This is a genomic window from Pseudomonadota bacterium, assembly GCA_026388255.1.
GTDB lineage: Bacteria > Desulfobacterota > Syntrophorhabdia > Syntrophorhabdales > Syntrophorhabdaceae > JAPLKB01.
In genome coordinates this window covers 57,672-102,887 of record JAPLKC010000043.1, presented here as the reverse complement: position 1 = coordinate 102,887, position 45,216 = coordinate 57,672, and the positions used below count along the sequence as shown (strand labels likewise).

The 45,216-nt window shown below is 43.5% G+C and carries 49 protein-coding genes (1 of these 49 cut by a window edge); 37 read left to right on the top strand and 12 right to left on the bottom strand.

Annotation, left to right across the window (positions count from 1 at the left end):
• The 3 genes from NT178_06205 to NT178_06195 form a co-directional block, all read left to right on the top strand.
• On the top strand, window positions 1-1,015 hold a 1,015-nt coding region (locus NT178_06205), incomplete at its 5' end, for a DctP family TRAP transporter solute-binding subunit (GenBank protein MCX5812122.1).
• Between the two features lie 112 nt (window positions 1,016-1,127).
• Window positions 1,128-1,637, top strand: a complete 510-nt coding sequence (locus tag NT178_06200; GenBank protein ID MCX5812121.1) for a TRAP transporter small permease — start codon at window positions 1,128-1,130, stop codon at window positions 1,635-1,637.
• The gene (locus NT178_06195) at window positions 1,638-2,921 is read left to right on the top strand and encodes a TRAP transporter large permease subunit (GenBank protein ID MCX5812120.1); all 1,284 of its coding nucleotides are present in this window, start codon (window positions 1,638-1,640) and stop codon (window positions 2,919-2,921) included.
• Window positions 2,922-2,967: 46 nt separating this feature from the next.
• On the opposite strand, the gene NT178_06190 is transcribed toward NT178_06195, so the two are convergent.
• Genes NT178_06190 through NT178_06180 form a run of 3 tightly spaced genes read right to left on the bottom strand, consistent with a single transcriptional unit; the run spans window position 2,968 to window position 6,138 of the window.
• Window positions 2,968-4,431: an MFS transporter gene (locus NT178_06190; protein ID MCX5812119.1), complete on the bottom strand. Its 1,464-nt coding sequence runs from the start codon at window positions 4,429-4,431 to the stop codon at window positions 2,968-2,970.
• Window positions 4,379-5,389, bottom strand: a complete 1,011-nt coding sequence (locus tag NT178_06185) for an NUDIX hydrolase (protein MCX5812118.1) — start codon at window positions 5,387-5,389, stop codon at window positions 4,379-4,381. Before NT178_06185 ends, NT178_06190 begins: the two co-directional genes overlap by 53 nt.
• Complete coding sequence (locus NT178_06180; GenBank protein ID MCX5812117.1) at window positions 5,386-6,138, bottom strand: class I SAM-dependent methyltransferase; 753 nt, start codon at window positions 6,136-6,138, stop codon at window positions 5,386-5,388. The genes NT178_06185 and NT178_06180 overlap by 4 nt, the downstream gene beginning before the upstream one ends.
• 199 nt (window positions 6,139-6,337) lie before the next feature.
• Here NT178_06180 and NT178_06175 point away from each other — a divergent pair, with 199 nt between their 5' ends.
• A complete protein-coding gene (locus tag NT178_06175; GenBank protein MCX5812116.1) occupies window positions 6,338-6,754 on the top strand; it encodes a hypothetical protein in 417 nt (138 codons plus the stop codon).
• A gap of 174 nt (window positions 6,755-6,928) precedes the next feature.
• Window positions 6,929-7,267, top strand: coding sequence for a zinc ribbon domain-containing protein (locus NT178_06170; GenBank protein MCX5812115.1), 339 nt, complete (start codon window positions 6,929-6,931; stop codon window positions 7,265-7,267).
• Here NT178_06170 and NT178_06165 read toward each other — a convergent pair.
• Together NT178_06165 and NT178_06160 are read right to left on the bottom strand one after the other, a co-directional pair.
• Window positions 7,245-7,859 (bottom strand): L-threonylcarbamoyladenylate synthase, encoded by a 615-nt coding sequence (locus NT178_06165; GenBank protein MCX5812114.1) that lies wholly within the window; start codon window positions 7,857-7,859, stop codon window positions 7,245-7,247. The genes NT178_06170 and NT178_06165 overlap by 23 nt on opposite strands.
• A complete protein-coding gene (locus NT178_06160; GenBank protein ID MCX5812113.1) occupies window positions 7,856-8,401 on the bottom strand; it encodes a methyltransferase domain-containing protein in 546 nt (181 codons plus the stop codon). Before NT178_06160 ends, NT178_06165 begins: the two co-directional genes overlap by 4 nt.
• Before the next feature lie 153 nt (window positions 8,402-8,554).
• Between NT178_06160 and NT178_06155 the strand changes: the two genes are divergently transcribed.
• Entirely contained in the window at window positions 8,555-9,196 is a 642-nt protein-coding gene (locus tag NT178_06155; GenBank protein ID MCX5812112.1) for an HAD-IB family phosphatase, read from the top strand.
• Window positions 9,197-9,199: 3 nt separating this feature from the next.
• On the top strand, window positions 9,200-9,685 hold the full coding sequence (locus tag NT178_06150) for a C40 family peptidase (protein ID MCX5812111.1): 486 nt from the start codon (window positions 9,200-9,202) through the stop codon (window positions 9,683-9,685).
• Window positions 9,686-9,689: 4 nt separating this feature from the next.
• Here the strand turns inward: NT178_06150 and NT178_06145 are convergent, their stop codons facing one another.
• Window positions 9,690-10,115 (bottom strand): thioredoxin family protein, encoded by a 426-nt coding sequence (locus NT178_06145; GenBank protein MCX5812110.1) that lies wholly within the window; start codon window positions 10,113-10,115, stop codon window positions 9,690-9,692.
• A gap of 423 nt (window positions 10,116-10,538) precedes the next feature.
• On the opposite strand from NT178_06145, the gene dnaA reads away from it, so the two are divergent.
• From dnaA to der, 18 genes are all read left to right on the top strand, one after another.
• The gene (gene dnaA / locus NT178_06140; GenBank protein ID MCX5812109.1) at window positions 10,539-11,888 is read left to right on the top strand and encodes a chromosomal replication initiator protein DnaA; all 1,350 of its coding nucleotides are present in this window, start codon (window positions 10,539-10,541) and stop codon (window positions 11,886-11,888) included.
• 121 nt (window positions 11,889-12,009) lie between these two features.
• Window positions 12,010-13,095 (top strand): DNA polymerase III subunit beta, encoded by a 1,086-nt coding sequence (dnaN, locus tag NT178_06135; GenBank protein MCX5812108.1) that lies wholly within the window; start codon window positions 12,010-12,012, stop codon window positions 13,093-13,095.
• A 4-nt stretch (window positions 13,096-13,099) separates the two neighbouring features.
• Entirely contained in the window at window positions 13,100-15,475 is a 2,376-nt protein-coding gene (gene gyrB, locus NT178_06130) for a DNA topoisomerase (ATP-hydrolyzing) subunit B (GenBank protein MCX5812107.1), read from the top strand.
• On the top strand, window positions 15,472-16,080 hold the full coding sequence (gene coaE / locus NT178_06125; protein ID MCX5812106.1) for a dephospho-CoA kinase: 609 nt from the start codon (window positions 15,472-15,474) through the stop codon (window positions 16,078-16,080). Before gyrB ends, coaE begins: the two co-directional genes overlap by 4 nt.
• Window positions 16,070-17,323, top strand: a complete 1,254-nt coding sequence (gene rho / locus NT178_06120) for a transcription termination factor Rho (protein ID MCX5812105.1) — start codon at window positions 16,070-16,072, stop codon at window positions 17,321-17,323. Before coaE ends, rho begins: the two co-directional genes overlap by 11 nt.
• 1 nt (window position 17,324) lies before the next feature.
• A complete protein-coding gene (rpmE, locus tag NT178_06115; GenBank protein MCX5812104.1) occupies window positions 17,325-17,531 on the top strand; it encodes a 50S ribosomal protein L31 in 207 nt (68 codons plus the stop codon).
• A 5-nt stretch (window positions 17,532-17,536) separates the two neighbouring features.
• Window positions 17,537-18,601, top strand: coding sequence for a peptide chain release factor 1 (gene prfA / locus NT178_06110; protein ID MCX5812103.1), 1,065 nt, complete (start codon window positions 17,537-17,539; stop codon window positions 18,599-18,601).
• 13 nt (window positions 18,602-18,614) lie between these two features.
• Window positions 18,615-19,436 carry a peptide chain release factor N(5)-glutamine methyltransferase gene (gene prmC / locus NT178_06105; protein MCX5812102.1) on the top strand — a complete coding sequence of 274 codons (822 nt, stop codon included), beginning with the start codon at window positions 18,615-18,617 and terminating at the stop codon, window positions 19,434-19,436.
• Window positions 19,433-20,707: a UDP-N-acetylglucosamine 1-carboxyvinyltransferase gene (gene murA, locus NT178_06100; protein MCX5812101.1), complete on the top strand. Its 1,275-nt coding sequence runs from the start codon at window positions 19,433-19,435 to the stop codon at window positions 20,705-20,707. Before prmC ends, murA begins: the two co-directional genes overlap by 4 nt.
• Entirely contained in the window at window positions 20,688-21,962 is a 1,275-nt protein-coding gene (hisD, locus tag NT178_06095; GenBank protein MCX5812100.1) for a histidinol dehydrogenase, read from the top strand. Before murA ends, hisD begins: the two co-directional genes overlap by 20 nt.
• 1 nt (window position 21,963) lies before the next feature.
• Window positions 21,964-22,833 (top strand): ATP phosphoribosyltransferase, encoded by an 870-nt coding sequence (hisG, locus tag NT178_06090; protein MCX5812099.1) that lies wholly within the window; start codon window positions 21,964-21,966, stop codon window positions 22,831-22,833.
• Between the two features lie 58 nt (window positions 22,834-22,891).
• Window positions 22,892-23,476, top strand: a complete 585-nt coding sequence (gene hisB, locus NT178_06085) for an imidazoleglycerol-phosphate dehydratase HisB (protein ID MCX5812098.1) — start codon at window positions 22,892-22,894, stop codon at window positions 23,474-23,476.
• Between the two features lie 49 nt (window positions 23,477-23,525).
• Window positions 23,526-24,128, top strand: coding sequence for an imidazole glycerol phosphate synthase subunit HisH (gene hisH, locus NT178_06080; protein ID MCX5812097.1), 603 nt, complete (start codon window positions 23,526-23,528; stop codon window positions 24,126-24,128).
• 20 nt (window positions 24,129-24,148) lie between these two features.
• A complete protein-coding gene (locus NT178_06075) occupies window positions 24,149-25,048 on the top strand; it encodes a proline iminopeptidase-family hydrolase (GenBank protein ID MCX5812096.1) in 900 nt (299 codons plus the stop codon).
• A gap of 107 nt (window positions 25,049-25,155) precedes the next feature.
• On the top strand, window positions 25,156-25,503 hold the full coding sequence (locus NT178_06070; protein ID MCX5812095.1) for a DnaJ domain-containing protein: 348 nt from the start codon (window positions 25,156-25,158) through the stop codon (window positions 25,501-25,503).
• Window positions 25,504-25,720: 217 nt separating this feature from the next.
• Window positions 25,721-25,996 (top strand): hypothetical protein, encoded by a 276-nt coding sequence (locus NT178_06065; protein MCX5812094.1) that lies wholly within the window; start codon window positions 25,721-25,723, stop codon window positions 25,994-25,996.
• A gap of 484 nt (window positions 25,997-26,480) precedes the next feature.
• Entirely contained in the window at window positions 26,481-27,641 is a 1,161-nt protein-coding gene (locus NT178_06060) for an MFS transporter (protein ID MCX5812093.1), read from the top strand.
• A gap of 71 nt (window positions 27,642-27,712) precedes the next feature.
• Complete coding sequence (gene der, locus NT178_06055) at window positions 27,713-29,029, top strand: ribosome biogenesis GTPase Der (GenBank protein MCX5812092.1); 1,317 nt, start codon at window positions 27,713-27,715, stop codon at window positions 29,027-29,029.
• 159 nt (window positions 29,030-29,188) lie between these two features.
• Here der and NT178_06050 read toward each other — a convergent pair whose 3' ends face one another.
• Complete coding sequence (locus NT178_06050) at window positions 29,189-30,277, bottom strand: phospholipase A (GenBank protein MCX5812091.1); 1,089 nt, start codon at window positions 30,275-30,277, stop codon at window positions 29,189-29,191.
• A 188-nt stretch (window positions 30,278-30,465) separates the two neighbouring features.
• Here NT178_06050 and NT178_06045 point away from each other — a divergent pair, with 188 nt between their 5' ends.
• The 8 genes from NT178_06045 to NT178_06010 all read left to right on the top strand — a co-directional run bounded on the left by NT178_06045 (window position 30,466) and on the right by NT178_06010 (window position 38,130).
• On the top strand, window positions 30,466-31,149 hold the full coding sequence (locus tag NT178_06045; protein ID MCX5812090.1) for a response regulator transcription factor: 684 nt from the start codon (window positions 30,466-30,468) through the stop codon (window positions 31,147-31,149).
• Window positions 31,146-32,879 (top strand): ATP-binding protein, encoded by a 1,734-nt coding sequence (locus NT178_06040; protein MCX5812089.1) that lies wholly within the window; start codon window positions 31,146-31,148, stop codon window positions 32,877-32,879. The genes NT178_06045 and NT178_06040 overlap by 4 nt, the downstream gene beginning before the upstream one ends.
• A gap of 138 nt (window positions 32,880-33,017) precedes the next feature.
• A complete protein-coding gene (pstS, locus tag NT178_06035; protein ID MCX5812088.1) occupies window positions 33,018-34,073 on the top strand; it encodes a phosphate ABC transporter substrate-binding protein PstS in 1,056 nt (351 codons plus the stop codon).
• Entirely contained in the window at window positions 34,073-34,954 is an 882-nt protein-coding gene (gene pstC, locus NT178_06030) for a phosphate ABC transporter permease subunit PstC (GenBank protein MCX5812087.1), read from the top strand. Before pstS ends, pstC begins: the two co-directional genes overlap by 1 nt.
• Before the next feature lie 26 nt (window positions 34,955-34,980).
• The gene (gene pstA / locus NT178_06025) at window positions 34,981-35,907 is read left to right on the top strand and encodes a phosphate ABC transporter permease PstA (GenBank protein ID MCX5812086.1); all 927 of its coding nucleotides are present in this window, start codon (window positions 34,981-34,983) and stop codon (window positions 35,905-35,907) included.
• A complete protein-coding gene (pstB, locus tag NT178_06020) occupies window positions 35,889-36,647 on the top strand; it encodes a phosphate ABC transporter ATP-binding protein PstB (GenBank protein ID MCX5812085.1) in 759 nt (252 codons plus the stop codon). The genes pstA and pstB overlap by 19 nt, the downstream gene beginning before the upstream one ends.
• Before the next feature lie 10 nt (window positions 36,648-36,657).
• Window positions 36,658-37,326: a phosphate signaling complex protein PhoU gene (gene phoU, locus NT178_06015; protein ID MCX5812084.1), complete on the top strand. Its 669-nt coding sequence runs from the start codon at window positions 36,658-36,660 to the stop codon at window positions 37,324-37,326.
• A gap of 129 nt (window positions 37,327-37,455) precedes the next feature.
• Entirely contained in the window at window positions 37,456-38,130 is a 675-nt protein-coding gene (locus NT178_06010) for a hypothetical protein (protein ID MCX5812083.1), read from the top strand.
• Between the two features lie 27 nt (window positions 38,131-38,157).
• Here the strand turns inward: NT178_06010 and NT178_06005 are convergent, their stop codons facing one another.
• Both NT178_06005 and NT178_06000 read right to left on the bottom strand, forming a co-directional pair.
• Complete coding sequence (locus NT178_06005) at window positions 38,158-38,283, bottom strand: hypothetical protein (protein ID MCX5812082.1); 126 nt, start codon at window positions 38,281-38,283, stop codon at window positions 38,158-38,160.
• A 66-nt stretch (window positions 38,284-38,349) separates the two neighbouring features.
• A complete protein-coding gene (locus NT178_06000) occupies window positions 38,350-39,642 on the bottom strand; it encodes a putative porin (protein ID MCX5812081.1) in 1,293 nt (430 codons plus the stop codon).
• A 362-nt stretch (window positions 39,643-40,004) separates the two neighbouring features.
• On the opposite strand from NT178_06000, the gene NT178_05995 reads away from it, so the two are divergent.
• Window positions 40,005-40,592: a PIN domain-containing protein gene (locus NT178_05995; GenBank protein MCX5812080.1), complete on the top strand. Its 588-nt coding sequence runs from the start codon at window positions 40,005-40,007 to the stop codon at window positions 40,590-40,592.
• A gap of 221 nt (window positions 40,593-40,813) precedes the next feature.
• Here the strand turns inward: NT178_05995 and NT178_05990 are convergent, their stop codons facing one another.
• From NT178_05990 to NT178_05980, 3 genes are all read right to left on the bottom strand, one after another.
• The gene (locus tag NT178_05990; GenBank protein MCX5812079.1) at window positions 40,814-40,978 is read right to left on the bottom strand and encodes a hypothetical protein; all 165 of its coding nucleotides are present in this window, start codon (window positions 40,976-40,978) and stop codon (window positions 40,814-40,816) included.
• Window positions 40,975-41,730: an SDR family NAD(P)-dependent oxidoreductase gene (locus NT178_05985; protein ID MCX5812078.1), complete on the bottom strand. Its 756-nt coding sequence runs from the start codon at window positions 41,728-41,730 to the stop codon at window positions 40,975-40,977. Before NT178_05985 ends, NT178_05990 begins: the two co-directional genes overlap by 4 nt.
• A 153-nt stretch (window positions 41,731-41,883) precedes the next feature.
• Window positions 41,884-42,723: a DnaJ domain-containing protein gene (locus NT178_05980; protein ID MCX5812077.1), complete on the bottom strand. Its 840-nt coding sequence runs from the start codon at window positions 42,721-42,723 to the stop codon at window positions 41,884-41,886.
• A 98-nt stretch (window positions 42,724-42,821) separates the two neighbouring features.
• On the opposite strand from NT178_05980, the gene NT178_05975 reads away from it, so the two are divergent.
• From NT178_05975 to NT178_05965, 3 genes are all read left to right on the top strand, one after another.
• Window positions 42,822-43,205 (top strand): hypothetical protein, encoded by a 384-nt coding sequence (locus NT178_05975; protein MCX5812076.1) that lies wholly within the window; start codon window positions 42,822-42,824, stop codon window positions 43,203-43,205.
• Window positions 43,206-43,384: 179 nt separating this feature from the next.
• Window positions 43,385-44,239: a GGDEF domain-containing protein gene (locus NT178_05970; GenBank protein ID MCX5812075.1), complete on the top strand. Its 855-nt coding sequence runs from the start codon at window positions 43,385-43,387 to the stop codon at window positions 44,237-44,239.
• A gap of 406 nt (window positions 44,240-44,645) precedes the next feature.
• A protein-coding gene (locus NT178_05965) for a ParB/RepB/Spo0J family partition protein (GenBank protein ID MCX5812074.1) crosses the window boundary here: on the top strand, window positions 44,646-45,216 show its 5' portion. It continues 359 nt past the right edge of the window; the window shows 571 of its 930 coding nt (coding positions 1-571); its start codon is at window positions 44,646-44,648; its stop codon lies beyond the right edge, outside the window.

Genomic DNA, 45,216 nt, shown 5'->3' with positions numbered 1-45,216 from the left:
GTTTAAAAAAATTATTTTTAGTATGCTTGTTTTATTTGTTTTTGTGCTTGCGGCCTCATCCTTTTCTCTTGTCCAGGCAAAAATCATTGTTAAATACGGACACGTGGGGCCCCCTATCCACCCTCAACACCATGGTGCGCTTGCTTTTGCTAAATATGTCAACGAAAAAACAAAGGGAGAGATTGAAGTTCAGGTATTCCCCCTCGGCCAGCTTGGCGGTGAACGTTCGATGACGGAGCAAGTCCAGGCCGGAAACCTTCACATGACAGCCGTTACCGCCGGCGTGCTGGCCAATTTTGTGCCGGAGATGGGCATAATTGAATTGCCTTTCGTATATCCAAACAGAGAGACAGCATACAATGTACTCGACGACAAAGACGTCAGGGAAAGATTTTATAAATATTGCGACCCGAAGGGCTTTGTCTTTATCGGTTACACAGAAAATGAATTCAGGGACATTACAAATTCGAAACGTGTGATAAGAAAACCGGAAGACCTGAAGGGTTTAAAGATAAGGGTTATAGAAAGCCCCTTATTTATAGATACATTCAAAACCCTCGGCACGAACCCGACACCCCTTCCATTCCCTGAAATTTATAATGCCTTACAGCAGAAAGTAATAGATGCACAGGATAATCCGATCTACACCTCAATTTTGATGAAGTTTACAGAGGTCAACAAGTTTGCCACCTTAACAAACCATATATTGACCGAGTGCCCTGTTGTTGTAAACAAAACGTTCTGGAATTCCCTTACCCCGGAACAGCAAAGGATATTCAAAGAGGCATCGGATGTCCAGATTAAGGTCAACAGAGAAAATAATGCAAAAAACAGGGTAGAGGCCGTGGGAAAGGCAAAGTCTCAGGGTGTTGACGTTGTCATATTGACTCCTGCAGAAAGGGCGGCCTTTAAAACGGCTGTTAAACCCGTTCACGACAAGTATAGAGGGGTCTACGGTGCTGAATGGTACGATTTTTATATAAACAAGATAGATTTTTATTCAAAAAAACCTTAGGCCGTGCGTGTAAAAACATTATGTATAAATCATGGGCAGGAGACCCGGTTAGAACCCTTTGGACATATTCCCGTCTCCTGCCTGTTTGTTCCGGCTTCCAAAACATTTCATTATGAACGATTTTATCAATAAACTGAACAAGTTCGAGGAAGGATGCGCTGCTTTTGCGCTTATCGGGATAGCCTTTCTCACTTTTGTGGAAACTGTCTTAAGGTACACAGTGTCTTATACGTTCCCGTGGTTTGGCGAGGCAGCAAATTATACGATTATTTTTTCAACCTATCTCGGGGCATCCATCGGGGTAAAGTACGGTACGCATTTTTCCATGGAAGCATTGACGGAATACTGCCCGGACAGGGTCAGCCATCTTCTTAAAACAATGGCATATTTTATCTCGGCTGTTATGGCCGTACTTTTTGTGTATTACGGGTTCAAGCACCTTCTCACTCTCAAGTCGTTCGGGGTAAAAAGTCCTGCCATGCAGATTCCCATGTTTATACCTTATATACCGATTCCTCTTTTCTCGATAACAATAGCCTTCAGGTTTTTTGCATTATCTTACAGGCATTTCAAAAGTTTCTTAAGGGATGAACCCTTTGAAAGGGTCAGGAAAAAACAATAGATGACGTTAACCATCGTTCTATTATGCTTTTTTGCGCTCCTTGCGCTCAGCATGCCTATCTCGCTCCTTCTGGCAGCTACAACGGCGGTATATCTTGTCTTTATTGCCCACACCCCGCTTACATCGCTGATACAGCAGTTGTTTAACGGGCTTGACAACTTTGTACTCCTCGGCGTGCCTTTTTTTATCCTTGCCGGCAATATCATGGCTGAAGGGGCAATCTCCAACAGACTGGTAAACGTGATGAAACTTTTTGTAGGCAGGTTTACCGGCGGGCTTGCCATGGCTTCTGTCATGGCGTGCATGTTCTTTGCCGCCATTTCAGGTTCTTCCCCTGCAACGGTCATAGCAATCGGGAGCATCATGATGCCGGCCCTTATTAAAGAAGGTTATGGAGAGCGTTTTTCCATCGGGCTGCTTACCTCATCCGGGTCCCTTGGCATCCTCATACCGCCAAGCATTCCTATGATCCTCTATGCCCTTGTGATGAATGTCTCTGTTGCAGAGATATTTATGGCCGGTTTCCTGCCCGGCATATTCATCGGGTGCTGCCTCATGGGTTATTCATACTATATGTCCTCCAAACATGCATGGCGCTCAAGCGTACATTACACCTTTAAGGAAGGTCTGGTTATTATCAAAGACGGGATATGGGCGTTGTTCCTGCCTGTCCTTGTGCTCGGGGGTATATACGGGGGGATTTTCACACCGACTGAGGCAGCGGCAGTGTCTGTTGTATATGCCCTTTTTGTAGAGCTTTTCATATACAAGGAATTAAAGGTAAACAAACTCTTTGTCGTATGCAGGGACTCGGCAATTCTCTCCGGCTGTCTCCTCTTTATCCTCTCCTGTGCTATGAGCTTTATATGGCTTTTGACGGTAGAGCAGATACCCGTAAAGCTTGCAGAGATAATCATTGCAAATATTCAAAGCAAATGGCTGTTTCTCCTTGCAATAAACGGCGTGCTTCTTGTTGTCGGGTGCTTGATGGACATTGTTACCGCCATTATCGTCATATCCCCGATACTTGTGGAAACCCTGAACAGGTACAACATAGACTACATCCATTACGGCATTATCATGATTGTAAATATAGAGTGCGGCTTTTTAACCCCTCCCTTCGGGCTTAATCTGTTTGTCTCCATGGCTATCATGAAGCGCTCGCTTATAGAAATAGGGAAAGCCGTACTGCCTTTTATCCTGCTTTTCATCGGATGCCTGCTCGTTATAACTTATGTGCCCAAGCTCTCTTTGCTCCTACCGGAGCTTTTTTTAAGAAAATAACGCTTAAAACAAACGTGTTTTGCTGGACGATAACCACGATGAAGGTTTATCTTCTTATCTTTTCAATTTCCGGATCACGGCGTACTTTCCCTCGTGACAGGGAGGCAAACACGCCTGCTATACAAAGCACTCCGAAAAACATAAAGGCAATACGGACACTCTTTAAAAAGTATGGATAATGGACAGGAAGAATTTCAACTTTTCCGATATATAATAGAAAAATCAACATGACGATGCTCATGCTGAAGGTCTGCCCCAGAAGCCGCATAGTGGCAAGCACAGAAGATGATATCCCGTAAAATCTGCGCTCCACAGAGCTCATGATTGCATTTACATTCGGAGATGAAAAAAAGGCAAAACCGAAACCCAATATCACCAGGCTCATGATGATAAACCACAGAGGTGTTGTATCAGTTATAAAAACAAAGAGGAGGATTCCCAGCGCCGATAAAGCCATACCCACAGACGCAACAATCCTCGGCTCCACTTTATCGGAAACCCTTCCGGCAAGTGGTGAAAGGGCTGCCATGACAATCGGTTGAGATACAAGCACAAAGCCTGCGGCTTGCGGGCTGAGACCTTTTATATACTGTAGATAAAGGCTCAAAAGAAAGCCTACTGCAAAGGTGGCGCTGTAATTGATAAGGGCGGCTATATTCGAGAGAGCAAAGGCCCTGTTGGACTTAAAAAGCTCTAAATTCAGAATGGGGGTCTTTATTTTTCCTTCCCAGTAGATAAAAAACACTGCCCCGGCAAAACCGGCAACAATTATTATAGTACCCCGGATAGAGGTAAGATGGGAAAAACCATACATGACTGCGAAAATCATAGTGGAATATATAAAAGACCCGATAACATCAAACTTCTCTCCCCTGGAATCCGCCCATTCCCCTTTGAGCTTCCAGAGTGTTGAGACAATGATCATTATTCCCAGCGGCACATTCAGGAAAAAAATGCTTCTCCAGCCAAGATGCTGCGTCAGTATTCCGCCGATAAAAGGACCGAAAGACAGGCCCAGATAGACTGCCGCCACATTGATACCCAGTACTCTTCCCCGCTCTTCTATGGGGAATACATGACTGAGTATGGCTACGCCCGTACCGAAGAGCATGGCTGCACCGATTCCCTGGATAACCCTGAAGACAATAAGCATGAGGGCGGTGTTGGTAACACCCATAAAAAACGAACTAATGGTAAAAATACATGTGCCTATTAAAAAAACCCTCTTCATCCCGTATATGTCCGCCATTCTTCCGAAGGGCACAAGAAAAATCGCAGCAGAGACGATGTACGCCATTGCCACCCAGCTTAAAGAAATGGCATTCATAGAAAATTCCTTACCGATAGAGGGCAGGGCTACATTTACTGTAGCAAGAGAAAGCGGTGTAAGAAAAGCAGACATCGCTGTTATAATCAGGGCAGTTGTTTTACCGGCAGCATTATCAGGTTTGCCCACGCTAAAGGTCCTTCCGGTTGTAGCCCATGACAGTATAAAATGCTGCTTTATCAAAAAAATAGACGAGCCTCTCGCCAAGCTCAAACATGCGGTAGATATCGACCATCTTATCCCATATTCCAAAAGAATAGGTGAACATCCAGATGTGTTTTTTAAGGAGGCTTAGAGAGCTTATGAGATCTTCAAGGGGGATACCGTCTTTCTGTCTTTTAAACCCGAGATCCTGATAGAATGCCTTATATTCGCTTTCGCTTCTCGCCCCTTTTAACCATGCCTCAAATTGACCCATTATGAACATGGCACTTGAAAACAGCTCATTTTTATTAAAACCACGGTACGCCTTTGTAGACGGGTTCGATGATATCTCGTCAAACCAGAGTTCGATAATCTTTTTAGAATTGTTTTGAACAATATTCACAAGCTCATCGGACAGGAGATTTCCGGGATAGACAATTTTGTTATGTATTGTCCCCTCAATAAAAGTATCGAAGGAGTCGCGCATGCTCCAGAGGTCTCTTTTTAGCTCAATAAACTTCTGGATCGCCTTTTCCTGAGAATCGAAGGCAAGCTTCGGAAGGTTTCTGACCGGGAAATAACGGCAGTCCATCGCGTCATCACCTGCTGTTTCTACTCCGCCTGTTTTTTCTACTTCAAATATCACAACAAGGACATCGCCATAGAAGGAATTATATTCTGACCCCACATGTACAAGTTGAGTAATCTTTCCCTCTACGCCGGCCTCCTCCTTGAGTTCCCTGAGCGCTGCGTCTTCTATGCTTTCCCCGATTTCTGCAAACCCGATGGGCAGACACCACATGCCTTTGGATGGTTCCCTCTCCCTCTTCACAAGAAGTATTTCCCGGTTATTATTCAGAAGGATAACGGCAGCGGCAGGCAAGGGGTTTTCGTAAAATATTTCCCCACATTTCCTGCACAACTGTCTTTCCTTCCCTTCAAGTACATCCCTATCAAGAGGACTCGCACATATGCTGCAAAATAGTTTAGTCTTCATTTTCTCGCTATAAAAATCCTGTCATCCTTATTAAGTTTCACGATGCCCTTTTTTTTCAATTCTTCCAGCATCTTTTCCCTGACAACCTCCGGGTTAACATCCTTTGATATAAATTCCTTTTTAAAATCTATGTATTGTGCAAGATGGCCGCTATCGTTTTTTGTGAACAGCAAAGCGTTCGGGTAATCAATCGATGTTACTCTGCTGAAATACCTTTTTAAAATGGTCTCGCCGTTTTCTGCGGAAAAATGTCTGATAACCTCTCTTAAATTTCTGAAATCAAAGAAATCTTCTCCTTCTTTGAGCATGGATTCGCTATGGGTTATGACCAGAAATATCCCCTCAGGACAAAGGAGTCTTTTCACTTCAGGCATTACTCCGGGGAAAAAATAGAGCGAGTATGCCGACACAATCAAATCAAATGAGTCTGAAGGCATTTCGATTGGCAACGGCAGTTGCATCTTCTCAAACATTACTTCCTTTGCAATTCTTTTGGATGCCCTTAAAAACCCCGCTTTGTTCTCGTTGAGACAGTCAATGCCAAAAACAAGATCGAGCCCATCTTCCAGCACCTCTTCAAACCAGCCGTAACCACATCCGAGATCAAGCATGGTACGGGTCTTGTTCCATTTGATTTCGTGCTTTGCTATGTCCCGTATGTCTTCCTTGTTTTCGGAAAGCTTCTTGATAAGCTCGCCTATTTTCCTGTGAAATACAATATCGGCATAGCTTTTTATCGTTTCGCTCATCCTTGCATTTATAACGCAGCGGCCTGCTTTTGTAAATAAAAAGTTGCCCATGAATTAGCGATAAGGCTTGCGCCCCTGCACATACATGCCGGATCCGCACCTTTATGGAGGGCAGGCAGGTATTTTATTACCCCTTTTTGTCGGTTTGGCCTGGTAATTGCAGAATATGTTCTGAGAGAATACAACAAGGAGGAGTCGAATGGTAAAATCCGAAGAACGGGTGCTTAACATTGAGGAGTTGTTGACCAATATACATAACAGCAAAGAAAAAATGAAAAAATATAAAAATAAGGAAATTACGGAAGACAATGAGGCTGTCAATAATCCAAAACATATGTCAAAAAACTTACCTATCGGGATGACTGTTCTTGTAATTCTCTTTGCGGCTCTCGGTACAATGGTGATTATGCTCAAAGCGGAAGTTGCAGACTTCGGGAGCCTGAGAGAGCAGATTGCTGCCAATGATTCAAAATCCAAGATAGCAATAATCGAGGGCAAAATTGAAACATCCGAAAAAGAAAGGGAAACATTAAAAAATGAGTTGGCACTGATTAAAAATTCCATAGAAGCACTTAGGAGGATAAAAATAGAGAGAAAAAGCCTTGCACACAGGTAGCTGTTATCATGTGCTCATAGAAAAAGTCCGGATGGGATATACGGTTTTGTCCTCGCAGACAACAGGAAGATGCTTAATGTCTGTAAAAACTGGGTTTTATTGTTGAGTGGATGCCAGACGGGATCAACAGGGTGGAGATGCTCCTGAAATAATGGTATAACATGAGGTACAAACATGCCGATCTATGAATATTGGTGCGAAGTATGTAAAAAAACATCCTCATTTCTCCTGCTAAGGGCTACCGAAGAGGTTGCACCTTATTGCAAGGTCTGCGGGGGCAAGGACGTAAAAAGACGTATTTCCCGTGTAGCTCTTCCAAGGGGCGAAGAAAGGATGATGGAAAGGCTCCTTAACCCTTCCCGATTTTCTGACCTTGATGAGAACAACCCATCAAGCATTGAGCGTGCCGTGAGGAGAATGGGAAAAGAACTCGGGGAAGAACTTGGCGGGGACTTCGAGGAATCCATGGGAGAGGCCCTGGGTAGCGTCGCTAACCCCGAAGACGGCCTCTAAGCGGACCCTTGCCTTCACGCAGTATCTCCACTTTGTCTTCGACAAGGCTTATTAAGGTTGACGGATCGCTTATCACAATGCCGCCATCTATGACTATGTCTACGCTGCCCCTGAATGCCTTTTCTATGTCGCGCGGGTCCGTGAATGCTTCTCCCCCGGCAAGCCTTGCGCTGGTATTTATTACCGGCCTGTCTATCATGTCGGCGACACCGACAGGAACGGGGTGGTCGGGAATTCTTATCCCGACTTCTTTTTTTACAGTCATAAGCAGCTTCGGCATGATCTTCCTTGCCTTAAGAATAAACGTGTATGGCCCGGGAAGGCACCCCTTGAGAACTTCGAAGGCAAAGTTGCTCATAACAGCATATGTGCTTACGTCTTTAAAATCTCTGCATATGATGCTCAGTGCCCTTTTTTCATTAAGTCTTTTCATCAGGTAGAGCTTCCTTATGGCCTTTATATTAAAGAGGTCGCATCCCATGCCGTAAAACGTATCTGTCGGATACGCTATAATTCCACCATTGATGAGCGTTTCTTTTATGAGTTGGGTGGTTTTCTTTTTCGGTCTTGCCGGATCCCATTCTATAATCATCTCTTTCTACCTACAAACCTGGCTATTGCCCTCCTCTTCCCTTCTGAGGTTGTGATGGTTTCCTCATAAAAAAGGTTCTCAAACTTTCTAAAATAAGAAATGAGCTCGCCGTCGTCAAGAAGAAAATCCGGGTTTCTCCGTCTGTCAATATCGTTCTGTCTTCCTAAAAAGGTTTCATAAACAAGCACGCCGCCCTTTTTCAATATGTTTATGATATCCCCCATTATGCTTCTAAGTAGAAAATAGAATACAAGAACGCCTTCTGCTGAATTGTTTTTGAAAGGCAAAAGGCCGGCATCCCCGTAGATTATTGATACATTGCTTGCTGCCTGCCCGGCGATTTTTATTGCCTCCGTTGATTTCTCGATACCGTACACATCAAACCCCTTGCCTGCAAGAAATGCGGCATCCCGTCCGTTTCCCATTGCTATATCAATAACGCGCCCCCTTGGTATGGCCTGCCAGAATCCCTTTAAGAGTTCGTGCGGTTCCTTTGCTCCATCATAAAAACCATCTCTGTATCTTTTGTCCCAGTCGGTCATTGTCAAAAAACCTCTTATGTTTGAGCAGGCGGTTCTTTGCCTGAAAGTTTATACAATTATGCTACAATATACCCCATATATAGAGCCCCTGTCTGCCTTAAAGATACGGATTTGTCTTATAGATTTTTTTATTTTTTGGTGATATAAAAGCTAATGCCAATAAAAATCGTGTTTTTTGACTGTGATGGCACGCTGACAAAGGTGAAAAGCAGTTGGGAATATATACACAGGAAGCTGAATATTTGGGAAAGTAATGCCGATGAGTATCAAAAACTGTTCAAAGAAGGTGTTATAAACTATGGCGAGTTTTGCAGAAGAGATGCTCTTCTGTGGAAAGGGCTTACATTGCGCGAGGTCTTGGGGATAGCGGGACAGATACCCTATCAGGAAGGCGCAAAAGAAGCTGTTGCGGCACTAAAAGAAATGGGGATATTTACAGTAATAATCTCCACGGGACTGTCTTTCGTCATTGACAAGGTAAGGAGTGAACTTGGAATACACATGTCCCTGTCAAATGAATTGCTTACAGAAAGCGGCATCCTTACCGGGGAAACCATGATTAATGTGGAATATGACGGGAAGGGTTGCTGGGTTGAAAAAATCTTGAAGGACATGGGCATAGATAGTTCGGCGGCTTGCGCAATTGGCGACGGAGAAGGCGATAAGGGGATGTTCGAAGCCGTTTCTCTGTCCATAGGGTTTCACCCTTGTTCTAACATGAAGCCTTTTCTCACACACTCTATTCAAAACAGTTCCCTTGCCGGTATGGTTGATATTATAAAGGATTATGCTTAGGAGATGACTGCGGAAGGGCTTATACCCACCATTAAGCACCGGTATGCACAATTGCTGCTGATCGCGCTGCTCCTTGCGGTTATCTTTGGCTGTGCCCCGCAACAGGTTAAGGTTTACCAGCCTGTAGCGGGTGTAAGAAACGATATTGTTCAACATACTGTTGCGCTTCTCGGCAAGCCGTATAAAAATGCCGCAAAAGGTCCGGATGCATTTGATTGTAGCGGGCTTGTCTACTATGTGTATAAAAAGGTTAATATAGTCCTTCCGGTTATGACAGAGGGTCTGATAAAAGCCGGCTATGACGTGGCGAGAGACAGTGTGTTACCAGGGGATCTCGTATTTTTCAAGATAAAGAAAAATCTTCACTCGGGCATAATGATAAACAAGACGGATTTTGTTCACTCCTCAAATTCAAGGGGTGTAACTGTAGACAGTATAGAATCGAAATATTGGCAGAAAAGCTTTTTTTGCTTCCGAAGCGTTTTGTAGTACCTCATTTTTCCAGAAATTCCAATAAGGTCGTCCTTTGGTAATGTTTACCTTTTAAAAATTCCAGAACCTTCTTGAGGTCGTCCTTTGGTATATAACCGGGTATAGATATAATACGCTTTCCTGTCGGATCAAGGAGGCATGTGGTAGGGTAACCCCTTACATTATAAAGCCTTGCTGTTTGTTTTGTTATATCAGCATCAACCCTCAGGTAGACAATTCCCTCGCTTAATGTTTTTTTTATTTCCTTATCGAACAGCACGTCTCTGTCCATTGCGTCACAAAAACGGCAGTATTTACTATAGAAATAGATAACCACGGGCTTATCTTCGGTTTTCGCTCTTTTCATTGCATCGCTGTATTCGTCTGCAACAACGGGTACGGTTGTGAGGAGAAGGATAAAAATTATTATTAATAGTTTTCGTATCACGGTATGTCTGACATATTAACAGAACGTATGGAACCGATCAACACCAAACTATAAGGGTGCGGTTTTTATGGGCATACAACGGGTGCCCCCTGTTGGTCTTCAGTTGCCGGGGGAATTTGTTTTGCAGACGCCAAGGGAAAAACACTGCTTGATTTAATATTACAAATAGAGACCTTTGCAAAAGCGCTTTTTGCTATTTTCTGTCATACCGGTTTCGCCCCCGAATCACCCGCAAGCGGATACCCGCACTCCGGGGCAGGCTTAATGACGGCATTTTTTGAGTTTTGCAAAGGTCTTAAATATTGTTTAACAAAAACAGTTGAATTATTTTTAATATTGTATTACTATAATTCTTTAAGTCTTTCCACAGCGCTTAGGTTTTCCACATATGTTGAAAAAATGTTGAAAAAATAATTTAGCACTATGTCTGATATATTATCTCTAATTAAAACAAAGATTGCAGGTGTAATAAGCGAGGATAGTTATAAAACCTGGATCGAGCCGATAAAATATATAGATTATAAAGACTGTAAATGCACCGTTTCTGTACCGAATGCCTTTTTCAGAGACTGGGTTGTTGAGAATTTTGAGCCTATACTCCTTGCCCTTATAAAAGAAATTACAAAGGAGAATTCTAAAATAGAATACATATTAAAAAAGGAAGAGGGTGGAGATAAAAAGGTTGTTGCAGTAAAAAGGAGCGAGCAGTATAATACGTTTAATCCAAAGTATACGTTTAATCCAAAGTATACGTTTAATCCAAAGTATACGTTTGAAAATTTTGTTGTAGGAGGAAGCAACCAGTTCGCAAACGCTGCATGTCTTGCTGTTTCAACAAATCCCGGAAAGACATATAATCCACTTTTTATATATGGCGGCGTTGGTCTCGGAAAAACGCATCTTTTGAATGCTATAGGCAATTTTCTAACAAAACATGGAAACAAGAATGCCGATCATATTTGTTATATTACGGCGGAAATATTTATGAATGAACTCATAAACTCAATAAGATTTGATAAGATGGATGATTTTAGAAATAAATTCAGAAAGATGGATGTTTTACTGATAGATGATATACAATTTATTGCCGGTAAAGAAAGAACACAGGCTGAATTTTTCCATACTTTTAACGCACTTTATGACAACATGAAGCAGATTGTGGTTACAAGCGACAAATTCCCCCGTGACATTGAAAATTTTGAAGAGAGATTAAAGTCACGTTTTGAGTGGGGTCTTATTGCTGATATTCAGTCACCGGATATTGAAACAAAGGTTGCTATTTTAAATAAAAAGGCAGAGCTTGAAAATATCGACCTTCCGAATGATGTTGCTTTTTTCATCGCATCCAACGCCGAAGACAGTGTAAGGTCTCTTGAAGGTTCCTTAATACGCATCGGTGCTTTTGCATCTTTAAGTAACACTGTTATAACACTCGATCTTGCAAAAGAAGTTATGGGTAATATTATTAAAGAAAAAAAGAGGGAAATTACAATAGATATGATAATAAAGGAAGTTTCTAATTATTACTCTATTAAAATTTCAGATATAAAATCAGAAAAAAGAATGAGGTCTATCATGATACCTCGTCAGGTTGCTATATATCTTTCAAGAAAACTGACGGATCATTCTCTGGTGAGTATTGGTGAAAAGTTTGGTGGAAAGGATCATGCTACTATTATCCATTCTATTAAAAAAATTGAAGAAGAAATTAAAGTTAAAAAAGAGTTCAAAAACACTGTTGAAAAGTTGGAAGCAAAGGTTAAGTCTACATGATCACACAAAACTTAAACATTCCGTTTTTTTTTATTGTGTCTAATGTATCTAATTTAATTTGGACTTTTAAGTTTTCCACAATTCAACATCATATATTACTATTATTATAAAAGGAGAATATATGAATATAATATTAGACAAAAACATTTTTCTTGCCCCAATTGCAAAACTTGCAAGTATAACCGAAAAAAAATCTCTTATGCCTATCCTTTCAAATCTTCTTATAGAATTTGGAACTGAAAAAACAAAAGTTTATTCTACAGATCTTGAGATAAGTGCCATAGGCTACCTGGATTATAAAGTAGAAACAGAAAGGAAAATAATATTGCACGGGAGAAAATTACTGGAAATACTCAGGGAGATGGATAATGGAGACATTGATCTGGAGATTAGAGAAAATATGTTGATAATAAAACAAAAAAAATCGGAGTTTGTTTTAGGTCTGCAAGATCCTGAAGAGTTTCCAGAAGTTAAGGAGATAAAAGGACACGAAGAATTTATTTTAAAAGGTAATATGTTGCTTGAAATGATAAATAAAGTGGGTTTTGCCGTGTCTGTTGATGAGACCAGATATGTGCTGACAGGCATGTATATGAAAGGCATGGAAGGGAAAATGGTAGTTGTAGGAACCGATGGCTACAGGATGTCTTTGTGCCAGAAAGAGATTGAAGGATTAAAGGCTTTCAAGGGTATTATAATACCGAAAAGGTCTATAGCAGAAATAGAAAGAATTATAGAGGAGAAAGATGAGGTAAAAATTATAATAGATGATAAACATGTGCAGGTCAGCACGAATATGATTACACTTATTTCCAGGACCATAGAAGGAAATTTTCCTGACTATGATAATGTTATACCGGAGAATAATATAAATGTTATATCTATTGATAAAGAGACTTTTTATAAGGGTATAAAAAAGGTTTCAGCAATAATTGGAAGATCGGAACCAATCAGAATAAGTTTTCTAAAAAATAAAATGGAAATTGAGGCAGAGGCTGATGTTGGAAGTGCAAAGGAGATTATTGATATAAATTATGAAGGTGAAGAAATAAATATGAACTTTAATGTAAGGTTTATTATGGATGTGGTATCACACATTCAGGGCGATAAAATTATTATAAAGACGCCGGAGGCTTATGGCGCAGTGCTTTTTGAAGGAGAAGAAGGAAAAGACCATAGAAATATTATAATGCCGATAAGGATATAATGGAATGACTGAAAATGGAATAAGCGAATACGGAGCAGGAAGTATAAAAATATTGGGCGGGCTTGATGCTGTTAGAAAAGTGCCGTCTATGTATATAGGAAATACCGGTTTCGAAGGACTCCACCATCTTGTATATGAAATTGTTGATAATAGTATTGATGAGGCTCTGGAGGGATTCTGTAATAGAATAACCATTACAATACACAGGGATAACAGTGTTACATGTGAGGACAATGGAAGAGGAATACCCACAGAGATGCACATAGAAGAAAATATGCCCGCGCTGGAGGTTGTGCTTACAAAGCTACATGCAGGCGGAAAGTTCGATAAAAATTCATACAAATATTCTGCCGGGTTGCACGGCGTAGGTCTGTCTGTTGTAAATGCTCTTTCGGAATATCTTGAGGTAGAAGTAAGGAGAGGCGGCAGCGTGTTTTCACAGAGGTATGAAGGCGGAAATAAAAAAACAGAGTTGAAAATAATAGGTGATACGGAAAAAACAGGGACGAAGATATGGTTTAAACCGGATAAAGAAATATTCGAATCCATAGAATTCAGCAATGAAACACTGGCGCACAGGATGAGGGAAATATCATTCCTGAACAACGGTATATACATAATTCTTATTGATGAAAGAAAAGGGAAACGACAGGAGTTTAAACACGAAGGCGGCATAAAAGCATTCGTAAAATTTTTAAGCAGCAACAAAAATGTTCTGTTCGACGAACCAATTTTTATAGCAAGCTCGAAAAATCTGCTTGATTCATTAGAAGTTGGCATTCAGTATAATGAAGGATATAATGAGAATGTATATAGTTTTGTGAATAACGTAAACACCCAGGAGGGCGGTACGCACGTAGCAGGCTTCAGGAGTGCCCTGACAAGGTGTATCAATAATTTCATTCAAACGAATAGCTCACAAAAGACAAAAGAACCGATATCAGGAGACGATGTAAAAGAGGGGCTTGTTGCGGTTATTAATACAAAAATTCAAAACCCTCAATTTGAAGGACAAACAAAGGCAAAACTCGGAAATAGCGAAATAAAGGGCTTGGTAGAATCTGTTTTAAATGAAAAACTTGCCGAGTATTTTGAATTAAATCAAAATATTGCAAAAATTGTTGTAAATAAAGTAATAGAAACAAAGAGGGCGCGGGAAGCTGCAAGAAAGGCTAAAGATCTTATAAAAAGTAAGAGTTTGATAGAAAGCGGTATTTTACCGGGAAAGCTTGCCGATTGTCAGGAAACCAACCCCGATCTTTGTGAAATTTTTATTGTTGAGGGTGATTCTGCAGGAGGCTCTGCAAAACAGGGAAGAGACAGAAGAACGCAGGCGATACTCCCTCTAAAAGGAAAAATATTGAATGTTGAAAAATCAAGGCCCGAAAAGGTACTGTCAAATCAGGAGGTAAGGAATGTTTACCTTGCCCTGGGTACCAATCTGAACGGTATCGACAGATTAAGGTATAAAAAGATTATAATCATGACAGATGCGGACGTTGATGGTTCACACATAAGGACGTTGCTTCTTACGCTTTTTTACAGAAAAATGCCGGATCTGATAGCAAACGGGTATATGTATATTGCGCAACCGCCTCTTTACAAGGTAAAACACGGCGGAAAAGAACTGTATATAAAAGATGAAGATGAGTTTGAAAGGTTTGTAACACAAAGGGGAATAGAAAAAACAGTTTGTTATATCGACAATGTAGAGATTGATAAACATGAATTTACGCAGAGCGTTGAAAACGTAAGAAGTGTAGAATATTATCTGAAGGATATGAAAAGGCTTGGCAATAGTAAAAAGGTTATCATAAGCCTTTTCAGGGCATTGATCCGGAATAGAGAGGATTTTGAAGGAGGAGAAAAGCTGTATAAATTCAAGGAATACCTGGATGGCTACGGATACGGCACCGAAGTGGTGAGAGACAGAGAGCACAACCTGTTTACCATACGTGTAGAACGAACCGACCAAAAAGGGGAAGGCAGCACAATAGATTATGAAATATGCAACCAGGCTGATTATATTGAGACCCTCGAAAAATATGCAAAAGCGCACGACTTTTATGAAAAGAAGGTTAAGGTGATAAGTGGTGGAAAAGAGGAAACAATCGCTAGTGCAGAAGAGTTTTTAAGGTTCATCAATGAAAAAGGGAAAGAAGGTATAAGCATACAGAGATATAAAGGTCTGGGCGAAATGAATCCCGAACAGCTCTGGGAAACCACAATGGATCCTGAGAGGAGAAGCCTGTTGCGGGTTGCAATAGAAGATGCTATTGAGGCAGATCAGATGTTTACCGTACTTATGGGCAACAATATTGAAACAAGAAGGGCCTTTATTGAACAAAACGCTATGAATGTCAGAAACCTCGATATATGATCCTCATCGGCATAACGGGAATTGTCGGAAGCGGTAAAACAACCGTATCAGACATGCTTAGAAAAAAGGGCATAGAGGTTATAGACCTTGATAAAGTAGCAAAAGATGTCGCAGAGCGGGAAGATGTAAAAAACGACATTGAAAGAGCCTTCGGCGGTTACTACATAACAGAAGACAGCGTTGCCGTTCAGAGGATAAGGGAACTGGTTTTCAAGGACAAAGAGAAATTAAAGAAGCTCGAGGACATAATTCACCCGAAAGTCGGAGAACAAATGCATGACAGGATAAAAAATCTGGAGGAAAAGGGTATAAAAACTGTAGTAATAGACGCCCCCTTATTATATGAAAAAGGCCTTCACAGAGAACTTAATAGGGTTATAGTTGTTTCCACAAATGCAGCAAAGACAAAGAAAAGACTAAAAAGAAGGGGCATGGATGAAGACGATATAGATCAAAGGACGGCGATTCAGATGCCGCTCAAGGAAAAAGAAGCGATGGCAGACCACGTTATTCATAACAACGGTACAATAGAAGAACTCAAAGAAGAGGTGGAAGGCCTTTTAAGCAGTATTAAGGTATGGGAGGAAGAATTATATGCATCTTAATGATCTAAAAAGGAAAAGGATTGGGGAGCTTACAGCCATAGCAAAAGAACAGGGTGTAGAAAACCCTTCCGGTATGAGAAAACAGGAGATTATTTTTTCTATTCTCCAGGCATTTGTAGATAAAAATGAATCTGTGAACGGCGAAGGGGTGCTTGAGATACTCCCGGAGGGTTTCGGATTTTTACGGTCAACCGACTCTAACTACCTGCCGGGTCCCGACGATATATATATATCCCCATCACAGATAAAAAGGTTCGGATTAAGAACCGGCGACACCGTGTCGGGACAGATAAGACCGCCAAAGGACAACGAGAAATACTTTGCCCTGCTGAAGGTGGAGACGATAAACTTTGATGACCCGAGTGTGGCGAAAGACAAGATCATATTTGACAACCTTACGCCCATATATCCTAACGAGAGAATAAACCTCGAAACTATCACGGAGAATATGTCGACAAGGGTTATGGACCTCTTTACACCTGTAGGAAAAGGACAAAGAGGGTTGATAGTTGCCCCGCCCAGAACCGGAAAAACCATGCTCCTGCAACACATAGCAAACAGCATTACCGAAAACCACAAAGAGATCAGCCTCATCGTTCTCCTGATCGATGAAAGACCGGAAGAAGTGACGGATATGGTAAGATCGGTTAAGGGTGAAGTTATAAGTTCTACCTTTGATGAACCGGCAACAAGACATGTTCAGGTAGCAGAAATAGTTATAGAGAAGGCCAAAAGGCTTGTAGAACATAAAAGGGATGTTGTTATTTTACTCGATAGCATAACAAGGCTTGCGAGGGCTTACAACACGGTTGTTCCGTCGAGCGGAAAAATACTCTCCGGTGGTATAGATGCATCGGCTATGCAGAAACCAAGGAGGTTTTTCGGCGCTGCCAAGAATATAGAAGAAGGCGGCAGTCTGACGATAGTTGCCACAGCCCTTATAGATACCGGGAGCAGGATGGACGAGGTAATCTTTGAAGAATTTAAGGGCACAGGCAATATGGAGATATACCTTGACAGGAAGCTCGCAGAAAAGAGGGTATTCCCTGCCATTGATATAAATAAATCAGGGACAAGAAAAGAAGAGCTGCTAATGAATAACGGCGACCTGTCGAGGGTATGGCTTTTAAGAAAAGTGCTTCAGCCCATGAACCCCGTTGACGCCATGGAGTTTCTTGTTGAAAAACTATTGGACACCGATTCAAATAAAGACTTTTTAAATAATATGAGCAAAGGAGTTTGAAATGAAAAAAGGAATACACCCGAATCTGATAAATGCTTCTGTAAGATGCGCATGCGGACATACCTTTGAGACGCTGTCCGTGAGAGACAAAATAACTGTAGAAATATGTGCAAAGTGTCACCCCATCTTTACCGGAAAGGAAAAACGGTTGGACTCAGCCGGTCAGGTAGAGAAATTTGAAAGGAGATACGGCAAAAAGAGCGCATAATTGCAATGTTTGGAAGACTGGAGGAAATAGAAAAAAGATACTGCCAGATCGAAGAAGATATGGCAAGGCCCGATGCAACGGCTAATCTGGAGACATACAGGAAGCTTGCCAAGGAATATACCGAACTGAAAGAGCTCGTAGATCTTCACAGGAATTGGAAAGGCAAAGTTGCGGAAGAAGGAAAAACCTCAGAGATGCTGAAGGCCGAAACAAACGAAGAAATGAAAGCATTAATAAGAGAAGAAGCCGGAAGCCTTGAGAGGGAAAGGGTTAAGCTCGAATCACTTTTGCGTGACAAACTCTTAAAGGGTCACGAAAAGCCGGTTCAGAGTATGTTCCTTGAGATAAGGGCAGCAACAGGAGGCGAGGAGGCAGCTCTTTTTGCAAGGGATCTTTTTGCCATATACATGAAATATGCTGAGAAAATGAAATGGAAAACAGAGCTGATAGAGGCGAGCATGTCGGACCTCGGGGGCCTGAAAGAAGCTATAATGGTTATAGAGGCCAAAGACGCCTATGGCCTTTTAAGGTATGAGAGCGGCGTTCACAGGGTACAAAGGGTTCCCGTTACAGAGGCACAGGGGAGGATACACACGTCGGCAGTAACCGTTGCAGTCTTGCCCGAACCCGAAGAGACGGAATTTAATATAAACCAGGATGAGCTGAGAATAGATGTATTCCGGTCGAGCGGTCCAGGTGGGCAGCATGTAAACACTACAGACTCTGCTGTGCGGGTTATACACATACCGACAGGCATAGTTGTTACCTGCCAGGACGAAAAGTCACAGCACAAAAACAAGGCAAAGGCCATAAGGGTGTTGCGCGCCCGCCTCAAAGAAAAGATGGAGGACGAAAAAGAACAGGAAATTTCCGAGGAAAGGAGAAAACAGGTAGGAACAGGTGACCGCAGCGAACGCATCAGGACTTACAACTTTCCCCAGGGCAGGGTTACAGACCACAGGATCGGCCTTACGCTTTACAAGCTCCAGGATGTATTGAATGGAAACATTGATGACATATTAACTCCTTTAGTAGCCCATTTTCAATCAGAAGCCTTGAAAAAAGGGTAAGCAGGAAACGGGCTTGCGCATAAGAGACATATTTACTGAAAAAAGAGACATCATTGCACCCCTCGATCTAACAAACATCGTTTCATATACCCTTTCATTAAGCAAAGAAAAAATATTTATTAATCTCGACAGGGAAGTGGAAAAAGAAGAGGCTTTGCACATAGACAAGTTGATCGGGGAAAGAAAAAAAGGGAAACCGCTCGCATACATCGTGAAAAGCAAAGAGTTCTTTTCCGAAGTGTTCCACGTGGATCAGCATGTTCTTGTGCCGAGACCGGAGACGGAAATCCTGGTCGAGGAAGCGCTGAGAATAATTGAAAATAAGCCCGGCACTGTTCGTGTAATGGATATGGGAACCGGTTCGGGGGCAATAGGCATAATATTAGCAAAAAAGACGCTGTGCGAGACGTTTTGTGTAGACATATCGCTCGATGCGTTGCGTGTCGCAAAAAGAAACGCAAAGCAGCTCGGGACAAAGAACAATATAAACTTTGTTTGCTCGAACTTATTCGAAGGTATAAAAGAGGACAGAAGATTTGATTTGATTCTGGCGAACCTGCCGTATATTTCTCAACAGGAATGGAATGATCTGGCAGAAGATGTAAAGGCCTTTGAGCCGAGGATTGCGCTTTACGGCGGGGAAGAAGGCGTGGAGGTTTATGCAAGGTTTGTGGCCGGACTGCCGTATTATCTGAAAAAGAACGGGCACGTTTTATGTGAGATCGGCAGTAATTTACAGGGCCGAAAAGTGAGAAATATGTTAGAATCTCTGGGTTTTAAAACAACCCTGAAAACGGACTTATCCGGAAGGGAAAGGGTAATTGAAGGCGCATGAATAAATTTGTGATAGAAGGCGGAGAAAGGCTCGGTGGAACAGTAAAAATCAGCGGATCAAAAAACGCTGTTTTGCCGCTCCTTGCAGCAACCATTCTTCAAAAAGGTATCTATAATATTACCAACGTGCCGCGCCTGAAAGATGTGGAGACCATGTTGCGACTTATCAACCTTCTGGGCAGCAATGCCGTCTGGTCCGGACACGATACACTGAAGGTGGACTCGCGGGGCGTTGATAATCATGTTGCGCCATATGAGCTTGTAAAGGAGATGAGAGCCTCCGTGCTTGTCCTTGGTGCGCTCATCGGCGGGTTACAAAAGGCAACGGTGTCATATCCCGGCGGGTGTGCAATAGGGGAGAGACCGATAAACCTACACCTGAAGGGGCTTTCAACGCTTGGTTGCGATGTGAAGGTTAAAAAGGGATACGTGGATGTGACAGCAAAAAAGATGAAGGGCGCAATAATACACTTTGATACGACGACAGTGGGCGGTACGGAAAACATTTTAATGGCGGCAGTTAAGGCAAAGGGAGAAACAATCATAGAAAATGCAGCCCGTGAGCCGGAAGTGGTTGACCTTGCACGCATGTTGAAAAAAATGGGGGCGAAAATTGAAGGAGAAGGGACAGAGATTGTCAGGATAAAAGGCGTTGATGAACTGACTCCCTGTGATTATAATGTTATACCGGACAGGATTGAGACAGGCACATTCCTTGTTGCCTGTGGAATAACAAGGGGCAGCATTGTTATTGAAGGGTGCGACCCGATGCACGTAATGCCTATTGTTGAAAAGTTAAAAGAGGCGGGCATGGATATTACAGAAGACGGCAGCACGATAAAAACTTCCATGTCAAGAAAACAGCCGGTGGCGGTGGATATAAAAACAGCCCCTTATCCGGGCTTTCCTACTGATATGCAGGCACAGTTTATGGCGCTTATGAGTGTTTCAAGAGGCGTGAGTGCAATAACGGAAACTATTTTCGAAAACAGGATGATGCATGCAGCGGAACTCAGGAGGATGGGCGCCGATGTTAAGGTAATAGGGAATACGGCAATAGTAAGGGGCGTTAAAATGCTTTCCGGAGCAAAGGTCATGGCATCGGATTTGCGCGCAAGCGCTTCCCTTGTGCTTGCGGGCCTTGCCGCCTACGGTATTACCCAGATTTCAAGGATTTACCACATTGACAGGGGTTATGAATCAATAGAGGAAAAACTGACGAAACTGGGTGCAAAGATAGAAAGGAGAAAGGATGAAGGTCTGGGATCTTGAAAAGGAATATAGCGAGCTCCTCGCCTTTGTTGTTGATGGAAGGGAAAAACAGAAAAAAGACATAAAAAATTCTGTTGAAAATATAAAAAATGAATTGTTGCAAAAAGGCGAAGAAGCCCTTGCAGAGTTTTCAAGAAAATGGGACAGGTGGACAATGGGCCACCCGTTTAAGATAAGCGAAGACGAACTGCGGGAAAGGGCATCCCTGGTAAACAGGAAAGACCTTGCCGTACTCAGGGGAATGATAAAAAACGTTGCGCAATATCACAAAACACAGGGCGGACGTAAAAGGACATACAAAAGAAAAGGTGTTGTCGTGCACGAGACCCTTGAGCCCGTTGAGCGGGTGCTGGTTTATGTGCCCGGAGGAAGGGCAACGTACCCCTCATCTCTGATCATGGGGGTTGTACCGGCGCAGATTGCAGGAGTGGACAAAATATATGCGACAACCCCGACTATTGACGGGTCTTTGGACCCCCATGTGTCCGCCGCCGCTTTGCTCCTGGGGATAAAGGACGTATATCGCATAGGCGGCGCACAGGCAGTATATGCCTTTGCGTATGGAATAGGAAGCATACCGAAGGTGGATATGGTTGTCGGGCCGGGCAATGCCTATGTAGATGAGGCAAAGCGGGATGTTTACGGAACAGTAGGTATAGACATGCTGGCCGGGCCCACAGAACTTATTGTCCTTTGTACAGAGGCATTTTCGCCGGATGCGGTGGCATGGGATCTTTTCTCACAGGCCGAGCACGATGCAATGGCCACAGTGGGGCTGTTTTCACCGTCGAAAGAGCATATTGAGAGCATATCGAAGAGCATAGAAAAGCTGATGGTTGTCAATGAGAGAAAAGAGATTATTGAAAAGGCATTAAAAGGGAACAGCTTCTTTGTCCATTACCGGGACGTAAATAAAGCTGTCCAGGCTATAAACACTATTGCACCCGAACATATGGAATTGATAGGGGACGAAGGCGTTGCAGCACAGATACGGTATCCCGGCATTGTCTATCTCGGTCCGTACACGCCGGTTGCTATGGGGGATTATTATATCGGAACAAACCATGTGTTGCCCACAGGAGGCGCAGGAAGGTTTACGGGAGGCCTTTCCGTTGACAGGTTTACGAGAAGGAAGGTAACGGTTAAAATAGAAAAAGAATTCTTAGACAAATACGGTGACAATGCAATAAGGCTGTCAAGGATTGAAGGCCTTTTTGCCCACGGAGAATCCATAAAAGCAAGAAAGGAGTTGTAATATGAAGTTAAAAATCGGTTTGCCCAAGGGGAGTTTACAGGAAACAACCTTCAGGCTTTTCAAAAATGCGGGCTTTAATATAAAACTTCCCGAAAGGTCCTACGTGCCTTCAATAGACGACCCGGAGTTAGAAGGGCTTGTAATACGGGCACAGGAGATGGCAAGATATGTTGAAGACGGCATACTTGACCTGGGTATTACAGGCTATGACTGGGTGCTTGAACAGAATGCAAAGGTTGAAGAGCTTGTAAGATTACGGTACGGCAAGATAGGGTTTCGCGGTGTTAAATGGGTTGTTGCAGTGCCGATAGACTCGCCCATACGGAAAGTGGAGGATTTGCAAGGCAAGAAGATTGCAACAGAGCTGGTAGGATTTACCAAAAGATACCTGAAAAAGAAGGGTATAAACGCCACAGTCGAATTTTCCTGGGGGGCGACAGAGGTAAAGCCGCCACTTCTGGCTGATGCCATTATAGAGGTTACGGAAACAGGGGCATCACTCAAAGCAAACAACCTGAGAATTGTGGAAACCATCCTTGAATCCGAAACAGTGCTGATCGCGAACAAGGACTCATGGAAGGATGAGTGGAAAAGAAGGAAGATGGAAAACATTGTCATATTGTTGAAGGGAGCACTTCTTGCCGAGGAAAAGGTGGGACTTAAGATGAATTTACCGAAGAGCAGACTGGACGAAGTGACAAAGACGCTCCCGTGCCTCCGTACGCCAACAGTTTCTACCCTTTCCGACAATGAATGGGTGGCAATTGAAGTTGTCATAGACGAAAAAGTGGTAAGGGATATTATACCGAACCTGAAGAGGGCGGGCGCAGTGGACATTGTGGAATATCCGCTGAACAAAGTAATTCCGTAATCGGCAAGCACTCAAAAGTGAACCAATTTGGTTTGCAGGCCGATTAAAGAGGGGAGCCATGAAAAGAGAAGCAAGGGTAAGCAGAAAGACAAAAGAAACGGCCATTAAAATTAATTGGGTAATTGACGGAGAAGGAAAATATGTCGTGTCAACGGGCATCCCATTCTTTGACCACATGCTCCATCTGTTTTCAAAGCACGGCCTCTTTGACCTTGAAATCGAGGCAAAGGGAGACACGGACGTAGATTGCCACCACACAGTGGAGGATATAGGCATTGCCATGGGCAGGGCATTCAGGGAAGCAATAGCAGACCTTGAAGGGCTGAAGCGTTATGGATATGCTGTAACACCCATGGACGAATCCCTGTGCATGATGGCTATTGATATCAGCGGCCGGCCGGCCCTTGTGTGGAAAGGCAAAGTGCAGGGGACAACGGGTACCTTTGACGCAGGCGTTGTTAAAGAATTTTTCCAGGCCTTTGTAAACGAAGCGAAGATAACCCTGCACATGAATTTGTTTTACGGCGAGAACCTCCATCACAAGATAGAAGCGATCTTCAAGTCTTTTGGCAGGGCATTGAAAGATGCAACAAAGAAGGACGAAAACATCAAGGGAGTGCTCTCAACAAAGGGCATGCTGTAAGGCAATAAATGGTTTAGAATTAATAATTGGAAACAGGAACAGGAAGGTTATGATAGCAATTGTTGATTACGGCATGGGCAACCTGAGAAGTGTGACAAACGCCTTCAGGATACTCGGCGGGGATGTTGTTGTTACGAGAAAAAAAGAAGCAATCAAAGCATCGGATGCCATTGTGCTGCCCGGTGTGGGCGCCTTCGGAAAATGCATCGAGAACCTGAAGAAATTCGAACTTTTTGACCTTATAAAAGAGTTGATAATGAACGATAAACAATATCTCGGGATATGTCTGGGCATGCAGACATTGTTTGAATCAAGCGAGGAAGCGCCCGGCGTTGAAGGCATGGGGGTAATCAAGGGCGATGTGCCGAGGTTTACAGGGGCCGTCAAAGTGCCGCACATGGGGTGGAACAGCATAGAGATTCAAGGGGAGAACAATATCTTTAAAGGTATCAACGATGGCGAATTTTTTTATTTTGTCCATTCATATTATTGCCGTCCAGCAGAAGACGTGACAGCAACAAAAACAGCATACGGTGTTGAATTTGCCTCATCAGTTCAAAGGGGCAACCTCTTTGCCTGCCAGTTTCACCCGGAGAAGAGCCAGCGAGCCGGGCTTAAACTCCTGCAAAACTTTATAGACATGTGCAAATAAGGACGTAACCGGGAGATAGAATGTCAATAAATTCCGGAGCAGTACAGGAAGGTTACATTCAGGTAACCGGTGGAAGAGTGTGGTACCGAAAGGCGGGGGCAGACAAAAAAGGTATACCGCTTCTTGTTTTGCACGGAGGACCGGGGGCAGCCCATGACTACCTCGAACCGGTGGAACCCCTAAGCGATGAACGGCCGGTTATTTTCTACGACCAGCTCGGATGCGGATATTCCGACAGGCCTGACAACACGTCTCTCTGGATCATTGAACGTTTTGTGGAAGAGATTGTACTCATCAGAAATGCCCTTGCGCTTGAGAAGGCGCATATTCTTGGACAGTCATGGGGAAGCATGCTTGCCGTTGATTACATGCTCACCCGTGAACCTGAAGGGATAACAAGCCTGATACTTTCCGGCCCCTGTATAAGCGCTTCCCGTTTTGCCGCAGATCAGAGGACTTATTTGCTGGAGTTTCCGGAGGATATTCAAAAAACTATTCTGAAAAGCGAAGCTTCCGGGAATTTCGATTCCCCCGAATATCAGGATGCGATTATGGCATACTACGAACGCCATGTTTGTTGTTTAGATTCCCGGCCCGATTGTCTGAACAGAACCATTGAAAAGATGGGACACGCTGTATATGAGTATATGTGGGGACCAAGCGAATTCACCATGAGCGGGACACTAAAAGATTATGAACGGGCAGAAAGGTTAAAAGAAATAACCGTACCCGTCCTCTTCACCTGCGGGCAATATGACGAAGCAACGCCTGCCGCAACGATGTATTACCAAAGCATGCTTCCTGGTTCGGAAATTGTTGTTTTTGAGAATGCATCGCATAACCATCATATCGAAAAGCCCGAAGAATATCTTGCAGCAGTACGTAATTTCCTCGGGGGCGTTGAAAAAAGGAGTCAATGAAGTTATATGATCGAAGGTGAATTGGTATGAGTTTCAATCAATGGATTCCTCGAAGCTCTGCTTCGGGGAGGTTCATTTCAAATCATAACATTCTGGAGAAAAGGTAGATGATGCGTTTTGTGACAATCATCATTTTCATCGTAGCGGGCTACCTCACCTTTCGTTACTTGATAAGAATGTTCAAAAAAGAAATGTATCAAAGAAATGAAAGAGGTGGCTACCAGTACCAAAACCGGGAATACAAAAACACAGAAGATGAGTATCGACACGTTTTAGAGGTCACAGCCGAAGATAGCCCGGCAACTATCAAAAAACAATATAAAGAGCTCCTCGCAAAATATCACCCGGATAAGGTGCAGCATCTGGGGATAGAATTTCAAGAAATGGCCGAGAAAAAAACCAGAGCAATTATGGAAGCCTATGAGTTTTTCAGAAAGAAATACAATCTTCTATAAGCCCAAGAAAACTGCTTGAGGATTTCCAGGAGGTTTTCTTGGGCTACCCTTGTAATCATTTCTGACATTTCTCTCAAAAAGTGGTACACTATAGTATAGTCACGGTCGATCCCATCCTATTTGCTCTGCAGCTATTTACGGAGTCGGCCGATACGGATCACAATCGAATCTCGATTCCTGACAGATTATCATCTAACCATTTCAAAGGAAGTGACAAATGTCCACCGTAGCCGAGTTTATAAAAACAAGGGAACATATTGAAGCGCTTGCCACAAAGATCACCTTGTTGGCAGAACGAAAGGCAGCACCGGAGTCAAAACATCGTCTTGACGAAGCCAACCAGCATTTAGATATACTCAAGACCATGGTGGCCAACGATGTGCAGGTAATTGTGGTGGATCGTCTCACCAGACACCTTACGAGACTCGGAATAAAAGTTGATGCAATCATGGCAAAAAAACCTGTGAAGAGGAAGCCGAAAATAGAAGCCTGAGGCGCCCCCGCCAGTGTGCTATCCATTTTTCCAGAATCAAAACGACAAACCACCAAGGGAAGGAAAACGGGTGGTTTTTCCCGGATAGTCGCCCGGGCACCCTCTGGGTGCCATCTTTGAATCCGAATTGGTATCTCCGGCAGTTTCAAAAGTGAAATCGCTCGATCAGCGCCTCTATTGACTTTCCGGCGATTTATTGCATTTGCTAACACATTGTCAGCAAATGCCCTCGGTACGCCTTCAGGCCTCCCATCGTAGCTCACAAGTATGCTTCCCCGTCAACATCGTAATTCTTATCGGGCTGCCCGGGGATATGTGGCTTTTGGCAAACACAAAGAGTAGCGTAGAGAAGCCTTGGATGAGCAATGTGTTGCCTTCCCGGGCTTTCCCTGTTAGAATACCCCATGTCTTTCCAGGCAGATAGATGTTTTAAAATTCAGGAAGACCGGCAAGGTTTCATTGCGAACGGATGTGAGCAACAACGATGAAAAAATTTAATCTCAAGGTTCTTCTCATACTATCGCTCGGGCATCTCACCGTTGATATTTATCAGGGGGCGCTCCCGGCAACGCTCCCCTTTCTAAAGGAGAGCCTCGGGCTTTCATATACCATGACAGGCTTTATCATGATGATGTCAAACTTCACCTCCTCTGTTCTCCAGCCGCTCTTTGGTTTTTATTCGGATAAAAAAGGGAAAGCCGTGCTTCTCCCCATCGGCTTATTGTGCGCAGGCATCGGATTCTCACTGATCTCAATACCGTCAAGCTACGCCATTGTACTTGTCCTCGTGGTAATAAGCGGGCTGGGCATTGCCTCCTACCACCCTGAAGGATACAAGACTGCTCATTTTTTTACCGGTGAAAAGAGCGTTACCGGCATGTCTATATTCTCTGTCGGGGGAAACCTCGGTTTTTCATTGGGACCTCTCTTTTCGATTTGTATTATCCAATACCTCGGGTTTTCTTCTCTCCCCCTGATTGTACTGCCGTCGCTTGTATGCACGGCAATAATACTTTACTACAGAAAGACTATTGTCATTCCTGCGCTCGAACATGCGGAGAAACAAAAGGCAGCTCCCGGGGCCCCCTTGAGCGCCTATATCTCCCTTTTCATTATAATTGCAGTCGTTGTGATGAGGACATGGACACAGATGGGACTTATGACATACATCCCCTTTTATTACATAAACTATCTGAAGGGCGACCCTATGTTCGCAGGCAAACTTGTCTTTACGTATCTTTTCTGCGGGGCCGTGGGTACGCTGATCGGCGCGCCTTTTGCCGACAGGTGGGGGCATAAATTCTTTCTGGTTGTATCCATGCTGCTTGGTACCATAACGCTTCCGCTTATCTTTGTGCCTTTCATCCAGAAGAGTTATCTCCTCTTTGTAGTTCTTGGGCTACAAGGCATGCTGATGATTTCTACATTTTCCGTAACTATCGTAATGGCGCAGAAACTCCTCCCGAACAGGCTTGGGGTTGCTTCGGGTTTGATGGTAGGTTTTGCTATAGGGACGGGCGGCATAGGGGTAACGCTGCTCGGTGTTGTGGCAGACAATTTTGGTGTACCTGTTGCCCTCGAATCCATAATGATTCTGCCTTTTATCGGATTTATTTTAAGTCTGATTGTAAAATACAAAGGGTGAATAACAGGATAAACTTCAATTTCACATGGTTTGTTGATAATAAGCGCTAATAAATTTGGAAAAAGGAGCATATGAAACCGATTATCAGTATCGTTGGCAGGCCGAATGTAGGTAAATCCACCATATTTAACAGAATTGTCGGCTACAGAAAGGCAATCATAGAAGATTCACCCGGTGTTACAAGGGACAGAAATTATGGGGAGTTCGAGTATGACGGGCACAACTTTGTCCTTGTTGATACGGGAGGTTTCGAGCTTTCTTCAGAAAATAGTATCTTCCGGCTGGTAGAGGAACAGATACGCATATCCATGGAAGAGTCAAGCGCCATTATCTTTGTCCTGGACGGCAGAGACGGCATCCTTCCTCAGGATAGGGACATTGCAAAGGACCTGAGAAAATATGATAAACCGGTCATCTATGTGATAAACAAGGTTGATTCGAACAAAACGGAGATCACCTCGGCCGAATTTTACGAGCTTGGCATTGAAAAGTTTTATACAATAAGCGCCCTCCACGGAATAGGAATCGGAGAACTGCTGGATGAGATGTGCGATGTAGTCAGTAGTCAGGGATTCCAGCCTTTGCCGGAGGCTGAGTTGCCCTCGGCGATTCGCATTGCCATTGTGGGTAAGCCGAATACTGGAAAATCCTCCATTACGAACAAACTGCTCGGATCACAGCGGATGATAGTAAGCGATATACCGGGGACCACAAGAGACTCCATTGATTCCCGGATACTTTTTAAAGACAGGGAGATTATACTCATCGATACCGCAGGGCTGCGGAGAAAAAGCAAGGTCTCCATCAAGGTTGAAGAGTATTCTGTATCAAGTGCAATTCATAGTATAGACAGGGCGAATGTAATCAATCTGACAATAGATGCCGAGGAGGGGGTCACGCATCAGGATGCAGGCATAGCCCATACTGTTGTGTCACGGGGCAAGGGCCTGTGCATCGTTGTCAACAAATGGGACCTTGTAAAAGGGAAAATAGACATGAAAACCTACAGGAAGATGGCCCTGGAAAAGCTGCCCCATGCCTCGTTTTCCCCTGTTATCTCGGTATCTGCCGTAACCGGACTGAACATTGAGAGCATAATCGATACGGATTTGAGGATACATAAACAGATGGAGAAACAGATAGGCACACCAATGCTGAATAAGGCCATCGGGGAATTTATTGACAAAGTAACCCCTCCTCATGTCCAGGGCAAACAGATAAAGATATTCTATGCAAGCCAGACCAAAACCTCTCCGCCGACTTTTATGCTCTTCTCAAACTACCCCAAGGCCATACCCGAGCACTACAAGAGATATCTTGAAAACTCGCTCCGGGGGAAATTCAGCTTCATGGGCGCCCCCATACGGTTGGTGTTCAGAAAGAAATAATCCTTTGTTTATTCAATCAATAGATTCCTCGAAGCTTTGCTTCGGGGCAACCACATTACCTCGCAGCCTTGCTGCAGGAGGGAGCGACGCGTGAGCCCCCGGGAATAGAGGAGCGCGAGGAGGAGACAACAAAGATGGGCAAATGAAGGCAACATGGTATCAGTTCCAGTCTGCCAGCATAATGCCTATGCTCATACGGTTTGAATTTGCGTTATAATCGAGGAGACTCTCCCCGTAACCGTTAAAATACTGGATATAACCGCTCAAACGATCGTTCTTAATAAAGGGGAAGGGGAAGCTCCAATCAAGCTGTACGGCACCTTTATTATCGCCGGTCCGCAGATTGTTGCGCAGCATTGCGCCGAACCTGTGTTTGTTCCAGTAGTATGTTCCCAAGATCTCGCCGTACCCCATATATTTCTCGATATTCGGGTTATCGTCATCCCGGGCACTCTCCGGCAACCTGTACCAAGCTTTTACAAAGAGATTAAAATTATTTTTCTCAAATCCGAGATTTGTAACAATACGGTTCCAGCTCCGCGAAAGCGGCATTGAACGGCCGTTTGATTGATGGTCAATGCCTATGTTGACTGTGCGTCCCTTCAAGCCGAAAAGATCGAGGCCGAAAGGTTTGTAATCTGTACGGAAGGTCAGGAACAGTTCAGGCTCATAGTCGGTTTCACGGAAGGGGGAGGAAAATGTTGAGTTATATAACTGCCAGAAGGAGAGCTGGGTATAGGCAAACCAAAGGTCTACATCCTTGTCCAATACGTCTTCCCAAAGCTTAACCTTAAAACTTATTTGAAATTTTGCCTCAGCGTTCTGGGCTTTTGCCTGCCGATCCATATCCAGAATGGAGTCATGATTCGGCGATGCATTGTAAGCGAGGGGCAGGATATAGTTCGGGCGGTGAGCCCTGATAACAGGCGCGGTTTTCCGGCTTGTTTCGTCCAATTCCCAACGCTTGGACATCACCGAAGGCCGCGCAATTGGTTGAGACGGTTTATCCTCTGCTTTCGTCGCAGGGGCCGCAGGCTTTACCCGGACGCTCCTCCCGGTCAGGTCATCAAAGCATTTCAATCTTGCTGCATCATCGGGTATTTTTGCACATTCACCTATGCTGCCGGCAATGTCCGCGACTGCGCTGCTGCATAAAGGAAAGAAAACCACGAGAAGTGGTATCGAGCTATACGCGATGATACGCGGCAGACCCTTTTTATGTTTTTGTAATTGTTGTGATATTTTCATAAGTACCCCCGGTTTTCTTGAAGAATAATCCGGCCAGTGCGAAAAAGCAACAATTACCGCGATCAAGGCAAGATATTGGCAGAATGAATGAAAAATAGCAGAGTAACATAAATTGCATGACGAGAAATATTTGAGAATATACAAAATAAATAATATAATTAGTAAAAAAATGCCTCGAGAAAATCTCCATGACACTTAAACTGATTGCAATCGTAGATGATGAACCGGATATTGCAGAGCTTGTATCGATAAACCTCAAAAAGGCAAGCTTCAGGGTCAAAGAACTTCGGGATGCCGAATCTTTCTTTAAGTTCCTACGCTCCGAAACCCCTGACTTGATCATCCTTGATCTTATGCTCCCAGATATGGATGGCTTTGAAGTTTGTAAATCTTTAAAAAGCCAGGATAAATATGCCAATATCCCGATTATTATGCTCACAGCCAGGGTTGAGGAAACAGAAAAGGTCTTAGGCCTTGAGCTTGGCGCCGACGACTATGTTACCAAGCCTTTCTCGCCCCGCGAACTTGTCGCCAGGGTCAAGGCTGTATTAAGAAGGCACACACAAAAGGAAGAAACAAAAAAGATTATCATCGGGGATTTGATATGCATGGACTTAGAAAAACACGAGGTTGAAGTCGAAGGAAACAAGATTGAGTTAACCTCCACCGAATTTAATATCCTACAGATGCTCTCTTTGAAAAAAGGCCGGGTGTTTTCAAGAGACCAAATCCTCCAGAATCTCTGGGGGAATGATAAAATGGTACTGGACAGGACAATCGATGTGCACATTAAACACCTTCGGGAAAAACTCGGCAAGGCAGGGGCGTTTATCAAGAACATCAGAGGCGTAGGCTATAAACTGGAAGCATGAAATTCCCGATATTTACAAAAATATTCGGCAGTTGTGTCTTAATCACCATCGTTCTTTCTGCTTTGATACCGCTACTTTCTTTTAAAACGATCAAAACCCAGTATATCGCAACATATACCGGGAATTTAAAAAACCTCGCTATTATATTGAAGCCGGAAATATTGTCATTTATACACGAACGTAAATTCAAGGAATTGGATATTTTTGTAAAATCCTTGAAAAACGAAATGCATTCAAGAATCACTATAATTGATAAACAAGGCGTTGTCGTTGCCGACTCGGAAAAAGACCCGAAGACAATGGAAAACCACAAAATAAGACCGGAAGTAATAGAAGCTTTTTCCGGGGGTGTCGGCACATCCCGGCGATTCAGCGTTACCGTTGAAGAAGAGATGCTCTATGTCGCCCTTCCAATCGAAAAAGATAATGTCATTATCGGTGTTATAAGGCTCAGCGCATTTCTCAAACAGATAAACGCCCTTCTTTACGACATAAAGATAAAAATCTTCTGGATTGCCTTTGTTATCACCATATTTTCCCTGATCTTCTCCCTTGTGTTATCAAAAAGCATATCCACACCCTTGAATAAGCTTGTTCAGGCAGCAAAAACACTGTCTCGGGGCGATTTCAATACAAGGATATTTCTCAGAAAAGATGATGAAATGAAGGAACTTGCCGACAGCTTCAACAACATGGCATCAAAGATGCACGGCCTGTTCGAGGAAGTATCTAATAATAACGAAGAACTCAACACAATCATCTCATCCATCCAGGAAATGCTCCTTGTTTTTGACAAGGAAGGAAAGATTAAACTGAGCAATGAAAGTTTCAAAAAATTGATCAACAATGACAACATTGAAGGTAAATTCCACTGGGAGATATTGAGGTCGCCCGAGTTTGGCGAACTGGTAAAACAGGTTACAACCGAAAAAAAGCATTTTACCGGCGAAGTGAGGTTGCAAGAGAAGGTTTTCCTGTGCAGCATAACATTCCTGACATCCAGAGACGAAATGATAGCAATATTCCACGATATTACGGATTTTAAAAACCTGGAGACAATTAAAAGGGATTTTGTTGCCAATATTTCCCATGAACTGCGAACTCCTCTCACGGCGATAAAAGGATTTGTTGAAACACTCGAAGACGAGGAAGATATTAAAAATCCTCATTATCTTGAGGTCATTAAACGGCACACCGATCGCCTCATGAACATTGTCGGTGATTTGCTTCTATTGTCCGAGCTTGAAGAAAAAGGGATTGAAATCGAGTTTGAAGAGGTGTCTTTAACGACCCTGGCAGAAAATACCCTTAAAATATTTGATCAAAAGGCAAAAGAAAAGGGGCTTACGTTCAATGTTCACGCGGAAGAGGGCATTCCCCTTATCAAAGCCGACCCCTTTAAATTGGAACAGATGTTAATAAACCTGATAGATAATGCCATCAAATATACAGAGCAGGGAGAAATAAACGTATCTCTTTATTACAGCCATCCTTATGTAAAAATAGCAATAGAAGATACCGGCATGGGTATTCCCGGCAAACACCTCCAGCGCATTTTTGAAAGGTTCTATGTTGTAGACAAATCACGCTCCAAAAAACTTGGCGGAACCGGCCTCGGGCTGTCCATAGTCAAGCACATAGTCCTTCTGCATGGCGGTACAATAGATGTTGAAAGCGCCATGGGAAAGGGAACGAAATTTATTGTTACCATCCCGACAAATCTTAACTGATTTAATGTTTGATGCCCTTGAGCGCCGGGCATATAGCGTTGGGACAGAGAAAATTAACCAAAAATTAACACAACGTTCATATTATGATAACACTTCGGGATTATAATACTTTTAAAATATTGGTTCAGGAGGAATCGTATGTTTAAAAGCATTAAAATGATTAGTTTTATTCTGATTGCTCTTTCTTTGCTTACAGCGAACTCAACCCTTTTTGCTGCTGAAAAAGAGCTGATCGGCGCAGGAGCCACTTTCCCTCAGCCTCTCTACTCAAAGATGTTTGATGCCTATTATCAACAGAACAAAACAAAGATCAACTATCAGGGCATAGGCTCCGGCGGAGGGATCAACCAGCTTGTTAAAAAGACCGTGGATTTCGGCGGAACAGACGCCTTTATGACAGACAAAGAGCTGAAAGAAGCAGGTGCTCCCGTGCTCCACATACCCATATGCCTCGGAGCAGTGGTTGTAATTTATAACCTGCCCGGCAATCCAAAATTGAATTTTACCCCGGATGTACTGGCAGATATCTTTCTCGGAAAGATAACAAAATGGAACGATCCCAGAATAACAGCCGTTAATAAGGACGTCAATATACCCACCCTTGCGATCAGTGTTGTTCACCGTGCGGATGGAAGCGGAACCACATACATTTTCAGCGAATATCTCAGCAAAGCAAGCAATGATTGGAAGGAAAAAATAGGAACAGGCAAATCTTTGAACTGGCCACAGGGTCAGATCGGCCAGAAGGGAAATCCGGGCGTGGCAGGATATGTGAAGCAGACACCCGGGTCAGTCGGTTATGTGGAGCTTCTCTACGCGTTGCAGAACAAAATGTCTTATGGCAACATAAAGAACAAATCAGGCAAATTTGTAGAGCCTACTACAAAAGCGGAAAGCAATGCGGCAAACGTGAAAATACCTGATGATACAAACGTATCATTAACCGATAGCGAAGCAAAGGACGGCTATCCTATAAGCGGTTTTACCTGGCTTATATTCTATAAGGAACAAAACTATGGTGGCAGAACAAAGGAGAAAGCCGAAACCCTGTCCAAACTACTCGTATGGATGGTTACTGATGGACAGAAATATGTAGAGCCGCTTCAATATTCGGCATTAACAAAAGAGGCAATTGAAAAATCTTTGAAGATCATCAAGTCCATAACATACAACGGAACAACGATGATAAAATAATGAAATCGGAAGCAATATTCAACAGAATCCTTTATCTGTCGGCGCTTACCGTCGTGGTTTTGCTGATGGTCATTTTTCTTACGCTCCTTGTCGCCTCGGTACCATCAATAAAGACTTTCGGCGTCGGGTTTTTTGCAGGCAATACATGGGATGCCGCATCAGAACGGTTCGGCGCCCTTCCATTTCTTGCAGGCACGCTTCTCACCTCATTTTTGGCACTCATTATATCAATCCCTTTCTCTATCTCCATCTCTATTTTTCTCGGGGAGTATTTCAAAGACAGTGCAGTCTCAACATTCATAAGAAGTTCTATTGAAGTACTCGCAGGTATACCGTCCGTGATTTACGGGCTCTGGGGGTTCTTCCTTCTTATGCCCATGATGAGGGTTATTGAAATAAAGCTTGGCGTGCCCCCCCACGGTGTAGGTATACTTACTTCCTCGCTGATACTGGCAATCATGATCATTCCCTTTTCCGCATCAATCGGAAGAGAGGTAATTACCCTCGTTCCCTCTGATCTGAAAGAAGCTGCTTATTCTCTTGGGGCAACAAGGTTCGAGGTGATAAAAAATATCATAATCCCTTATGCACGTTCAGGGATTATTGCCGGCATACTTCTCGCTCTCGGACGGGCGATAGGCGAGACCATGGCTGTTACCATGCTGATCGGCAACTCAAATTTTCTTCCTACGAGCATTTTCAGTCCTGCCAACACTATGGCCAGCGTTATTGCCAACGAGTTTGCAGAGGCAACGGGCATAACGGCATCGTCTCTGGTCTATATTGCCCTCGTTCTTTTTCTTGTAACGATGATGGTCAATATCGCCGGCACATACATTATAAAGAAGATAAGCCTTGAGGCATCAAAAGAGGTGACATAACCATGGAAACTTCATGCCAATTGAGCATGAAAACGGTAGACGATATATCACCCGGGCCTGTCCTTATGGACAACGCGGTTCAACAGAGGATAAAGGGCAATCTCGGCCCGAACAAACAGGTAACAACAAGAATAATCAAAGACATATGCTTCAAAAGTACGGTAATGTTATTGGCTTTTATTTCGCTTCTCCCGCTTTTCCTCATTCTATACTACATCACAAAAAACGGTATTGCCGTCATTAACTGGGAGTTTCTCACCCAACTCCCCCGTCCGATAGGAGAGGATGGCGGCGGTATATTCAACGCCATCATCGGTACATTCATGCTTATAATTCTGTCCAGTGTTCTTTCGATTCCCTTCGGGATTTCAACAGGCATATATCTGTCGGAGAAAAGCGAAGGCAAGATCGCCCACATGGTGAGGCTCTGCGTCGTTGTCCTCCAGGGTACCCCGTCCATTGTAATAGGCATTATTGCATACGTATGGGTTGTGAGCCCTTTCAAGGGTTTTTCAGCCTTATCGGGCGGGATTGCTCTGAGCATTATGATGCTGCCTGTGATTATAAAAACTACGGAAGAGACGCTTAAGCTCATGCCCTATTCCCTGAAAGAAGCATCGCTTGCCCTTGGCGTGCCCTATTATAAAACAATCCTGAAGGTTATCCTGCCTACGGGCTTAAGCGGCATCCTCACAGGCATACTCCTCAGTGTTGCAAGAATCACAGGAGAAACAGCACCGCTATTGTTTACCGCCTTCGGCAACCAGTTCATGAACTATAATATACTGAAACCCATTGACTCCCTGCCCTACCGGATCTTTTACTATGCCATGAGTCCCTATCCTGAATGGCATACGTTTGCCTGGGGCGCATCCTTTATTCTCGTTGTGGTGGTTCTGGGTTTTAATCTTATCGCAAGGGGGATAGCCGTTAAATGGAAAGTCCGGTTTTAAAAGTAGAAAGGTTTTCAGCTTATTTTGGTGACAACCAAATATTGAAGAACATTGATCTTGCAATATCAAACAACCTTGTTACAGCACTCATGGGACCGTCAGGATGCGGGAAGACAACCCTTATCCGATGTGTAAACCGCATGCACGAGCTTATTCCCGGCACAAAAACTTCAGGCATGATGTACCTGAGGGGAGATAATATATACGAGATGGAACCTATTGTATTACGCAGAAAGATAGGTATGGTTGTTCAAAAACCGAACCCCTTCCCCATGATGAGTATATACGACAACGTGATTGCGGGGTATAAGCTCAACGGGATAAGGCTCGGAAAAAGCGAAATGGACAGAATTGTTGAACAATCCTTAAAAGATGCGGCCCTCTGGAATGAGGTAAAGGATGCTCTCCATAGAAAAGGCACATTTCTTTCCGGCGGGCAGCAACAGAGGCTCTGCATTGCCCGCGCGCTTGCAATGAACCCGGAAATCCTTCTCCTTGACGAACCGACCTCTGCGCTGGATCCAAAATCTACAGCACACATCGAAGAACTGATTGTGGAACTTAAAAAAAATGTGACCATGCTCCTTGTTACGCACAATATCGCCCAGGCAGCGCGTGTTTCCGATTTCACCGCCTTCATTTATCTGGGCGAACTGGTGGAGTTCGGACTGACGGAAAAGATGTTCACCGTTCCGAAGGATAAGCGAACAGAGGAATATCTCACAGGCAAATTCGGGTAGGAGATTTCATATGTTAGAGGAAAAGATCATCTCTCTCAGGAGAGAAATAATTGAATATGCAACACGTACCGAAGGCATGATAGAACAAAGTATTCAGGGCCTGTTGAACAAAGATCGTGTACTGTTAATAGAGATTATCGAGCATGATGAACCGCAGGCGAACGAATATGAAATTATTATCGAAGAACTGTGTATTGCCTTGATCGCAAGATATGAACCAAAGGCAAAAGACCTGCGGACAATACTTATGTTCCTGAAGATCAACAACGACCTTGAAAGGGCCGCCGATCATGCCGTAAATATCTCTGAAAGCGCCATTTTTTTAATTGGACAGCCGACGGTAAAGCCTTTAATAGATATCCCGAAAATGGCCCTGGAATCCATAAGCATGCTTAAGGACAGCATAAATTCCTTCATTAAGGAGGACATTGTTCTTGCACGGAATGTATGTGAAAGAGACAGCATTGTTGATGAGTTGGGAAATCAGACAATGCGTGAACTCATCACCTTCATGACAGTCAACGCCGGGACAATTGAGCGGTCTTTGCATCTCCTTAAGATTGCACGGAATCTTGAAAGAATCGCCGACCTTTCTACAAATATCAGTGAAGATGTAATTTTTATGGTAGAAGGGGAAACAATAAAACATCACATGTTGGGCAAAGACGTTCTGTCATAACAAGTCATATTCAAAATCACGACCCACCTATACATACTTGCAGAATTCACAAAAAATTAACAAATATTTTATATGGATTTAACTTTTATGTCCTATCCTTATAGTAACAGAAATATAACAGGAGGCTTAATGAACATTATTTTTTACATTCCAGGCAAGCGGCGGCTTGGAAAAGATTTCATCTCTTTAATTGGAAAGCAAAGACAAGCAAATAGTATGGAAGTTTTAAAAGAAAAGGACGATCTTTTTCAACGATTGAACGAACCATATATCGACAGAATTGTTATATTAATCTATGCAGCAACAATTGATGACCTTATTGACATTTATCTTATGAAACATCTGCTCTGCAAAACAACTTTTTTATTGATTCTCCCGAACAGAGAACGGGACGTCGAAGCAATGGGGTCTTTATTGAAACCGTATTCCATGTGTTCCATAGAAGACAATCCTTTCTTGATGAAAGCTCTTTTAATCGAATTGACTGAACAAACAGATATCCGGCAGAAGCAAGCCTGTCGAGATCTTAATACATGCGCTTCACGTGAATACATTGTGCGTTCGCCAATGCCTTTTGACTTTGGCACTCCGGTTGCTTTGCGCAACTCGGGGGAATCTGTGTTAACCGGCATAAGCGAGCGAGAGAGGGAGGCTCCACAAACCTTAACGCCTGTGTACGGGTCGTGGGGAGCGGACAAGTATCAAGCCGTGGTAAAAGACATATATAAAGCCCTTCAGGACACCCCTTCCCCGGAAAACATACCTGCCTGTGTTTCAAAAGAAGAACTCCCCTTTGCTGCATAAAAAGTCAGATTGTTTTTTCAAAACCCTCTATTTCCTTAACGTAAGACCTTTGTAAAACTCCACGATTACCTTCATGCCGGTTAATACCCTGAAGGGCACAAGCACCGGTATCAAGAACTTATTGAATTTACTGAATGTTACTTGTGTAAGCATAACAATAAAGTGCAATCAGGTGGTTTTTAAAAGGTACATCAACATTACCAGTGAAGAGTTGCCCCCCTACAATATGGTTGGATGCGCGTTACCATTTCTATTAGTGGCTGATGGAACCGGTCGAACTGTCCAGGTATTGTAATAATTCAGCCCGAGGCTTATATTTTTTGTAAAGCCGAAGGCGGTCTTAATCCTGTGACCCATCGCATTCGTAGCGCCGCCGTAAAAGCTTGAATCGGGGAATATGTCGAGCATGGCGTCTCTTTCATACCTGCGGAATGTGTACTCGAAGTTCCAGTCAGCAAACTTCTCCAATCTCGGGTATCCCACATTGAATCCGGCGAGATATGCCTTGTTGTCCCGTCTGGGATTGGGATTGGTAAGATATCCGCCCAGAATGGCGGCGTAGGGTATCGTCTTTAAACCGAAGGGATTCTTGAAGCCCAGCTCGGTGCCGAAGGTGTATGCGTTGTACTCATAGAAGTACCTCCCTTTACTATCGAGCGTGTTGGTGCTTGTTGTCCCTGTAAAAGGAGTGAATCTTGCGACGTTGTCGTAGCCCTGGTATCCGGCGGTGAATCTAAGGGATGAATCCTTGTTGAAATTAAATTTAATACCGGGCTGGGCCACATACATAATGGCATCGGGGTCGGACGTTCTTTCTGAAAGAAGATAGAATGCTCCGTCAAAAAAGAGATCGACATAGGGAGATACGCTACCTCTCAGGTTGATCGCAGCACCTTCAGGGTTTATATCCTTGGTTAGGAGAAAGTCGGAGGGCTGCCATACAGGGTTATTGAACTTACCGCCAACAATGGAGAACCACTTTGTTGGTTCGTACTTGGCGTATGCATAGTCTATCCAGAGCGGTTTCCTGGTAAAGGCATCGCTCATTGTCTGATTTTGGGAGCGTGCATTGCCATTTGCACCGGCTAAAGTACTGGCATATTCTCCACTGCCAAGACCAACGCCTACTGTAACCTGGTCGGTTATTGCCGTCTCCGTGCCCAGTCTCAGTCTATACCGAGCCCTTTCTCTTGTACCGGACGATGTCTCAGCCCTGTCAGAAAGTTCACCACGCAGTCTGAGGTCGCCCTTGAATTTCGTATTCTTTAGAAAATCCGGTACTTCCCATGCCTTCTTTGCTTCATCCTTCTTCGCTACCGACACCTCTTTTGCCTTTGCTTCTTCTTTGGCGGCAATCTCCCTGGTTTCTTTCGCAATACTCTCAGCTTCTGAAGATGTGATGATCCCCTTTTTCTGGAGTGTTTTTAACAAAACCGCCATTTCGCTGTCTGCGAAGGATATTGCAGGCACTAAGAGTAGTGCTGCAATTATCAAAATAGCTGATCTTTTCATTTCTTCCTCCTTGTTGCTGTTGGTTTGATAATCATGTTTCCTCCTGTATTAAATATTTTTAATATTTTCTATTATTATTGTTAATTTTCTATGAATTTGCCGTTAATTATTAATTAAATCGACTACCATTAATTAATGGGTTTAAACTGTTATCGTATAAAAATATTATTTTGTATTGAAAAAGGAAATACCTGCGGATAATTTTACATATACAGGGAGTTGCTTCTATTTATAAATATTGGTTTCACAGGTTTTTCTTCTGTTGATTACAGTAGGCTATGGGGCTATAATTAAGACAGGTTAATTTTTTGATTAACATGAGAACGATAATAATATACAATCTTTCCTGAACGGGGGCATCTATGAAAATTATACTTATGATTGATTATGAAAATGTCCAGGGCCTGACGTTGAACAGCTTAGACCCAGGTATTGTAGAGGTTTGGTTCTTTGTCGGCAAATCGCAAAACAAGATACCCTTTGAGCTTGTTGAATCAACACAGTCCTTTGGCAGTTCATTAAGGTGGATCAAGATCGAGGGCAACGGAAAGAATAATCTCGATTTCCATATGATCTTCGAACTCGGCAGGCTTAGTATGGAAAAAGAAAAAGCAGGAGAGATATACCTTCTTTCGAAAGACAAAGGTTTCGATTCTGTAGTCCAGTACGCAAATCGTTTGGGCTTGAAGGTAAAGCGTATAGTTAACCTTTCACAGATGCCGTCTTCCGACCAGGGATCTCCGAAATCCACCCATACGGATGCAGTTGTAATAAATCTTTCAAAGATACCTGCGCCCAGGAGACCCCGAACTAAATCATCGCTGGCAACACACCTTAAAAATACGTTCTCCGGCCGTATGGATGAAAAAGATATTGAGACAATAATGGAGCAGCTTTTTATTGAAGGCAAGATATCGGAAAGCAGCAATCGCTTAAAATATGATCTTTGAATAAATGCTGGAACATAATCGTAAAAAAGAGATCTGTAAACCCTTTCAGATCAACGTATCCGGTATGATATTGCCCGTTGTTATTTTTTATCCAGCGTAAAGGGCTCCCCGGTGAAAAACGGTTGCATGGAGCTGCAACTGCCTAAAAACAAGAGGCCTGCCAAAAGGATGCATAAAAACATACCTTTCATTTTTAAAGACGACATAAAACACCCCCAATTTTATTTTTGACCTTCTTCCAGGTGATCGTTTCCGCCCTTAGAGGCAATCACTTCCCCTTCTTTATCCTTGTCCTTTTTCTTCTCAAGGGCTTCCGATATTTCCATAAGCCTCTTCGCAACAAGATAATTAATAGTACCTTCCGGATTTTCCCCGGCCTCACTCATCTCATCCAGCTTCCGCCGGTGACACATATTGTCTGACCGGTAATATATTCTCCTTCATCGGATACAAGGAACAGGGCGGTATTCGCAATGTCCTGGGGCGCCCCTTTCCTCGGATAGGGTATTTCCTCGTACATCCGCTCTATCTCATCTTCCGGATAGATATGGGGAATAAATTCGTTATATATAAAGCTCGGCGCGATTGTGTTTGCAGTTATATGGTGTTGTGCCGCCTCAGCGGCAAGGCATCGTGTAAAGGCCATAACCCCGGCTTTGGCGGCCGCATAGTGGGCGTGGCCCGCCTTGAGCCCCCTGAATGCCGCAACAGATGTGACGCTCACGATACGTCCATAGTCCTGTTTCATCATGGCAGGCAGGACTGCCCTGCAGCAATAGAATGTCCCGCGCAACGAGACATTTATTACCAGTTCCCACTCCTCGTCGGTTATATCTGTTACCTGTGCAGGACGGTTCGTTCCGGCATTGTTGAAGAGTATGTCTATGCGCCCGAATTTCTCAAGCACAATATTTACAGCATTTTCCACATCGTTGCGACTTGTCACGTCACATCCGATGCCAAGGGCTTCAATGCCGTATTCGCGTTTTAATGCTTCGGCAACTGAAACAGACCGGTCTTTGTGAGCATCTGTCACCACAACGTATGCGCCTTCCCGGGCGAATGTTCTGGCAACTGCCTGACCGATGCCGGCACCGGCTGCTGCCGTAAGTAAAGCAACTCTTCCTTCAAGCTTCATGTCTTTCCTCCAGCGAATATCATAGCAAAAATTGTTATGATGACTCAAGTACAAACAAAGTATCTCCCCCGGCCTCCCCTTCTCGCTCACTGTGTGTGACATTGAGTGATCTGGGACATTTAATGCAGGAGACTGGAACCGCGAGCTTACCTGTCAGGAATCTATATTCTTCCACTGGAGCCAGAGCAGCAATCCTCCCCACAGAAAGGCGGCAAGCATCAATAATATCCCGAACCAATGGGATGTATTGGCTATAAAATGATCGAGTTTTAATAAACCAAGCGTTCCCAGGATATTATTCCAGTCGTGAATGCCGGGTACATCCTGGCCGGTTACGCCCCCCAGAAGCATCAACTCCTGAGCGCGCGCATCATTTATATACGGCGCACAATCAACAAAGTTCTGCCCGATCCACCACAGGGCAATTGATGCGCCGAATACATCGTTTTGTTTTAAGAATGCCCCCATACAGATTGCGGGAATCAGGATCTGAAACAGACTTCCGCCAAGCACGCACATAAAGTCTCCCAAAGGGGAAAGGATAATGTGCCCGGCTTCATGGAACGGGAGGCTTACATTATGGAGGAAGGACTCACCGGCGTAGTTGCTCGCAACAGAGTGCGTAATATATTTAAAACCCCAGATAATGGTAATAAGAAAAACCAAGGCCCTGCCTGCAAACAGGAAGGGGTTGATCTTGTCTCCCACAGAGAAGAGGAAATCCTTAAGGGTTATAACATCTGACTCTCCGTTGTCTTTGTATCTCTTTCGCTTCGCCTTATCGTCTTCCGGGACATTGTCTTTTCCGGTAGCAGCGGCAACGCTATCCACCAGGACTTCGTATGCCCAGTTTATTTCTTTGAGCCTTTCCCATTCATCCTCTTTTGTGCTCAATTCATCCCTGATCTTTTTGAAGGCTTCCTTAATTTCCTCCTTTGATGCACCAGGCGAAAGCCCGAGGATCTGATAGCAATTATTTATCAAATTATCCATGTTAGAACCTGCCATATGTGATTTTATACTATCAGTTCCGGTTTTTAAATGATTTTGTTATGCAGTTGCTTGACATTATAAATGTAAACTATTATTTTATGGATAATAAAATCAGGACAACAAAAGGAGTTTATATGGTCAGGGCTAAGCTATGGTTCAGATGTGCGGCAATGCATGACCCCGTTACCCCCATGGTTGCGCAGCCGGCCCTTGTCGGTTGGGAAGCAAAAAGAAGGAGGGTGGACCTTACGATTGAGAGGGCATTTAATGGCGAGGAACTTGTCCGCCGGATGAAGAGGTGGGTTACAACGGACCCGCAGCAGGTTATAGATGTGGTAAAAAAGTTTGGAAAATTAAAGGTGCTGGATGACAGGGAATTGGTCATCGTGTTGGAAAATGAAGAGGATATAAAGAAGCTGAACGATGCCCTCCTCGATGCCTTCGGAGGCGAGGTGGATGTGGAGCCGGTTAAGAAGGGGTGACAGGCTGTGAGCAATGTTTGATTAAGGTAATTGGCAACTTTGAAATTCTCAAGGAATGCCTTCCCGGGGTCAAGCCATCGCAGTTTTGCCTGAAACGCAACGTTCCTTCCTCACTTGATAAAATTTGGAAACTGTGTAAGATTTTAAATGGTAATCTTCAAATAGTTATGTGAGGTAAAATGTTAATCCGCTTGCCTGAATACCTTCAAAAACGCTCCAGATCATTTATCTTTCTTCTGAGCCTTTTGCTGACGATATTAATCGGCCTTATTGATTATATAAGCGGCGCAGAGATCTCAATCATATTATTCTATTTGATTCCCATTTTTATGGCAACATGGTATGGTGGGAATAAAATTGGCCTTCTTATGTCACTTGTCGGTTCTGTAGTATGGTTTCTTGCTTGGTTTTTGATAGCAAACTACTCACACCAAGTCATTTTTTACTGGAACACCATAGTAATATCACTAACCTTTATTGCCTTTACATATCTTTTATCTGCCTTGAAGGGTGCACTTGATCATGAAAAAACCCTTTCCAGGACAGACGCCTTGACGGGAGCTATGAACCGTAGACAGTTTTACGAATTCGCAGATTCAGAAATGAAAAGAGCACTTAGATACAAACATCCGTTTACCGTTGCATACATCGATCTCGACAACTTCAAATTAATCAATGATAACTTTGGACACATAGCCGGTGACAACCTATTACGAACAGTCACCGATACACTACGTGTCAATTTGCGCGTTACAGATGTTTTTGCAAGGCTTTCGGGCGACGAGTTCGCTATAATCTTTCCGGAAACAGGCAATGAAGCATCTGTCCGGACATTCATCAACAAGATTTGTGATAACCTCTTGGAGGCCATGAAAAAGAACGGCTGGCCCGTAACCTTCAGCATTGGTATTGTTATTTACCTAAAACCGCCAGACTCGGTTGATGAGATGATCAACATACCCGACACAATTATGTACTCTGTAAAACATAATGGAAAAAATATGATGAAACTCGAAGTATTCGGCAACCTTTAGTCAAGAAAGGATTAATCCTTGATGTATTAAACATGTGTTCGACTATGGGTTTATTACGCATTTCAATCAGTAATCCATGATCACTGACAAAATGCCGTATACTACGACTTGTAGGTAGGTGAATCTAATAATTTTAATAAAACATATTCCCAACTAATTTGTTCGACGCAGGGGAGCACAGGGTCGCCAGTATGCCACGCAGAAAAATCGGAAACATCTTGACACATTGTTTCTAAATACCTACAATAAATAGCGACATCAAGGGGGATTAAAGGCAGTGAATAGTGAATGGTGAATGGTGGATAGTGATGATGGCAGTGAATAGGTTATGGCTATTCACTATCTACTTACGACGCCTGCTCTCGCTTGACGGGAGATTCACTGAATTTCAAAGAGGGAGAACACTATGGTAACAAAGAAAACAACTGTAAATCCAGAGTTTTTGTACATTCCCGTAGAAAACATCGTGGTATTGGAACAGGTTAGGTCAAGCATCAATATTGAAACAGAATCATTCAAATCGCTTGTGCAGTCCATCAAAGATAAGGGCATCCTGGAGCCTCTTATTGTAACAGGACAGGACGACGGAACATATTTACTTATCTGCGGGGAGAGACGTCTCGTTGCAGCCCGGCAACTCGGACTTGAATCCGTACCGGTTAGAGTTATTGAAGCAGGCAAAGAATTAGGTGATACCATAGCCCTTCAACTTACAGAGAACCTCCAACGGGAGGACTTGAATCCCATAGATCAGGCTAAAGGGATACTCTCTTTTATTCAGGCAAAACATCCTGATAAAGGGTATGATGTGAACGGGGTGATGAGCGATTTGGTGATGTATAACCGGAGACCAGAGGACCTCCCAGAACCAATTGCGTTCACTGTGAACGCAATTATCGAAATCTCTGCAAAGTCTTATCCTACTTTGTTCCGCACGATTTCACTTTTAAAACTTTCTCCTGAAATTCAGGCCGCAA

Excerpts from the sequence above, each read along its gene's own strand:
- NT178_06200 (MCX5812121.1), top strand. The coding sequence starts at position 1,128 with ATGAACGATTTTATCAATAAACTGAACAAGTTCGAGGAAGGATGCGCT.
- NT178_06195 (MCX5812120.1), top strand. The coding sequence starts at position 1,638 with ATGACGTTAACCATCGTTCTATTATGCTTTTTTGCGCTCCTTGCGCTC.
- NT178_06185 (MCX5812118.1), bottom strand. The coding sequence starts at position 5,389 with ATGAAGACTAAACTATTTTGCAGCATATGTGCGAGTCCTCTTGATAGG.
- NT178_06180 (MCX5812117.1), bottom strand. The coding sequence starts at position 6,138 with ATGAGCGAAACGATAAAAAGCTATGCCGATATTGTATTTCACAGGAAA.
- NT178_06175 (MCX5812116.1), top strand. The coding sequence starts at position 6,338 with ATGGTAAAATCCGAAGAACGGGTGCTTAACATTGAGGAGTTGTTGACC.
- NT178_06170 (MCX5812115.1), top strand. The coding sequence starts at position 6,929 with ATGCCGATCTATGAATATTGGTGCGAAGTATGTAAAAAAACATCCTCA.
- NT178_06165 (MCX5812114.1), bottom strand. The coding sequence starts at position 7,859 with ATGATTATAGAATGGGATCCGGCAAGACCGAAAAAGAAAACCACCCAA.
- NT178_06160 (MCX5812113.1), bottom strand. The coding sequence starts at position 8,401 with ATGACCGACTGGGACAAAAGATACAGAGATGGTTTTTATGATGGAGCA.
- NT178_06155 (MCX5812112.1), top strand. The coding sequence starts at position 8,555 with ATGCCAATAAAAATCGTGTTTTTTGACTGTGATGGCACGCTGACAAAG.
- NT178_06150 (MCX5812111.1), top strand. The coding sequence starts at position 9,200 with ATGACTGCGGAAGGGCTTATACCCACCATTAAGCACCGGTATGCACAA.
- dnaA (MCX5812109.1), top strand. The coding sequence starts at position 10,539 with ATGTCTGATATATTATCTCTAATTAAAACAAAGATTGCAGGTGTAATA.
- dnaN (MCX5812108.1), top strand. The coding sequence starts at position 12,010 with ATGAATATAATATTAGACAAAAACATTTTTCTTGCCCCAATTGCAAAA.
- gyrB (MCX5812107.1), top strand. The coding sequence starts at position 13,100 with ATGACTGAAAATGGAATAAGCGAATACGGAGCAGGAAGTATAAAAATA.
- coaE (MCX5812106.1), top strand. The coding sequence starts at position 15,472 with ATGATCCTCATCGGCATAACGGGAATTGTCGGAAGCGGTAAAACAACC.
- rho (MCX5812105.1), top strand. The coding sequence starts at position 16,070 with ATGCATCTTAATGATCTAAAAAGGAAAAGGATTGGGGAGCTTACAGCC.
- rpmE (MCX5812104.1), top strand. The coding sequence starts at position 17,325 with ATGAAAAAAGGAATACACCCGAATCTGATAAATGCTTCTGTAAGATGC.
- prfA (MCX5812103.1), top strand. The coding sequence starts at position 17,537 with ATGTTTGGAAGACTGGAGGAAATAGAAAAAAGATACTGCCAGATCGAA.
- murA (MCX5812101.1), top strand. The coding sequence starts at position 19,433 with ATGAATAAATTTGTGATAGAAGGCGGAGAAAGGCTCGGTGGAACAGTA.
- hisD (MCX5812100.1), top strand. The coding sequence starts at position 20,688 with ATGAAGGTCTGGGATCTTGAAAAGGAATATAGCGAGCTCCTCGCCTTT.
- hisG (MCX5812099.1), top strand. The coding sequence starts at position 21,964 with ATGAAGTTAAAAATCGGTTTGCCCAAGGGGAGTTTACAGGAAACAACC.
- hisB (MCX5812098.1), top strand. The coding sequence starts at position 22,892 with ATGAAAAGAGAAGCAAGGGTAAGCAGAAAGACAAAAGAAACGGCCATT.
- hisH (MCX5812097.1), top strand. The coding sequence starts at position 23,526 with ATGATAGCAATTGTTGATTACGGCATGGGCAACCTGAGAAGTGTGACA.
- NT178_06075 (MCX5812096.1), top strand. The coding sequence starts at position 24,149 with ATGTCAATAAATTCCGGAGCAGTACAGGAAGGTTACATTCAGGTAACC.
- NT178_06070 (MCX5812095.1), top strand. The coding sequence starts at position 25,156 with ATGATGCGTTTTGTGACAATCATCATTTTCATCGTAGCGGGCTACCTC.
- NT178_06065 (MCX5812094.1), top strand. The coding sequence starts at position 25,721 with ATGTCCACCGTAGCCGAGTTTATAAAAACAAGGGAACATATTGAAGCG.
- NT178_06060 (MCX5812093.1), top strand. The coding sequence starts at position 26,481 with ATGAAAAAATTTAATCTCAAGGTTCTTCTCATACTATCGCTCGGGCAT.
- der (MCX5812092.1), top strand. The coding sequence starts at position 27,713 with ATGAAACCGATTATCAGTATCGTTGGCAGGCCGAATGTAGGTAAATCC.
- NT178_06050 (MCX5812091.1), bottom strand. The coding sequence starts at position 30,277 with ATGAAAATATCACAACAATTACAAAAACATAAAAAGGGTCTGCCGCGT.
- NT178_06045 (MCX5812090.1), top strand. The coding sequence starts at position 30,466 with ATGACACTTAAACTGATTGCAATCGTAGATGATGAACCGGATATTGCA.
- NT178_06040 (MCX5812089.1), top strand. The coding sequence starts at position 31,146 with ATGAAATTCCCGATATTTACAAAAATATTCGGCAGTTGTGTCTTAATC.
- pstS (MCX5812088.1), top strand. The coding sequence starts at position 33,018 with ATGTTTAAAAGCATTAAAATGATTAGTTTTATTCTGATTGCTCTTTCT.
- pstC (MCX5812087.1), top strand. The coding sequence starts at position 34,073 with ATGAAATCGGAAGCAATATTCAACAGAATCCTTTATCTGTCGGCGCTT.
- pstA (MCX5812086.1), top strand. The coding sequence starts at position 34,981 with ATGAAAACGGTAGACGATATATCACCCGGGCCTGTCCTTATGGACAAC.
- pstB (MCX5812085.1), top strand. The coding sequence starts at position 35,889 with ATGGAAAGTCCGGTTTTAAAAGTAGAAAGGTTTTCAGCTTATTTTGGT.
- phoU (MCX5812084.1), top strand. The coding sequence starts at position 36,658 with ATGTTAGAGGAAAAGATCATCTCTCTCAGGAGAGAAATAATTGAATAT.
- NT178_06010 (MCX5812083.1), top strand. The coding sequence starts at position 37,456 with ATGAACATTATTTTTTACATTCCAGGCAAGCGGCGGCTTGGAAAAGAT.
- NT178_06005 (MCX5812082.1), bottom strand. The coding sequence starts at position 38,283 with ATGCTTACACAAGTAACATTCAGTAAATTCAATAAGTTCTTGATACCG.
- NT178_06000 (MCX5812081.1), bottom strand. The coding sequence starts at position 39,642 with ATGAAAAGATCAGCTATTTTGATAATTGCAGCACTACTCTTAGTGCCT.
- NT178_05995 (MCX5812080.1), top strand. The coding sequence starts at position 40,005 with ATGAAAATTATACTTATGATTGATTATGAAAATGTCCAGGGCCTGACG.
- NT178_05990 (MCX5812079.1), bottom strand. The coding sequence starts at position 40,978 with ATGAGTGAGGCCGGGGAAAATCCGGAAGGTACTATTAATTATCTTGTT.
- NT178_05985 (MCX5812078.1), bottom strand. The coding sequence starts at position 41,730 with ATGAAGCTTGAAGGAAGAGTTGCTTTACTTACGGCAGCAGCCGGTGCC.
- NT178_05980 (MCX5812077.1), bottom strand. The coding sequence starts at position 42,723 with ATGGATAATTTGATAAATAATTGCTATCAGATCCTCGGGCTTTCGCCT.
- NT178_05975 (MCX5812076.1), top strand. The coding sequence starts at position 42,822 with ATGGATAATAAAATCAGGACAACAAAAGGAGTTTATATGGTCAGGGCT.
- NT178_05970 (MCX5812075.1), top strand. The coding sequence starts at position 43,385 with ATGTTAATCCGCTTGCCTGAATACCTTCAAAAACGCTCCAGATCATTT.